Origin of the sequence: Clostridium sartagoforme, from assembly GCF_004794105.1 — a bacterium.
Taxonomy (GTDB): Bacteria; Bacillota; Clostridia; order Clostridiales; family Clostridiaceae; genus Clostridium; species Clostridium sartagoforme_B.
Map to the genome: position 1 here is coordinate 1 of NZ_SRYR01000010.1, position 57,671 is coordinate 57,671.

At 27.8% G+C, this 57,671-nt stretch carries 60 protein-coding genes and 1 tRNA gene (1 of these 61 running past the window's edge); 44 read left to right on the forward strand and 17 right to left on the reverse strand.

The features are described from left to right. From E5347_RS13700 to E5347_RS13715, 4 genes are all read left to right on the forward strand, one after another. Window positions 1-2,261: serine hydrolase (locus tag E5347_RS13700; protein WP_136007797.1), on the forward strand; the 2,261-nt coding region annotated here is incomplete at its 5' end. 107 nt (window positions 2,262-2,368) lie between these two features. Beyond that, entirely contained in the window at window positions 2,369-3,025 is a 657-nt protein-coding gene (locus E5347_RS13705) for an HAD family hydrolase (protein ID WP_136007798.1), read from the forward strand. Between the two features lie 257 nt (window positions 3,026-3,282). Beyond that, on the forward strand, window positions 3,283-4,320 hold the full coding sequence (locus tag E5347_RS13710) for a nucleoid-associated protein (protein WP_136007799.1): 1,038 nt from the start codon (window positions 3,283-3,285) through the stop codon (window positions 4,318-4,320). Between the two features lie 448 nt (window positions 4,321-4,768). Further along, entirely contained in the window at window positions 4,769-6,091 is a 1,323-nt protein-coding gene (locus tag E5347_RS13715) for an acetyl-CoA hydrolase/transferase family protein (RefSeq protein ID WP_136007800.1), read from the forward strand. A gap of 325 nt (window positions 6,092-6,416) precedes the next feature. Here the strand turns inward: E5347_RS13715 and E5347_RS13720 are convergent, their stop codons facing one another. The 5 genes from E5347_RS13720 to argJ form a co-directional block, all read right to left on the reverse strand. After that, a complete protein-coding gene (locus E5347_RS13720) occupies window positions 6,417-7,628 on the reverse strand; it encodes a 3D domain-containing protein (RefSeq protein WP_243109785.1) in 1,212 nt (403 codons plus the stop codon). Between the two features lie 611 nt (window positions 7,629-8,239). Beyond that, window positions 8,240-9,163, reverse strand: a complete 924-nt coding sequence (argF, locus tag E5347_RS13725) for an ornithine carbamoyltransferase (RefSeq protein WP_136007801.1) — start codon at window positions 9,161-9,163, stop codon at window positions 8,240-8,242. Between the two features lie 299 nt (window positions 9,164-9,462). Beyond that, the gene (locus E5347_RS13730; protein ID WP_136007802.1) at window positions 9,463-10,623 is read right to left on the reverse strand and encodes an aspartate aminotransferase family protein; all 1,161 of its coding nucleotides are present in this window, start codon (window positions 10,621-10,623) and stop codon (window positions 9,463-9,465) included. A 52-nt stretch (window positions 10,624-10,675) separates the two neighbouring features. Beyond that, entirely contained in the window at window positions 10,676-11,530 is an 855-nt protein-coding gene (gene argB / locus E5347_RS13735; RefSeq protein ID WP_136007803.1) for an acetylglutamate kinase, read from the reverse strand. 15 nt (window positions 11,531-11,545) lie between these two features. Next, window positions 11,546-12,766 (reverse strand): bifunctional glutamate N-acetyltransferase/amino-acid acetyltransferase ArgJ, encoded by a 1,221-nt coding sequence (gene argJ, locus E5347_RS13740; RefSeq protein ID WP_207670491.1) that lies wholly within the window; start codon window positions 12,764-12,766, stop codon window positions 11,546-11,548. A 149-nt stretch (window positions 12,767-12,915) separates the two neighbouring features. Between argJ and E5347_RS13745 the strand changes: the two genes are divergently transcribed. After that, window positions 12,916-13,263: a four helix bundle protein gene (locus E5347_RS13745; RefSeq protein ID WP_136007805.1), complete on the forward strand. Its 348-nt coding sequence runs from the start codon at window positions 12,916-12,918 to the stop codon at window positions 13,261-13,263. A gap of 130 nt (window positions 13,264-13,393) precedes the next feature. Here E5347_RS13745 and argC read toward each other — a convergent pair whose 3' ends face one another. The 3 genes from argC to E5347_RS13760 are packed head-to-tail and all read right to left on the reverse strand — an operon-like array spanning window position 13,394 to window position 17,045. Beyond that, window positions 13,394-14,431, reverse strand: a complete 1,038-nt coding sequence (gene argC / locus E5347_RS13750) for an N-acetyl-gamma-glutamyl-phosphate reductase (protein ID WP_136007806.1) — start codon at window positions 14,429-14,431, stop codon at window positions 13,394-13,396. After that, window positions 14,419-15,819, reverse strand: a complete 1,401-nt coding sequence (gene argH, locus E5347_RS13755) for an argininosuccinate lyase (RefSeq protein WP_136007807.1) — start codon at window positions 15,817-15,819, stop codon at window positions 14,419-14,421. Before argH ends, argC begins: the two co-directional genes overlap by 13 nt. Window positions 15,820-15,821: 2 nt before the next feature. Beyond that, window positions 15,822-17,045 (reverse strand): argininosuccinate synthase, encoded by a 1,224-nt coding sequence (locus E5347_RS13760; protein ID WP_136007808.1) that lies wholly within the window; start codon window positions 17,043-17,045, stop codon window positions 15,822-15,824. Window positions 17,046-17,706: 661 nt separating this feature from the next. Here E5347_RS13760 and E5347_RS13765 point away from each other — a divergent pair. Then, window positions 17,707-17,907 carry a hypothetical protein gene (locus E5347_RS13765; protein WP_136007809.1) on the forward strand — a complete coding sequence of 67 codons (201 nt, stop codon included), beginning with the start codon at window positions 17,707-17,709 and terminating at the stop codon, window positions 17,905-17,907. Window positions 17,908-18,205: 298 nt separating this feature from the next. Here E5347_RS13765 and E5347_RS13770 read toward each other — a convergent pair whose 3' ends face one another. Together E5347_RS13770 and E5347_RS13775 are read right to left on the reverse strand one after the other, a co-directional pair. Continuing rightward, window positions 18,206-18,586: a DUF4363 family protein gene (locus E5347_RS13770; RefSeq protein WP_136007810.1), complete on the reverse strand. Its 381-nt coding sequence runs from the start codon at window positions 18,584-18,586 to the stop codon at window positions 18,206-18,208. Continuing rightward, a complete protein-coding gene (locus tag E5347_RS13775) occupies window positions 18,583-19,302 on the reverse strand; it encodes a YetF domain-containing protein (RefSeq protein WP_136007811.1) in 720 nt (239 codons plus the stop codon). The genes E5347_RS13770 and E5347_RS13775 overlap by 4 nt, the downstream gene beginning before the upstream one ends. A 301-nt stretch (window positions 19,303-19,603) precedes the next feature. Between E5347_RS13775 and E5347_RS13780 the strand changes: the two genes are divergently transcribed. From E5347_RS13780 to E5347_RS13805, 6 genes are all read left to right on the forward strand, one after another. Next, window positions 19,604-21,256 carry a nucleoside kinase gene (locus E5347_RS13780; RefSeq protein ID WP_136007812.1) on the forward strand — a complete coding sequence of 551 codons (1,653 nt, stop codon included), beginning with the start codon at window positions 19,604-19,606 and terminating at the stop codon, window positions 21,254-21,256. Window positions 21,257-21,692: 436 nt separating this feature from the next. Next, a complete protein-coding gene (locus E5347_RS13785) occupies window positions 21,693-22,325 on the forward strand; it encodes a hypothetical protein (RefSeq protein ID WP_136007813.1) in 633 nt (210 codons plus the stop codon). Window positions 22,326-22,535: 210 nt separating this feature from the next. Continuing rightward, a complete protein-coding gene (gene sdaAB, locus E5347_RS13790; protein WP_136007814.1) occupies window positions 22,536-23,216 on the forward strand; it encodes an L-serine ammonia-lyase, iron-sulfur-dependent subunit beta in 681 nt (226 codons plus the stop codon). A 1-nt stretch (window position 23,217) separates the two neighbouring features. Then, entirely contained in the window at window positions 23,218-24,099 is an 882-nt protein-coding gene (gene sdaAA, locus E5347_RS13795) for an L-serine ammonia-lyase, iron-sulfur-dependent, subunit alpha (RefSeq protein ID WP_396335152.1), read from the forward strand. Between the two features lie 249 nt (window positions 24,100-24,348). Then, window positions 24,349-24,666: a PadR family transcriptional regulator gene (locus E5347_RS13800; RefSeq protein WP_136007816.1), complete on the forward strand. Its 318-nt coding sequence runs from the start codon at window positions 24,349-24,351 to the stop codon at window positions 24,664-24,666. Window positions 24,667-24,680: 14 nt separating this feature from the next. Beyond that, complete coding sequence (locus tag E5347_RS13805) at window positions 24,681-25,352, forward strand: VanZ family protein (RefSeq protein ID WP_136007817.1); 672 nt, start codon at window positions 24,681-24,683, stop codon at window positions 25,350-25,352. Between the two features lie 133 nt (window positions 25,353-25,485). Here E5347_RS13805 and E5347_RS13810 read toward each other — a convergent pair whose 3' ends face one another. Further along, the gene (locus tag E5347_RS13810; protein ID WP_136007818.1) at window positions 25,486-25,860 is read right to left on the reverse strand and encodes a winged helix-turn-helix transcriptional regulator; all 375 of its coding nucleotides are present in this window, start codon (window positions 25,858-25,860) and stop codon (window positions 25,486-25,488) included. 160 nt (window positions 25,861-26,020) lie between these two features. Here E5347_RS13810 and E5347_RS13815 point away from each other — a divergent pair, with 160 nt between their 5' ends. The 11 genes from E5347_RS13815 (at window position 26,021) to E5347_RS13865 (ending at window position 36,645) form a co-directional block, all read left to right on the forward strand. Further along, a complete protein-coding gene (locus tag E5347_RS13815) occupies window positions 26,021-26,626 on the forward strand; it encodes an FMN-dependent NADH-azoreductase (protein WP_136007819.1) in 606 nt (201 codons plus the stop codon). 588 nt (window positions 26,627-27,214) lie between these two features. Further along, window positions 27,215-27,373, forward strand: coding sequence for a DUF1540 domain-containing protein (locus E5347_RS13820; RefSeq protein WP_136007820.1), 159 nt, complete (start codon window positions 27,215-27,217; stop codon window positions 27,371-27,373). A 673-nt stretch (window positions 27,374-28,046) separates the two neighbouring features. Next, the gene (locus E5347_RS13825) at window positions 28,047-29,522 is read left to right on the forward strand and encodes an anthranilate synthase component I family protein (protein ID WP_136007821.1); all 1,476 of its coding nucleotides are present in this window, start codon (window positions 28,047-28,049) and stop codon (window positions 29,520-29,522) included. Next, window positions 29,519-30,100 carry an anthranilate synthase component II gene (locus E5347_RS13830; protein WP_136007822.1) on the forward strand — a complete coding sequence of 194 codons (582 nt, stop codon included), beginning with the start codon at window positions 29,519-29,521 and terminating at the stop codon, window positions 30,098-30,100. Before E5347_RS13825 ends, E5347_RS13830 begins: the two co-directional genes overlap by 4 nt. Beyond that, entirely contained in the window at window positions 30,093-31,103 is a 1,011-nt protein-coding gene (gene trpD / locus E5347_RS13835; protein ID WP_136007823.1) for an anthranilate phosphoribosyltransferase, read from the forward strand. Before E5347_RS13830 ends, trpD begins: the two co-directional genes overlap by 8 nt. 2 nt (window positions 31,104-31,105) lie before the next feature. Beyond that, window positions 31,106-31,909 (forward strand): indole-3-glycerol phosphate synthase TrpC, encoded by an 804-nt coding sequence (gene trpC, locus E5347_RS13840; RefSeq protein ID WP_243109786.1) that lies wholly within the window; start codon window positions 31,106-31,108, stop codon window positions 31,907-31,909. Between the two features lie 272 nt (window positions 31,910-32,181). Continuing rightward, window positions 32,182-32,820 carry a phosphoribosylanthranilate isomerase gene (locus tag E5347_RS13845; RefSeq protein WP_136007824.1) on the forward strand — a complete coding sequence of 213 codons (639 nt, stop codon included), beginning with the start codon at window positions 32,182-32,184 and terminating at the stop codon, window positions 32,818-32,820. After that, window positions 32,801-33,985: a tryptophan synthase subunit beta gene (gene trpB / locus E5347_RS13850; RefSeq protein WP_136007825.1), complete on the forward strand. Its 1,185-nt coding sequence runs from the start codon at window positions 32,801-32,803 to the stop codon at window positions 33,983-33,985. The genes E5347_RS13845 and trpB overlap by 20 nt, the downstream gene beginning before the upstream one ends. Next, window positions 33,978-34,754 carry a tryptophan synthase subunit alpha gene (trpA, locus tag E5347_RS13855; RefSeq protein WP_136007826.1) on the forward strand — a complete coding sequence of 259 codons (777 nt, stop codon included), beginning with the start codon at window positions 33,978-33,980 and terminating at the stop codon, window positions 34,752-34,754. The genes trpB and trpA overlap by 8 nt, the downstream gene beginning before the upstream one ends. A 149-nt stretch (window positions 34,755-34,903) precedes the next feature. Further along, window positions 34,904-36,052 (forward strand): mechanosensitive ion channel family protein, encoded by a 1,149-nt coding sequence (locus E5347_RS13860; RefSeq protein ID WP_136007827.1) that lies wholly within the window; start codon window positions 34,904-34,906, stop codon window positions 36,050-36,052. 107 nt (window positions 36,053-36,159) lie between these two features. Further along, complete coding sequence (locus E5347_RS13865) at window positions 36,160-36,645, forward strand: molybdopterin-binding protein (protein ID WP_136007828.1); 486 nt, start codon at window positions 36,160-36,162, stop codon at window positions 36,643-36,645. 361 nt (window positions 36,646-37,006) lie between these two features. On the opposite strand, the gene E5347_RS13870 is transcribed toward E5347_RS13865, so the two are convergent. After that, window positions 37,007-37,570: an NUDIX hydrolase gene (locus tag E5347_RS13870; RefSeq protein ID WP_136007829.1), complete on the reverse strand. Its 564-nt coding sequence runs from the start codon at window positions 37,568-37,570 to the stop codon at window positions 37,007-37,009. Between the two features lie 633 nt (window positions 37,571-38,203). On the opposite strand from E5347_RS13870, the gene E5347_RS13875 reads away from it, so the two are divergent. The 3 genes from E5347_RS13875 to E5347_RS13885 all read left to right on the forward strand — a co-directional run bounded on the left by E5347_RS13875 (window position 38,204) and on the right by E5347_RS13885 (window position 41,421). Next, on the forward strand, window positions 38,204-39,058 hold the full coding sequence (locus E5347_RS13875; RefSeq protein ID WP_136007830.1) for a hydroxyethylthiazole kinase: 855 nt from the start codon (window positions 38,204-38,206) through the stop codon (window positions 39,056-39,058). A gap of 171 nt (window positions 39,059-39,229) precedes the next feature. Next, window positions 39,230-39,595 (forward strand): DUF3221 domain-containing protein, encoded by a 366-nt coding sequence (locus E5347_RS13880; RefSeq protein ID WP_136007831.1) that lies wholly within the window; start codon window positions 39,230-39,232, stop codon window positions 39,593-39,595. A gap of 230 nt (window positions 39,596-39,825) precedes the next feature. Beyond that, window positions 39,826-41,421, forward strand: coding sequence for an ATP-binding cassette domain-containing protein (locus tag E5347_RS13885; protein ID WP_168354975.1), 1,596 nt, complete (start codon window positions 39,826-39,828; stop codon window positions 41,419-41,421). Window positions 41,422-41,634: 213 nt separating this feature from the next. On the opposite strand, the gene E5347_RS13890 is transcribed toward E5347_RS13885, so the two are convergent. The 4 genes from E5347_RS13890 to E5347_RS13905 form a co-directional block, all read right to left on the reverse strand. After that, complete coding sequence (locus E5347_RS13890; RefSeq protein ID WP_136007833.1) at window positions 41,635-42,114, reverse strand: flavodoxin domain-containing protein; 480 nt, start codon at window positions 42,112-42,114, stop codon at window positions 41,635-41,637. 15 nt (window positions 42,115-42,129) lie between these two features. Continuing rightward, window positions 42,130-42,516 (reverse strand): FMN-binding protein, encoded by a 387-nt coding sequence (locus tag E5347_RS13895; RefSeq protein WP_136007834.1) that lies wholly within the window; start codon window positions 42,514-42,516, stop codon window positions 42,130-42,132. Between the two features lie 11 nt (window positions 42,517-42,527). Continuing rightward, complete coding sequence (locus E5347_RS13900) at window positions 42,528-43,163, reverse strand: TetR/AcrR family transcriptional regulator (protein ID WP_136007835.1); 636 nt, start codon at window positions 43,161-43,163, stop codon at window positions 42,528-42,530. Window positions 43,164-43,348: 185 nt separating this feature from the next. After that, window positions 43,349-43,424: transfer RNA gene (locus E5347_RS13905), tRNA-Met, on the reverse strand. Window positions 43,425-43,585: 161 nt separating this feature from the next. Here E5347_RS13905 and E5347_RS13910 point away from each other — a divergent pair. From E5347_RS13910 to E5347_RS16940, 6 genes are all read left to right on the forward strand, one after another. Next, a complete protein-coding gene (locus E5347_RS13910; RefSeq protein ID WP_136007836.1) occupies window positions 43,586-44,008 on the forward strand; it encodes a hypothetical protein in 423 nt (140 codons plus the stop codon). A 250-nt stretch (window positions 44,009-44,258) separates the two neighbouring features. Beyond that, the gene (locus E5347_RS13915) at window positions 44,259-44,459 is read left to right on the forward strand and encodes a DUF6440 family protein (protein WP_136007837.1); all 201 of its coding nucleotides are present in this window, start codon (window positions 44,259-44,261) and stop codon (window positions 44,457-44,459) included. Between the two features lie 92 nt (window positions 44,460-44,551). After that, entirely contained in the window at window positions 44,552-46,315 is a 1,764-nt protein-coding gene (gene recQ, locus E5347_RS13920) for a DNA helicase RecQ (protein WP_136007897.1), read from the forward strand. A gap of 34 nt (window positions 46,316-46,349) precedes the next feature. Beyond that, window positions 46,350-46,697: a DUF6483 family protein gene (locus E5347_RS13925; RefSeq protein WP_136007838.1), complete on the forward strand. Its 348-nt coding sequence runs from the start codon at window positions 46,350-46,352 to the stop codon at window positions 46,695-46,697. A gap of 21 nt (window positions 46,698-46,718) precedes the next feature. Further along, window positions 46,719-47,711 carry a S66 family peptidase gene (locus tag E5347_RS13930; protein ID WP_136007839.1) on the forward strand — a complete coding sequence of 331 codons (993 nt, stop codon included), beginning with the start codon at window positions 46,719-46,721 and terminating at the stop codon, window positions 47,709-47,711. An 85-nt stretch (window positions 47,712-47,796) separates the two neighbouring features. After that, entirely contained in the window at window positions 47,797-47,961 is a 165-nt protein-coding gene (locus E5347_RS16940; protein WP_168354976.1) for a hypothetical protein, read from the forward strand. 288 nt (window positions 47,962-48,249) lie between these two features. Here the strand turns inward: E5347_RS16940 and E5347_RS16945 are convergent, their stop codons facing one another. Continuing rightward, window positions 48,250-48,420 carry a hypothetical protein gene (locus E5347_RS16945; RefSeq protein WP_168354974.1) on the reverse strand — a complete coding sequence of 57 codons (171 nt, stop codon included), beginning with the start codon at window positions 48,418-48,420 and terminating at the stop codon, window positions 48,250-48,252. Window positions 48,421-48,562: 142 nt separating this feature from the next. Here E5347_RS16945 and E5347_RS16950 point away from each other — a divergent pair, with 142 nt between their 5' ends. From E5347_RS16950 to E5347_RS13980, 12 genes are all read left to right on the forward strand, one after another. Further along, a complete protein-coding gene (locus E5347_RS16950) occupies window positions 48,563-48,736 on the forward strand; it encodes a hypothetical protein (RefSeq protein WP_168354977.1) in 174 nt (57 codons plus the stop codon). An 80-nt stretch (window positions 48,737-48,816) separates the two neighbouring features. Continuing rightward, window positions 48,817-48,969 (forward strand): hypothetical protein, encoded by a 153-nt coding sequence (locus tag E5347_RS16955; RefSeq protein WP_168354978.1) that lies wholly within the window; start codon window positions 48,817-48,819, stop codon window positions 48,967-48,969. Window positions 48,970-49,023: 54 nt separating this feature from the next. Continuing rightward, window positions 49,024-49,302 carry a GNAT family N-acetyltransferase gene (locus E5347_RS13935; RefSeq protein WP_136007840.1) on the forward strand — a complete coding sequence of 93 codons (279 nt, stop codon included), beginning with the start codon at window positions 49,024-49,026 and terminating at the stop codon, window positions 49,300-49,302. A gap of 210 nt (window positions 49,303-49,512) precedes the next feature. After that, a complete protein-coding gene (locus E5347_RS13940) occupies window positions 49,513-49,749 on the forward strand; it encodes a hypothetical protein (protein ID WP_136007841.1) in 237 nt (78 codons plus the stop codon). A 338-nt stretch (window positions 49,750-50,087) separates the two neighbouring features. After that, window positions 50,088-50,501 carry a DUF5412 family protein gene (locus tag E5347_RS13945; protein WP_136007842.1) on the forward strand — a complete coding sequence of 138 codons (414 nt, stop codon included), beginning with the start codon at window positions 50,088-50,090 and terminating at the stop codon, window positions 50,499-50,501. A gap of 264 nt (window positions 50,502-50,765) precedes the next feature. Next, the gene (locus tag E5347_RS13950; RefSeq protein ID WP_136007843.1) at window positions 50,766-51,290 is read left to right on the forward strand and encodes a YcxB family protein; all 525 of its coding nucleotides are present in this window, start codon (window positions 50,766-50,768) and stop codon (window positions 51,288-51,290) included. Window positions 51,291-51,611: 321 nt separating this feature from the next. Further along, on the forward strand, window positions 51,612-52,694 hold the full coding sequence (locus E5347_RS13955) for a hypothetical protein (protein ID WP_136007844.1): 1,083 nt from the start codon (window positions 51,612-51,614) through the stop codon (window positions 52,692-52,694). Window positions 52,695-53,118: 424 nt separating this feature from the next. Beyond that, window positions 53,119-54,114: an ABC transporter ATP-binding protein gene (locus E5347_RS13960; protein ID WP_136007845.1), complete on the forward strand. Its 996-nt coding sequence runs from the start codon at window positions 53,119-53,121 to the stop codon at window positions 54,112-54,114. Window positions 54,115-54,116: 2 nt separating this feature from the next. After that, on the forward strand, window positions 54,117-54,935 hold the full coding sequence (locus E5347_RS13965) for an ABC transporter permease (RefSeq protein WP_136007846.1): 819 nt from the start codon (window positions 54,117-54,119) through the stop codon (window positions 54,933-54,935). Window positions 54,936-54,940: 5 nt separating this feature from the next. Further along, window positions 54,941-55,732: an ABC transporter permease gene (locus E5347_RS13970; RefSeq protein ID WP_136007847.1), complete on the forward strand. Its 792-nt coding sequence runs from the start codon at window positions 54,941-54,943 to the stop codon at window positions 55,730-55,732. A gap of 365 nt (window positions 55,733-56,097) precedes the next feature. Beyond that, window positions 56,098-56,862, forward strand: coding sequence for a 2,3-diphosphoglycerate-dependent phosphoglycerate mutase (gene gpmA / locus E5347_RS13975; RefSeq protein ID WP_136007848.1), 765 nt, complete (start codon window positions 56,098-56,100; stop codon window positions 56,860-56,862). Between the two features lie 235 nt (window positions 56,863-57,097). Further along, a protein-coding gene (locus E5347_RS13980; protein WP_136007849.1) for a CPBP family intramembrane glutamic endopeptidase crosses the window boundary here: on the forward strand, window positions 57,098-57,671 show its 5' portion. The gene runs 272 nt beyond the window's last position; the window shows 574 of its 846 coding nt (coding positions 1-574); the start codon lies at window positions 57,098-57,100; its stop codon lies off the right edge, out of view.

Below are 57,671 nucleotides of genomic sequence, written 5' to 3' on the forward strand. Positions count from 1 at the left end.
AAAAGGTAACAGGAATGGCTTTAGATGAGTATGTAGAAAATACATTCTATAAACCATTAGGATTAAACAATATAGTTTATAATCCATTACAAAAAGGTTTTAGTAAAGATAATATTGCAGCAACTGAACTTAATGGAAATACAAGAGATGGAGCTATAAGCTTTGAAAATATCCGTGACTATACAATTCAAGGTGAAGTTCATGATGAAAAAGCATTCTATTCAATGGATGGAGTTTCAGGACATGCAGGATTATTTGCAAATGCATCTGACTTAGCTAAGTTAGCTCAAGTTATGCTTAATGATGGAGGATACGGAAATAATAAATTCTTTAACAAGAATACTATTGAAGAGTTTACTAAGAGAAAATCATCTAGCCCAACTTGGGGATTAGGCTGGTGGAGAGAAGGAGATAACGGTAGGTTATGGTACTTCGGTACACAATCTTCAAGTAATACAATTGGACACCAAGGATGGACTGGTACTTTAACAGTTATAGATCCTGAAAGCAATTTAGTAGTAGTTTTATTAACAAATAAAATCAACTCCCCTGTTGTCGATAATACTATAAATGCTAATACATTCTTCGGAAATAAATTTACTACTGCAACTCTTGGTACAATACCAACTCTTGTTTATGAATCTATAATTCATAATAATAATGATGCAGTTGATGCTAATGTTGCACAAATGGTTAGTGAAAATCTTAAGTTATATAATTCTAATAGTTATTTAGGAGAAGCAGTATTAAAATCTGTTTATTCTAAGGTAGATACAGTTATTACTAGAGCTGAAGAGAGAAAAACAGCTGAAAACTTATCTTATGCTGAAGAGGCTGTAGCAAGGTTAGATGTTGAAAAAGATCGTGAAGAGATAATTAAATTTAATGAAAGAATCAAAAACCTTGGAGGTAAGCCAGTTGAATTACCAAATTACAGTACTGAACTTGAAGAGTTAAAAGCAGTTATTAAAGAAGCGAGAGATACTATTGAAAAAGGACAAGACTTAGAAGAGCATGTTCATTATCAAACAACTAGTTGGAATAAACTTCTTAAGGCTTACGAAGATGCAGAGGCTGTGGTTGAAAAAGGTGATATAGCTAATAGTGAAGAAATAAAAACAGCAACTGAAGAATTAAAAGCTGCTAAGAAGGAATTAGTGAAGTTAGATAAAACTAATTTATATAAAGCTATTGAAGATGCTAATGCAAAAATTGAAGAAGGTGTCTTAGAAGGATTAGATGAGGAAGTTAAGGCTTCATTTATTAGCACTTTAGAAGCAGCAAGAACTGTTTATAACAACAAAGATGCAAGTATTCAAGATATAGCAAAGGCATATAATGATATTTTAGCTAAGTATAAAGAATTAGGTATTCCAGTAGGAGATAAGAACTATTTAGCTGACTTAGTAAATATCGCAGAAGCTATTAACTTAGATAGATATATGAATAAAGGTCAAGAAGATTTTAAGAATGCATTAAAAGCTGCAAAAGAAATTTTAAAGGTTGAAAATGCATCAGAAATAGATATATATAAGGTTTATGAAGCATTATATAACTCTATGATGAAATTAGAATTAAAAGCAGATAAGGCTGAATTATCTAAGGCTATTGCTGAAGCTGAAAAAATTAACCTAAGTGGATATACTGAAAATAGTAAAGCAGAACTATTATCAGCAATTGAAGCTGCTAAGTTAATAAAAGAAAATACTGAAGCTACTCAAGGAGAAGTAGATAAGGCCGTAGAAAATATAAATAAAGCTATTACTGCTTTAGTAAAAGCAGCTGATAAGAGTGATCTTGAAGGATTAGTAAGGAAAGCAGATGCTATTGATACAAATAAGTATAAAGCAGAAGGTGTTGAAGTATTTAATAAAGCACTAAATGAAGCTAAAAATATTATATCAGATAAGAATCTTACAGCTGATGAACAAGATATAGTAAATAATGCTTATAAAAACTTAAGTGATGCTATTGAAGGCCTTGAATTAAAAGGCTCATCAAATGGAGATGCTGGTAATGGTTCTGGTACTGAGGATGATGATAAAAAGGATCCAGAAGACTCAAATACAAATAACAATAATAACAGTAATAACAACGGCAATAATAGCTCCAATAATGGCTCTACAACTGGTAAGGGAGATTCTAATTTACCAAGTACAGGAGGAACTTCTCCAGTATTATATGTAGCTCTTGGTATTATGATTATAGCTATGGGTATAATTATTTTCAAAAAAAGAAATACAGCAGAGCAAAATAAATAGTAAGAAATGATTATTAATAGGATTTACATCTAAAAAATAGGTGTAAGTCCTATTTTTTAATTAATATAGTATAATATATATTATACGAAAGAATGGAGGGATAACTTATGAAAAACTTACAATTGGTTATTTTTGATATGGATGGATTAATATTTGATACAGAAAGATTATCTTATGCTTCATGGAAGGAAGCAGCTGAAAAATTCAATATTAATTTTGAATTAAGCTTACTTTATAAATTGCTTGGAACAAATCATGAAAATGTGCGTAATGCATTATTTAGAGAATTTGGTGACAAGATAAATGTTGACGATTATATGGCAGAAAAAAGAAGAATTTTCTTTAAGAAGATAGAAAATGGTGAAGTAGTAAAGAAACCAGGATTAGATGAGCTTTTAGAATATTTACAAGATAAAAATATTAAAAAAGCAGTTGCTACATCATCAAATAGGGAAGTTGCATATAATTTATTAAAAGATGCCAATATTTTTCATTATTTTGATTACATATTATGTGGTGATGAAGTTAAAAAATCAAAACCTGATCCAGAGGTGTTTTTAACAGTTGCTAAAAAGTTAGATGTAAAGCCTAGTGAATGTATTGTTTTAGAAGACTCTGAAGCTGGAACTATAGCAGCAAGCAGAGGTAGGATGATGCCTATAGTAATTCCAGATTTAAAAGAACCAGATAAGGAAATAGAAGAATTAGCATATAAAAAGCTAAATAACTTAAAAGAAGTAATAGACGTAATTGAAAATCTATAGTAGATTATAAAATGCTAAGCATTTTATTAATGAAAGAATTAAAAAATTAAAGAATGAAAAAATGTTGAATAAAAATCTTTATAGATTTTTTTATAATACTATCTTTATAATCTTAGTAGGTTTTGCATAGCAAGACTTCCTAAATTCATTCATTTTTTTCATTCCTTCATTCTTTCATTTTTTATCTTTGCAATATTTATATGAAGTTATAAGAATGGTGGTGAGTTTAGTGAAGGGGAGCCCCTTTGCTATGAATTATGGAGTACATAAGTGAGATTGATATACAAGAGGCAATTATTCATATACTAGATTCTAATGGAGAGGAACCTGTTTTAAATGAATATAGCCTTGAGTTAAATGAGGATATATATAAGTTTGTACATAGACATATTGAAAAATGCTTTAAAGATGAGGAGCTTAAATATGCTGTATTTAATGAAGAAAGAAATATAGTTAAGGAAGTTGTTCAAGATTATTTAAATGGTATAGATAATAATTTAATTGAATTATCTCAAGAGCTTGCAAGACAACTATTTATAATAATGAAGGGAAATATTAATATTCCATCTTGTGATTTACTTATAGTTTCAATAATAACGGACCAAGGTCCAATGATAGGAATATTAAAAATGGATTATGTAAGAAACTTTACTCATCAAGTAGATTTTATAGATAATAAAATTGGAATAGGTATTGTACCGCAATCAGCAGGGCTTCCAGCTAGTAGTCAAAGAATTCAAAAGGCGGCATTTATAAAGCCTATAAGAGAAGAGGAAAAATACAATCTTATGGTAATTGACAAGCAAAAGAAGAGTAAGGAAGAAGATGAGTATGGTGCAAATTACTTTATAAACAACTTCCTTGGCTGTAGTATTATAAATAATGAAAGAGATATGACGAAGACTTTCCTTAAGGCTGCAGAAAATTGGACTAGAAATAATATTACAGAAGATGCTGATAAGGCTGAAAGAATAAGAACAGCAGTAAAGGCTAAATTAAAGGAAGAGGAAGTAATAAATATAGATAGCTTATCTACTGAGTTATTTAAAGAAGAGCCTCAAGTTCAAAATGACTTTTCGAACTTCGTTAAAGGCCATGGACTAGATGAAGTAGCTATAGATAAACAATGGGTAGAAAAGAAGCTTAAAAGAGTACGATTAAAAATAGATAAAGAGATAGATTTATATATTGATGAAGAAGCTTACCATGATAATAGTAAGTTTGAAATACAACGAAACGGTGATGGAAGCATTAATATGGTAATAAAGCATGTTATAAACTATATAGAAAAATAAAATTCAAGATATAGATAGAATTAGGTGTTATTTTTAGAATCTATAAAAGATAATCTTTTATAGATTTTTTATTTAAAAGCAAAAGAGATAATAAAGCTAAAGCAGTTTTATTATCTCTTTTATAATTTTAGCTTTATTATCACATTTTATTATCACGTTTTATTATCTATTTTACAATTATTAGAATAAAAATTATATAATTTCATAAATTATATAATTTAATGAAATTATATAACTACTTTAATAATCAATATTAATTATTACTTAAAAATTAACAAAAGTTAATAATGAGTATTGACAATGCGAATGTTAAGTTTTACTATTTAACTATATAATACATGTAAATTCTTGAAGGATTAATAAGACTTTAAAAAAATGGTAAATTATGCATTGGAGGCGGGAGTTTACAAATATAAAGTAGATTTAAAAAGGTTAAGGGAGAATTAATATGAGAGAAAATAATATATCTAAGGGAAAATACATTACAATAGATGAAGCTTTAAGTTTAATTAAAAGTGGTGATGTAATAGTTACAGGTTTAGGAGCTGCTGAAGCAAGAGATATTTTAAGTAATTTACATAGAATAGCTTATAGAGTTAAGGATGTTACGGTTACTACTTGTTTACCTCAAGTACCTGCTGAGTATTTTATGAATCCCAAATATAAGGATTCATTCAGAATGGATGGATGGTTTTATACTGGACCTATGAGAAAAGCACAAAAAAATGGAAATGTATCACTTATACCGAACCATCTTCATTTAACAGCCTTTAAAAGGCAATTTCATAAAAAGACTAATATATATATGGGAACAGCTACACCTCCAGATAAGCATGGATATTTATCTTTATCATTAAGTAATATTTATGAAAAAAGAATACTAAAAGAAGCGGATTTAGTAATATTAGAAATAAATAAAAATTATCCAAGAACATTAGGTGATGTAGAAATTCATATAAGTGATGTAGATTATTTAGTTGAAACTGATTATCCAGTTCCAGTGCTTCCAGATTCTGAACCTAATGAAAAAGATTTATTGATAGGTAAATTTATAGCCGATAGAATTAATGATGGGGATTGTATACAACTTGGGATAGGAGGTATTCCAAATGCTGTTGCAGCTTCATTAATGGGTAAAAAAGACTTGGGACTTCATACAGAGATGTTTACTACTGGAATAATGAATTTAATAAAGGCTGGGGTTATAACTGGTAAGAAAAAGAATTTCAATTATGGGAAACATGTTGCAGGTTTTGCTCTTGGCACAAGAGAACTTTATGATTTCTTAGATGATAATCCATCAATTATGATGATGGATGGATATTGGACAAACGATCCATATGTAATTGCACAGAACGATAATCAAGTTTCAATTAATACTTCTTTAGAAGTAGATTTAACTGGTCAATGTGCATCAGAATCAATAGGTCCAATGCAATTTAGTGCAACTGGTGGACAAGCTGATACTGCTGTTGGATCTCAAATGTCTAAAAATGGACGTTCATTTATAGCTCTATACTCAACTGCTATGGTTGAAAATAAAGAAACAGGAGAGAGAGAGGAGATATCAAAGATAGTTCCATTTTTAAAACAAGGGGCAGCTGTAAGCTTATCAAGAAATGATGTTGATATGGTTGTTACAGAATATGGAGTTGCAGAACTTAGGGGTACAACTATTGCAGAGAGAGTTGAAAGATTAATAAGTATAGCACATCCAAAGTTTAGAGAAGAATTATTAAAACAAGCTAAAGAATTTGGAATAATTTATTAAAGTTTACCTCTTTCTTAAATATAAAAATAAATAAAGTTAAATAAATTCTAAATGCTTATATAAAAGGATGTAGTTTATATAGATTTTATTAATTCTGAATGAAATAATAAAACTTAGACTACATCCTTATTATTATTATTATTATTATTATTATTATTATTATTATTATTATTATTATTATTTTTAAAGTACTTTTTATAATTAAAGTTTTGAACAGTTATTTTATCTATAAAAAATAAAGTTTACAAATGTTATGTGAAAGTTGAATTGGAACTTGCCAAAGGTCAACTAAGCATAACATAGACATTTTATTTTTATACTAAACTTAGTTAGATATTACATGAACTGTAACAGTTCTTCTACCGAAGGAATAACATTCTTCAAGAGTATTAAAGTAAAGGTCAATTTTATTTCCTTTAATAGCTCCGCCTGTATCTGAAGCTATAGCATATCCATAACCTTCTACATAGACCTTTGAACCAAGTGGTATTACATTTTTATCTACAGCAACTGTGCTTAACCCATTTGGATCTCTTACAGGTTTCAGGCCTAGAGCTGTAAGACCATGCCCAGTATAAGCTGTTGCAGACATTGAATGTGTAGCTAAATAATCAGAGTTTGTACCGTTATTACCACTAGAACTTGTACCACCATTACTTTCACCAGAGTTATTGTTCTCTTGAGAAAGTGAATTTTCCTCTATTTCTAAAGTAGAAATTTTATATTCTGCATTTGAAATAGCGTCTTCAACTAAGCTAATGGCATAACTACTATTAAGTTGAGGTAATAGGCCTCTTAAAGTGCTTAAGGCATCTTTAAGTTTAGAAATAGAATCACTGCTATCAACTATATCAATAGTATTAGAAACTAAATTTACTTCATTAGCTTCTATAATTGACATTAACGAATCTTTTTCTTCATTTAATTTAGCTAAAAGAGATTCTTGTTCCTCTTTTTTCTTATTAACTTCAGCTAAATCATTTTCTATAGAAGCGGATAGTTTTTTTAGATCTTCTTGTCTTTCTTCTATTTTCTTACTATCATTTACTAAGTCTTCTTTCTTTTTATTAATTTCTGAAATCATATCTTTATCTACTGAAATTATCTTATTAATAGAATCTATTCTTGAAAATAAATCAAAAATACTTTCAGAAGTTAGAATATAATATATCATATCTGTTGCCATGTTGCTTTTATACATGGAACGAATACGATTGCTCATTAAGTCTTCTCTTTCTTTAATTTCAACTTGTGAATCTTCAATTTTTTTATTTATATTTTCTATCTCTGCTTCAGCATTTGTAATTTCAGTATTGTTCTTTTTAAGTTTATTATTTATTTCTTCAATTTCATTATTTAGTTTTCCAACTTCAGCATCTAGCTCTAAAGCTTTTCCATCTAGTTCTTTATATTTTGTCATGTTTTCATCAATAGCACCATTGCTAGAAGAGTTAGGCTCCGCAAATGCAATGTTATATGTATTATTTAAGCATAAAAATAATACTAGTACTAAAGAGAAAACTTTTTTCTTACTCAATAAAAAGCACCTCCTGAGTTTGATTTTAGATCACATTATAATTTTAGAATCCTATGAAAGGATATATAATCTATACTTTCAATTTTATCTATACTTAAATAAATATATTTATTTTCTAAGGTTATAGAACTATAATAATGTAAATTCTTAATTGAAAGATATGTATAATATAAATAATAAATGTGACTAAATTTTAAATAATATATAAAGAAAGTATAAAATTAAGCCATTATTAAATTTATTAAAAGGGACTTAATAATATTTATGATACTATAAGCTTTAGTTAAATAGCAAGTTTTCAACAATTTAGTATCCTAATAGATTAATTAATAAAGAGATGTTTTAGGAATTTAAAATTAGTTTAGTATCTTAGAATTTTCATATATAAATTAGGTGAGTATCTTAGAAGTCTTATATATAAGTTAAATATATAAATGAATGGTAATAAAAAAACTCCCTACATTTATGCAGAGAGTTTAAATAAATATTTTATCTTTAATTTATAGGTGATTTGGACCAATTTACATCCACCATTCCTTCATTTTCTAATCTTAATTGTTAGTTATATAATTAAATAAATTGCCTAACAGAATTAAATAATTTCTTTTAGCTTAATTGTTTATAAGCTTAACTAAAATTGCTTTTTGAACATGAAGTCTATTTTCAGCTTCTTCAAAAATAGTATCTGCATGCTTTTCTAATATTTCTGCAGTTATTTCTTCTTCTCTATGAGCAGGTAGACAATGTAATACTATTGCATCTTCTTTAGCTAAAGTCATAAGTTCAGCATTTACTTGATAGCCATTAAATGCCTTTATTCTTTCCTTAGCTTCATCTTCCTTACCCATGCTTGCCCAAACATCAGTTATTACAACATCAGCATATATAACTGCTTTTTTAGGATCATCAACTATTTCGAATTTTAAATTATTAGCTTTAGAAATTTCATTTCCTTTATTAATATAATCTTCTTTAATCATGTAATTATTAGGAATTGCTAAAGAAATATTCATTCCTACTTGTAGACATCCTACTAGAAGGGATTGAGCCATATTATTTCCATCACCAATATAAGCTACTTTAAGACCATCTAATATATTTTTATTTTCTCTAATAGTCATTAAATCAGCTAGAACTTGGCAAGGATGCTCATCATCAGTAAGTCCATTAATAATTGGAATGCTTGAACATTTAGCAAGAGCTTCAACTTCTCCTTGCTCAAAAGTTCTTATCATAATTCCATTAATATATCTAGAAAGAACTCTAGCAGTATCTTCAATAGGTTCTCCACGACCAATTTGCAAATCATTAGAACTTAAGAATAGGGGATAGCCCCCAAGTTGGTACATGCCAGCCTCAAAAGAAACCCTAGTCCTTGTAGAAGCTTTTTCAAATATCATACCAAGAGTTTTACCATCTAAGAGATTATGCTTAATATTATGCTTAAGTTCATACTTTAATTGATCAGCTAAATTAAGTATATCTAAAATTTCATCCTTAGATAAATCTTCCATTTTCAATAAATCTTTTTTCATAAATACCCCCAAAGTTTCAGTTAACAATTAACAAGTAACAATTAACAGTTATTGTTGAAATTAAACAGAGCTTAATTTCATAATTTTAAATAATAGTGCAATGAGGAATGAAAGAATGAAAAGTTAATAAAAACATTAGTTTTTATTAACATGAAAAAATGAAGCTTGAAATTAAGCTTAGCTTAATTTCTTATAAAGAATTAGAGTTAGAAATTCAGCTCAAGCTGAATCTGTTTCTATCTTTTCATTATTTCATTGTTTAATTTTTTCATTCTTAATTCTTCATTTTCAATTATGCATTATTCATTAATTATGCATTCTATAATCCTCGCTCCTGCTTCAATTTCTTCTTTTGAAATTACAAGTGGAGGAAGTAGTCTAACTACATTTTTTCCAGCAGTTAGTACTAACAAGCCTTTTTCTAGAGCCTTCTTTTGAATTTCAGAAGATGGAACAGTTACTTCTATTCCTATCATTAATCCATTTCCTCTTACATCTTTTATAATAGGGGAGGGAATGTTTTTTAATAGAGACTTTAAGTATTGTCCTTTTTCTTCAATTTCTTTTAATGCTTGTTCTGTGCAAAGTTTTTCTAATACTACTAAAGCTCCAGAACATACAACAGGGTTTCCTCCAAAAGTAGTTCCATGATCGCCAGGATTAAAGGTTTGTGATAATTTTTCATTACATAAGAAACCACCAATAGGAAGTCCAGCGCCTAATCCCTTTGCAACTGTGACTATATCAGGCTTTACATCGTAGTATTCATAGCCAAATACTTTTCCAGTTCTTCCAATTCCACATTGTACTTCATCAAAGATTAAGAGAATGTCTTTTTCCTTACAAATTTCATAAACTTCATGTACAAAATCAGAGTTTAATGGATGAACTCCACCTTCGCCTTGAATAGCTTCCATAATGATAGCGCAAACTTCATTATTTGCTTTATTTTTAAAGTCTTGTATATTATTAGCTTCCACATAATCAAATCCACCTGGGAAAGGGAAGAAGTAGTTGTGGAATTTATCTTGACCAGTTGCTGTTAATGTAGCTAAAGTTCTTCCATGGAAAGATTGTTTTAAAGTTAATACTTTGTGTCTATTTAATCCATATTTATCAAAGCTATATTTTCTAGCAAGCTTAATAGCACCCTCGTTAGCTTCTGCTCCAGAATTACAAAGAAAAACCTTATTCATTTTTGTAATTTCTACTAACTTTTCAGAAAGAGCTAAGGTTTTTTCATTTAAGAAAATATTTGATGTATGTTGTAGTGTAGAAACAGTGTCAGTAACAGCTTGAATCCAGTCCTTGTCCCCATATCCAAGACTATTAACACCAATTCCACTAGTAAAATCTATATATTTATTTCCTTTATCATCAAAAAGATAAGAACCTTCTCCCTTAACTAAATTAACAGGAAGGTAAGAGTAGGTTGACATTAAAGGTAAATTATTTGACATATTTTAAAACCCCCTTTTTACAATTAGCAGTTAACTGATAATTGTTAATTATCTAGTAGATCATTGTTCCAATTCCTTCATTTGATAGTAGTTCAAGTAGTATTGAATGATGCAAAGTTCCATCTACTATATGAGCTGTTTTAACACCCATCCTTACTGCTTCAACGCAGCATTCTATTTTTGGAATCATTCCACCATGTATTATTTTATCTGCATATAATTTTTTAACTTCATGTAATCTTAATGTTGATATTAATGAAGCTGGATCTTTTGGATCTACCATTAGCCCTGGTACATTAGTTAAAAGTATAAGTTTTTCTGCTTTAATAGCAGCTGATAATTTAGAAGCGCATGTATCAGCATTTATATTGTAGGACTCAGTAGAGTTTTCTCCTATTGCAACTGAACCTATTACTGGGATATATCCAGCTGAAAGGGCCATGTCAATTATATTAGTATCTATAGATGTGATTTCACCAACAAACCCTAGGTCTACTGGACCTTCTAGCTTCTTTGCTTTTATAAAGGAGCCATCTAAGCCAGTTAGTCCAATAGCTTTACCACCAGCACTTTCTATTAATGAAACTATATCCTTATTAACTTTACCACCTAAGACCATTTTAACTATTTCCATAGTCTTTTCATCAGTGTATCTAAGGCCATCTATAAATTTGCTTTCTTGACCTATTTTAGTTAAAAACTCTGAAATATCTGGGCCGCCACCATGGACAATAACAGGTTTTAAACCAACACATTGCATTAAAACTATATCAGTTGCTACACTTTTCCTAAGTTCTTCACTAGTCATAGCATTTCCACCATACTTTATAACTACAATCTTTCCAGCTAAGGATTGAATGTAGGGAAGTGCTTGAGTTAGTACTTTTGCATATTCTATATAATTCACTTTCTAGCGCCTCCTTTAGCTTCTATAATCTCCATTAATTTTTACATAATCATAGCTTAAGTCGCATCCCCAAGCCTTTGAAGAATATTTTCCTGAATTCATACTTATTAAAATTTGAATCTCATCTTTTAATAATATTTCTTTTGCCTTAACTTCATCAAAAGGTAGAGGCATTCCATCTTTGCAAACTTCAACTTCTCCAACAGAGCTCTTAAATGAAAGATTAACTTTATCAGGATTAATATTTACTCCAGAATAACCAAGGGCACATAATACCCTTCCCCAATTAGCATCACTACCGAAGATTGCAGTTTTTACAAGAGGTGAGTTAATAACGCTTTTAGAAAGTATTTCTGCATCTTTTTCTGACTTGCAATTACTTACTATACATTCAATAAGCTTAGTAGCCCCTTCACCATCTTTAGCAATCATTTTAGCAAGAGTGATGTTTAAAGTGTTTAAGACATCAATAAAAGTGTAGTAATCATCATTCTTTTCAACTATTTCTTTATTGGAAGCTAAACCATTAGCTAGTACAAGAACCATATCATTAGTACTAGTATCTCCATCAACACTTACTCTGTTATAACTTATTTTAGTGCTTTCCTTTAATGCCTCAGATAACATTTCACCAGAAATATTTAAATCTGTTGTAATAAAAGAAAGCATAGTTCCCATATTTGGCTCAATCATTCCTGATCCCTTAGCCATTGCCCCAATTGTAACTACCTTATCCTTTATTTTAAATTCAAAGGCAAGTTGTTTTTTATAAGTATCTGTAGTCATTATTGCTGTAGCAGCATCTTCATAGCCTTCCTTTGAAAGTCTTTCAGTTAACATTGGAATTCCATCTTTAATAGCATCAATATTAAGAGGAACTCCAATAACCCCAGTAGAAGCAACTAATATATCACTAGTTTTTAATCTAAGAGCCTTCCCCTGAAGCTCAGCCATTCTTTTAGCCTTAACTAATCCATCACTTCCGTTGCATGTATTAGCATTTCCACTATTAACTATAATAGCTTGAGCTTTTTTATTAGATAAATGCTCCTTAGTTATATAAATAGGAGCTCCCTTAACTTTATTTTTAGTATAAACACCAGCAGCATTAGCTTGTACTTCTGAATAAATAAGAGCTAAGTCCAATTTTAAATTATTTTTCTTAAGACCACAGTGAATTCCAGATGCAAGGAATCCTTTAGGTGCTGTAACACCTTGATTAGATAGTAGTTTCAAAATAAAAACCCCCTTTTTAGTAATTGGAAAAATGAAAAAATGAAAAAATTAAAGGTATTGTATAACTATATTTAAGTAAATAAATTTATAAAAATTTGAATTAAATCAATACTATGAAGTTAATAATCTAACTAGAGGTGATTAAGTTTATGAAAAATGCCATATTGGAAAAAAGTTTTAACTTCAGTTTAGATATAGTAAAACTATATCTAAAATTAAAAAATGAAAAGGAGTATATTTTATCAAAACAGTTAGTTAGATCAGCAATATCAATTGGAGCTAATGTAACAGAGGCTCAATATGCCCAAAGTAAAAAAGATTTTATCAGTAAAATGAGTATTGCATTAAAGGAAGCAAATGAGTCTGAATACTGGATAAATTTATTATCAAAAGCAGAAATAATAAATGAAGATGAATACAAAAAATATATAAAAGATTGCATAGAGGTAAAGATTTTATTAATTAACATAGTTAGAAAAAGCAAAGAGATTTCATAATTTATTAATTAATGCAATTTCTTATAACTCTCTAACTCCCCAATTCCTTAATTCTTTAATTTTTTCATTACTTCATTTCTTAATTCTTTCATTCCTTAATTTATTTCATTATTTCATTCTTTCATTAAAATTAATTTCCGAAGGAAATTAATTTTAACCCTTCGGTTTCTTCGAATCCAAAGACTATATTCATGTTTTGAATAGCTTGTCCGGCAGCGCCTTTTATCATATTGTCAATAGCACTTACTATTATTATTCCATCTTTTCTGTGATTTAGATGTAATGAAATATTGCAGAAATTAGTGTGTTTAACTTCTTTTATTGAAGCTGTTTCCCCAAGTGGAAGCACATTTATAAATGCTTCATTTTTGTAAAATTCTGAATATAATTTATGAAGTTTTTCTAAGTTTACATTCTTAGATTTAGGACTACAATAAATTGTTGAAACTATTCCTCTGTTTATTGGTAGTAGGTGAGGAGTGAAGGTTACTTGTACTTTTTCATCCGCTATTTTAGATAAACATTCCTCTATTTCAGGAGTATGTCTATGTGAGCCTATACCATAAGGAGAAAAGTTTTCATTTAGCTCAGGATAGTGAGATTTTAAAGTAAGACCTCTTCCTGCACCAGTAGCTCCAGATTTTGAATCACAAATTATATTATCAGTTTTTATAAGAGAATTTTTTAATAAAGGCATAAGTCCAAGTTCTATTGATGTTGGATAACAGCCAGGATTAGCTATTATTTTAGAATCCTTTATCTTATCTCTATTAAATTCAGGTAAAGCATAGATACTTTCTTTATGAAGATCTTTAAATTTATAGTCTTTACCATACCAAGTTTTATAGTCTTCTTCATTTTCAAGTCTAAAATCTGCCCCAAGATCTATTAAGACTTTATTTCCCTTAAATACTAATTCTGCAATTTCTTCACTTAATCCATGAGGAAGTGCAGCATATATTACATCACATTTTTTTATTACTTCATATTGATTTTCACATATTAAATTAGTTACTCCATAAAAGTTCTTGTATATAGATGATATTTCTTCGCCTTCATAGGATACAGAGCTTATGGCTTCAACCTTAACCTTTGGATGGTTTAATAAAAGTCTAAGTAGCTCTGCACCAACATAGCCTGTAGCTCCAATAATTCCTACTTTAAGCATGCGATAGCCTCCTTAGTATTTTTGATTGATTCTTTTAGTAAGTCTAATTGTATTCTTACTGAAGAGGAGCTTGGTCCTCCAAATACTTTTCTTTCTTCAACACATGTAACTAAATCTATTGCTGCATAGATATCTTCTTCAAATATTTTAGAGAAGTTCTTGAATTCTTCCATTGACAAGTCATCAATTGCTAAGTTCTTCTTTATACAGTAAAGAACTATTTCACCAACTATTTCATGAGCTACTCTAAAGGCAACACCTTTTTTAACTAAGTAATCTGCTACATCAGTGGCATTTGTAAATCCTAAGGCAGCTCCTTTTTTCATATTATTTTTATTGACTTTTAATGTGTCTAACATTCCAATGAAGGTTTTAATAGAAAGATTAGCTGTATCTAATGCATCAAATAAAGCTTCCTTATCTTCTTGCATATCTTTGTTATAGGCTAGTGGTAACCCCTTCATAACTGTTAATAAAGTCATTAAGTCACCATAAACTCTTCCAGTTTTTCCTCTTACAAGTTCAGCAACATCAGGATTTTTCTTTTGAGGCATTATACTGCTACCAGTACTATATTCATCAGATAATTCTATAAAGCTAAATTCATTAGTTGCCCAAAGAATAATTTCTTCTGAGAATCTTGATAAATGCATCATTATTATTGACAAAACTGATAATGCTTCAATTGCATAATCTCTATCTGAAACTGAGTCTAAACTATTATTAGTAATAGATGAGAAGCCAAGTTCTTTAGCTACCATATTTCTATCTATGTTGTAAGTGGAAGTTGCAAGGGCACCACTACCTAGTGGCATTTCATCTAATCTCTTATAGCAATCTAAGATTCTGCTTAAATCTCTCTTAAACATTTCAGCATAAGCTAGCAGATGATGCGCGAAAGTTATAGGCTGTGCCTTTTGCATATGAGTATATCCAGGCATTATTGTAGTTACATTTTCTTCAGCCTTTTTATAAATGACTTCTTGAAGATTAATAACATCCTTTGATAATTCTATTAAAGCTCCCTTTAAATATAACTTTGTGTCTAAAGTAACTTGATCATTTCTACTTCTGCCAGTATGAAGCTTCTTCCCTTCATCACCTATATAGTAAGTTAAAGTTCCTTCAACAAAGCTATGGATATCCTCAGATGACTCATCTATTTTAATTACTCCGTTTTCTATTCTTTCTAAAATTGATTTTAATCCTGCTATTATTTTTAAACTATCTTCTTCTGGAATTATATCTTGCTTACCTAACATATTTGCGTGAGCTAAACTACCTAAGATATCTTCTTTATACATCCTTGAATCTACTCTTATTGAGGAGTTAAAGTCATTTACTAATGAATTAACTCCTTTTTCAAAACGTCCACCCCAAAGTTTCATAATTATTTACCAGCCTTTTTTAGGGATTCCTTCATTTTTGAATTTACAGTGATAGGTAGTCCAAATAGATTAATAAATCCTGCTGAATCCTTTTGGTCATATACAGCATCTTCTCCAAAAGTAGCATATTCTTCACTATATAAAGAGTATGGAGATTTCATTCCAGCATTAACTAAATTTCCTTTATATAATTTAAGTTTAACTTCACCAGTAACATTTTCTTGAGTTTTATCTATAAAAGCAGTTATAGCTTCTCTAAGTGGTGTGTACCATTGTCCATTGTAAACAAGCTCTGCAAATTTCAATGCTATAACTTCTTTATAATGAGCAGTTTCTTTATCTAAGCAAAGTTCTTCTAAATCCTTATGAGCTTTATAAAGAATAGTTCCACCTGGAGTTTCATAAACTCCTCTAGACTTCATTCCAACTAGTCTGTTTTCAACCATATCTATAATTCCAATGGCATTTTCGCCACCAATTTCATTTAATTTCTCTATTAAAGTAACGCCATCTAATTCTTCACCATTTAAAGCAACGGGAATTCCTTTTTCAAATTTTAAGGTAATATAAGTTGCCTTATCTGGAGCCTTTTCTAAGGTATTAGATAATTCTAAGATTTTATCGTATTTAGGTTCATTACTTGGATCTTCTAAATCTAAGCCTTCATGACTTAAGTGCCAAAGGTTTTTATCTTTACTATAATTAGTTTCATAGCTTATAGAAATAGGAATCTTTCTCTCTAAAGCATATTCTATTTCTTCTTCCCTTGATTTAATATCCCAAATTCTCCAAGGAGCTATAATATCCATGTCAGGTGCAAAAGCCTTAACAGCAAGTTCAAATCTAACTTGATCATTTCCTTTACCAGTACAACCATGACATATAGCATCTGCTCCTTCTAAAAGTGCAATTTCAACTAATCTTTTTCCTATAATAGGTCTCGCAAAAGAAGTTCCTAAAAGATATTTTCCTTCATATATCGCATTAGCTTGAATAGTAGGGAAGATATAGTCATTAACAAATTCCTTAGTTAAATCTTCTATATAACACTTTGATGCCCCAGTTTTAAGTGCCTTTTCTTCTAATCCTTCAAGCTCGTCCTTTTGTCCAACATTACCAACTACAGCAATTACTTCGCAGCCATAATTTTCTTTAAGCCAAGAAATGATTATTGAAGTATCAAGCCCTCCTGAGTATGCTAGTACAACCTTATTATATTTTTTCATATTAAAAGCCCCCTTTTTTTCAATTAACAATTAAAAATTAACAATGAATAATTAAGGATGTAATTTGTTCCAAATTACTAAAATAAGATTTTATGATAAGTCCTTATTATTCATTTCTGAATTTTTACTATATTTTGAATATGTTTATAATTATACCTATTCAAGTATAATTATGCAATAGAAATATTAATATTTATACAATATATCTGCATAAAAATTAAAAATGTGTAATAAAAACAATGGATTATGCATAAAACTTATGAGTTGTATGAATGTTTATATATTGATTGACAAGTAAGAAAATGAAAAAAAGTTGATTTTAGGTTATATGACAAATGAATTTCAAGATGAAATGAAAGAAAATAGATTATACACATTAAACATAATAGTAGATTAAAACAGTTTATGATTGGGTTTCATGGCGATGCAACCCAATATCATGCAAACTATGTATTGGTTTAAATGGATAGAATTGTTTAAAATACAAAAGATTATTTGTGCAATCTCACACCTTTTATGTAACTACTCAAATGAAAGATTTAAAAAGAGAAAATTTACATATAATGATTAAATTATTTAATTTTTTACAGTATTTGTGTATAATTAAATAAGAAATTAATTTGTAATCGTATTAAATTGTTCACATAAAGGAGTTATTAAAATGAAGTATATACTTTTTATATTTATAGGTTTTATAACATATTTATTAGTTGAATTTCTATCTATAAATGTGGGATATGCTATAGGGGCAGGTCCAGGTGCGATAGGACTTGTTGTTACAGCAATATCTATACTATGTGGGGTAATAGTAATATGCACCTGCATTATAGTAGATAGCATAAGAAATATAAAAGCAAAATAATTATAGATAAATATTAAAGTTAATTTATTTAATAGTTTAATGGAAAAGATGCACCACTTGTAATAACAGGACTAGCCATTATATCAACTATAATTTACTGTACATACTGTACATATAGAATAATTGATAAAATAAAGGAATACTGTAAGAAATAATAAGTAACGAATAACATTAATAAATAACGAACTAAAAGGACCAATGATTCATCGGTCCTTTTAAATATTTTATTTTCAACACTATTCTTAAACATAGCGTTATTTTTATAAAAGTATAAAGTCTTTATAATTTAAAGAATTCTTTATAATAAATTTTTAAGGTTAGGACTTTGTAACTCTTTTAAATGCTGAGCTGTTGAACGTAATGCATGAAGAGTAGCTAAAGATTCTGCTCTGTCATCTCCTCTAATATATAAGGAAAGTTTTAAAGATTCATTTTTTAATAAGTCATAGTCTACATGATTTAAATAAATAGCAGGTATATCAGCCTTATCAGTTATTAATTCAAGAAGCGTTACTGCTTTTTCATAAGCACTTTCTTCATCATAATCATTTAATGAAACTTCAATATCATCACAATTAAGAACTATCTCATCGCATAAGTCAATGAACTTATAGTTTAAAAAAAATAATGCTACTGTTAATACTGCAAATAGTACAATTGATATGTAGGTATTTTTCATATTCTAGCCTCACCATCCTTATGCAATTGATATATAAATTTACCATTAGTATCTGTCATTGCTATTACAACATCTTCAATTGAGCTTACATGATGTTTTTTTAATTCTTTCATTATCCAATCATTATCTTGTTTTGATTTAGTCAATGTATTATTATTAATTTTTCCATCAAGGACATAAATTACTGGCAATTGAGGTCTTTTTCTCCCTTGTGAGTTATTGCTACTTTGGCTTTCACTACCATTTTGACTACCACTACTTGAACTACTAGAATTATTTGAAGTTAAAAATGACATTTGTCCGTTGTTTTCTAATATTCCAAATTCAATTTCACTTAAATCAAAATATCCAGCAAGTCTTATTTCTTCCATAAGCTCATCTAAATTAATTTGTTGTTTCTTTAGGGCATCAAAACAGATCTTTCCTCTAGAAATTAAGATGCAAGGTTCACCTTCAAGTACTTGCCTAGCTTTTTGACTTTTTAATTGAATTAAAGAAAGTATAGTTTTGATAAAAAGTAAAGTTATTATTGGAATTATACCTAAAATTAATGGAAGCCTAGTGTCTTGCATAGGAAGAGCAGCTAAGTCAGAAATCATAATTGTAATTACAAATTCATAAGGTTGTAATTCTCCAACTTGTCTTTTACCCATAAGTCTTATGACTAATATAACTAAGGCATATAAAAATATAGTACGTATTAAGACAATAAACATAAAACTAACCACCTCTAAATTATTATTCCATTTAAGTATGGATTTATACTGATGAAATGGTAGTTATAAAATTAAGAAATGAAAGAATAAAAAAATGAAGGAAGAGGTTTTGCAATGCAAAATCTCTTTTGTTTTACAGATTTTCTTAAAAAATCTGTAAGGATTTTTTTAGACATTCTTTCATTTTTTAATTCTTTCATTAATAAAATGCTTCGCATTTTAGTACAGAAGTACTTTTCAGTATATAATATAAAGTATAGAGACATTAATAAGTAGTAATTAGTTATATGGAGGAAAGTGTATGATTTATAAGATTAAATATAATAATAAGGAATATATTGCAGAAAGGGATACTACATATAAGGAATTTATTGATAGTAAATTAGGAATTAATTCTTATGATGTAGCATTATGCAAGTTAAATAATAAATATTTTGAATTATATAAGACTATAGAAAAAGATGGAGATTTAGAACTAATTGAATTTAATAGTACTATTGGATATAAGATTTATACAAGAACGTTGCAATTTATTTTTATAAAGGCAGCTTTAGATTTATTTAAAGAGTCAACTATAACTATTGAGCATACTTTAAGTGATGGTGTATTTGGAGAACTTCATAAGGAAGAAGCATTAAATGAAGAAGATATATATGTTATTAAGGCAAAAATGAAGGAGATTATTGATAAAGATCTTCCGATTAATAAAATAAAAGTTAAAAGAGAAGAGGCAATTGAGATTTTCAGAGGCTATGGTATGGAGGATAAAATATCCCTTCTTAAACATGTGGATTTTGAAACTGTAAACTTATATGAATTAGATGGGAGATATGATTATTTTTATGGACAAATGGCTTATTCAACTGGAGTTATAAAGGCCTTTGACTTAATTTATTATAATCCAGGTTTTGTTATAAGATTTCCACTAAAGAATGATTTAGAAAGCTTAGGGGTATTTAAAGAAAATAGAAAACTATCTAATATATTCTTAGAGACAGAAAGATGGCTTGATATTATTGGAGTAGGTGAAGTTGGTTCATTAAATGATAAGGTGGAAAAGCATGAACTTAGAGATTTAATTATGGTATCTGAAGCGCTGCATGAAAAGAAAATTGCTCAAATTGCAGATATGATTAATGAAAGAAAGGAAACAAAGGTAGTACTTATTGCAGGTCCAAGTTCTTCAGGAAAGACCACTTTTGCCAATAGACTATCAGTTCAGTTAAGGGTAAACGGTTATGTGCCTGTACCTATTTCTTTAGATGATTATTTTGTAGATAGAGAGCATACTCCAAAAGATGAAAATGGAGAATTTGATTTTGAAAGTATATATTCTATAGATATTGAACTTTTCAATAAGCATTTGGCTAGTCTCCTTAAGGGGGAGGAAGTAGAAATTCCTAGCTTTAATTTTAAAAAGGGAGAAAGAGAATGGGTTAATAATATTATTAAACTACCTAATAATGGAGTGATATTAATAGAAGGAATTCATGGGTTAAATCCAATGCTTACTTCTTTAATTTCAGATAAGCAAAAGTTTAAGATATATATTTCAGCATTAACTCAATTAAATTTAGATAATCATAATAGAATTGCAACTACAGATATTAGAAGAGTTAGAAGGATAGTAAGAGACTTTTTATCTAGAGGGTATGGAGCAGAAGATACATTAAAAATGTGGCCTTCAATAAGAAGAGGAGAGGAAAAAAACATTTTTGTATTCCAAGAAGAAGCAGATGTTATGTTTAACTCAACTTTAGTATATGAATTATGTGTTTTAAAGAAATATGCCTTAGAAGAATTAGATAAAATAAAGGAAGATAGTCCAGTTTATATACTAGCAAGTAGACTTAAATCCTTCCTTGGATTCTTTAAGGAAATAGATAAGGAATATGTTCCAACTAATAGTATCCTTAGAGAATTTATTGGAGGAAGCGATTTCTACAAGTATTAGATATTATATCGCACAATGAAAAATTAATAATTAAGAATGAATAATTAAGGAAAAAACTCATAAGGGAGTTTTGAATTTTAGCTATTTTAAACTAAGAGCATGGTATACGAGAATAATATATAAATAACGAATATAGTATTTATGTAAAATTAATTTAACAGACGGACTATGTATAGGAAATATTTTAGAAGAAAAATTGATGGATTAAATACTATTAATCCATGTGTGGAGAAAGTTGTAGGGAAAAGGTTACTGGAAAGGCAAGAAGTAGATAGAGTTTTATATGACTTATATTATGATAATAGTTTTATTGATAATATTTTCTAATATAGGAAACATAAGAGAAGAAGAGGAGTAGTAGATAGAGTTTTTTAAGGCTAAGTCTATCTACTATCTCTAAGTTGAAAAATATATAAGTTATTTATGAGGAGAATTTATGATTTTAAATGATAATTACGAGAGGATTTTAATAATTTTAGATGAAGAAAATTTAATTTACAAAGGAACTTTTAGAAAAACAACTATAAAAAGAGAAGAAATAAGAAGTGCTTTTTATGATGAGGAACTATTAGGGGTTTTAACTTATAGTGGAAAAATTTATTCTTTGAAAATTGATAAGTTATCAGTTAGTGATAAGGAAAAATTAGAACAATTAAGGTTAGTGCTTAATAAAGAAAATATATTATTTGATTATACTAATCGTATGATTGCTATAGTCAGTTTACCTTTATTTGTATTTTTTATGCCAATTTCAATTAGCTTTATAATTAGTAGTAGAATAATAGTGGCGGTATTACTGATTTCTATTTTTATTTTTTATATAAATGTATTAAAAAAGGTAATGCCTAATAATGTCTATAATATTAATAGCGATGAAGTGGAAATTTTAAGAGGAAAGCATACCTTTAAGTATAAAAAGCAAGAAATAGATAAAATTAAACTTATAAGAGGTCATAATTTAAATACTATTGAATTTAAGAAAAATGGTAATAAATATGTAATGTACTTTAAAGAAAGTAAGTATTTGACGAAAATATATAGTTTAAGCTTAGGAGAACTTTTTACTTAATATAGGAAATTGATATGGAATAATGAGAAAGTAATAATGAAGAAACTTCAGTAGAGTTTCTAAATTGAAACTTTTTGCTAAATATTCATTGTGAAATCACTATTATGACTCTATAATTAAATAGAATTTTTAATAAATACTAGGTATTAATTTTTTATAATAAAACTATTCTTATGATGGAAAAATAATTTATACAAAAGGAGACAGAACATGAGTGGAATGGGTGTTTTTGATATACTAGGACCAATAATGATAGGTCCATCTTCTTCTCATACAGCAGGAGCAGCAAGACTTGGAAAGGTTGCTAGAACTATTGCTGGTGATGATGTAATTGAAGTAACATTTTTACTTCATGGTTCCTTTGGGAAAACTTATAAGGGACATGGTACTGATAGAGCTTTAGTTGCTGGAATAATGGGAATGGATCCCTCAGATGAAAGACTAAGAGATTCATTAGAAATTGCTAAAGAAAAGGGAATAAAAATCACTTTTAAAGATGTGGATTTAGGAGACTACCATCCTAATACAGTTAAATTTTTAATGAAGCTTAAGAATGGTAATGAATGTGAAATTACAGGTTCCTCAATAGGCGGAGGGAATATTGAAATAGTTAATATTAACGGTAATGAAGTTAAGTTTACTGGAGCATATTCAACAATTATAACCTCTCATAGAGATATACCAGGGACTGTAGCAAAGGTTACTAATATTTTATATGATAGTGAAGTTAACATAGCTTTCTTAACACTTGGAAGAAGTCAAAAGGGGAAAAATGCTACTATGACTTTTGAGTTAGATGGAAAGGTTTCAGATGATTTAATTGAAGAAATTAAAAAGGTTGAAGGTATAGAAAAAGTAATATTAATTAACAAGATAGAGGATGGTGAGTAGTTTGGACATAGCAAGATCAGGAGAAGAGTTAATTAAGATATGCGAAGAAAACTCTATTTCTTTAAGTGAATATGCAATTAGAAGAGAAATGGAAGATAGAGAAGTTTCAAGAGAAGATTTATTTTTAAAGATGAAGAAAACTCTTGATGTAATGAGGCATGGGGCAACAGAAGCAAGAGAAAAAGAAGTATATTCAGTAAGTGGACTTATTGGTGGAGATGGTTATAAGCTTCAAGAATATCTAAAGAGTGGTAAGTCTTTAACAGGAGATACTATGATTTTAGCTATGGCAATGGCTTTATCATCTTCAGAAGTAAATGCATCAATGGGAAGAATAGTGGCTTGTCCAACAGCGGGATCTTGTGGAATAATTCCAGCAGTAATTTTAACTGCAGGAGAAAGGCTTGGAAAATCTGATGAAGATTTAATAAAGGCTTTATTTGCATCTTCGGCAATTGGAATGATAATTGGAAGAAATGCTACTTTTGCAGGAGCAGAAGGTGGTTGTCAAGCTGAGTGTGGTTCAGCAGCAGCTATGGCAGCAGGTGCTGTAGTAGAAATGATGGGTGGAACGCCAAAGATGTCATTAGATGCAGGGGCAATAGTATTTAAAAATGTAATGGGACTTGTATGTGATCCAGTTGCAGGTTTAGTTGAAGTTCCTTGTGCTAAAAGAAATTCTTCAGGGGCAATAAGTGCCTTATGCACAGCTGATTTAGTTATGGCTGGAGTAGAATCAAAAATTCCTTTTGATGATGCACTATCAGCAATGTATAAGGTAGGTAGAAGCTTACCAGCGGCTCTAAGAGAAACAGCCCTTGGTGGAGTGGCAGTTACGAAAGCTGGGCTAGAATTAAGGAAAAAGGTTTTTGGGGACGAATAAATAATAATGAAAAATGCATAATGCATAATGGAGAACTAAGGATAAAGCTCTTGAGAGAGTTTTTAAAATTAAATTCTATTTGAATATAAATATTAAAGGAAAGTAGCTGTTTATAAAACTTTAAAATATGTTTTATAAACAGCTACTTTTATTTTTATTAGATTGCGTTTTAATTTATAATAACATTTATAAATATACCTTGCATTACTAGGTGTTTTAGTTTTATAATATTAGTAAAGGTGGGATATTGTGGATAAAGAATTATTAAAAGGATTTATAGACATATTAATATTGGCGTTATTAACAAAAGAAGATATGTACACTTATGAAATATCAAAAGTTATTATGGAGAATTCTAATGGTGAAATTACCTTAGGGGAAGGAACTTTATATCCTGCATTAAAAAGATTTTATAGTAATGGTTATGTAGAATATTATTGGGTGGAAAAAGATAATAACCTTGTGAAAAGAAAATATTATAAAATTACAGATCAGGGAAGAGAATACCTTAATTCAAAAGTTAATGATTTTAAGAGGTTAACATTATTAGTAAATAAATTTTTATAAAAGGAGGAGAATTTATGAAGGAGATTAATAAGTTTGCAAAGAAATCAGTTAGTAAATTAGATTTGTCTGTTAAGGAAAGAAAGGAACTAGAAGTAGAATATATAGATCATATTACAGCAATATATAAAGAACATCTAGATGATGGATTTTCTGAAAAGGAATCTTTAGATTATGCCATTAGCATTTTTAAAAGTGATAATTGGTTAGGTGATAGTATTATAAACCAAAAGAAAAATTATATACAGTTTGGATTGCTTTCGATATTTTTTATTTACTTAATAGTATTAATACCTATTTATTTTTATATTTCTAGGATGGAAGTATTTAAATCAGGAATTAGTATTAATTCTTTTATTCCTTTTAGAACTATATACGCAATCATTACAAGTAGCATGGATGGAGATTTTGGAAACATAATGAGATTACAACGTCGAATAGTTTTATTTTTATCATTAATACCTATGGGAATTTTTATTCCAATAATAACTTCAAAGTATAAGTCATTCTTATCAAATTTAAAAATCTATTTATTTATAGCATTATTTTTAGAATTATGTAAGATACTATTTCCTTGGTGGATAAGTATTGATTATATTTTATTAAACTTAATAAGTTGTATAATAGGATATGGATTATTTACTATCATAAGAAAATATGTAGTTCAGAAAAGAGCTATAAATATATGAAGAGCAAGGCTGTTATAATGACAGCCTAGTTAGAATTAGATGTAATTAAATACTTAAGTATTTGATTTAAATTGCAAAAAATGATTTTATTTTCAAAACTCCTAAGGGAGTTTTTTCATTAATTTTTAATTCTTCAATTTTCATTATTCATTTCTAAAATGTATTCTTCTCCATAATTATGCATAGCTTTTAAGACGGGAATAATTTTCATCCCAACTTCAGTTAAACCATATTCAACCTTTGGTGGAACAACTGGATAGACTTTTCTATAAATTAAGTTGTCTTCTTCTAAGCTTCTTAATTGATTTGTTAACATTTTTTGTGTAACATTTGGCAAACTTTTCTTTATATCTGTAAATCTAAGAGGTCCATCACATAAGTACCATAGTATTAGTATTTTCCATTTACCAGATATAAGTTTATGCACTAAAATCATAGGGCAAACCTCGTGGTTATCAGTATTTTCATTATAAAAACAATCTTTGTGTTCAATTGTAAATTTCTCCATTAGATATCTCCTTAAACGTTAATAAATGAGAACTAGTATCATTTTTGATACTAGGTATAAAAAAAGTGTCTACTTGAAAGTTGATAAATTTTAAACTATCATTTATATTATAACAAATAAAAGATATATTTCCAAAGAGGATTTATAGTGGAGGATAACGATGAAAAAAGTATTATATATAAAGGCAAATATTAAACCAGAAGGACAATCAAGAACATTTAAGGTATCAGATAGTTTTATTGAAGAATATAGAACTTTAAATCCTGAGGATGAAATAATAACATTAGATTTATATAATGAAGGAATAGATTTCTTAAAAGCTGAAGATTTAGCAGCAGTTTTTGGGGAAAAGACAAAGGCAAGCAGAAATCATCCAATATTAAAGTATGCTTACCAAATAGCAGAAGTAGATAAGATTGTTATTGCAGCACCAATGTGGAATCTAGGAACACCAGCTATAGTTAAAGCTTATTTTGACTATACAAGTGTTACAGGAATAACATTCAAATACACAGCTAATGGTCCAGTTGGAATTTGTAAGGCTAATAAGGCTTTAATAGTTTCAGGTAGAGGTGGAGATTACTCTAGTGAAATAGGTTCACAATTTGAAATGGGTGAAAGATACTTAAGAACTATACTTGCATTCTTTGGAGTTAAAGATGTTAAGAGTATAGCTGTTGAAAACCTAGATGTAATGGGTATGGATATAGATAAGATAGTTTCTGATTCAGTAGAAGAAGCTAAAGAAATTGCTAAAAATTTCTAATAATATAAAATTGTAATTAATAAGCTATATCAATTTTTTAGAGATTGATATAGCTTTTTTTCGTAAGTTTTAAAATGCAAATATAACTGCAAAGATAAATGGACGGCTCATAAGACAAATGGCTGCAAAAAGAAGTTCTAGGCTCGTAAAAACTACTAGACCAAGAGTTTTGGTAAAACTCGCATGCGCTCAGACAAACCAACAACTCTAAGGTCTAGCAGCTTTTACTTCACCAAGAACTTCTAATTTTTCGCCATATGCTTACTTCACCGTCCATTTATCTTTGCTAGTGATTCAGCATTCAAAATATTTTAGGCGATTACACTAATTTTTATTGAAATTCAGCTCGTCTGAATTTCTTCCTTTAGTTGGCCTGCATTTACAAATTTAAATTATTCAAGGAGTTTTTAACATATTGTGCGTAAGACGACTTGGAGCTGGCGACGGAGTCCGAGCATAATATGTTAAAAACTCCTGCACAATTTAAAACATAACCTACTTATTCTAGATTTTACATTATTAAATTATATGTTTTAGGAATAGTATAAATTTTAACGTAAATACTAATAGGGTAAGGTGGTGATTTTAATGGATAAGAATCCGAATATAAAGTGTACAGTTGAACAATGCAAGTATAATAATACTGCTGAAAAATATTGTACATTATCTGTAATTCAAGTTGGAACTCATGAACAGAATCCAACTCAAGTACAATGTACAGATTGTAATTCTTTTGAATTAAGATAGTAAAACCTTATAAAAGAGCTGCCATAGGCAGCTCTTTTTAATTAACAATAATAGATTAATAACAAAAATTTAGGTAGTGATTTATTTTAAATTGTTAATATTAAAAGATTTCAAAAAACTATTGCTTTTTTGTCTTATATTCCATATAATAACATTAAAAATTAAAGCCTGTGATAAGAAGTAGTATGTAATAGAATTTAGATCCAGCGAATTTGGGGAGGTGGGAGCCAAGTACTGTAGCTATTATTGAATGGATCTTTGAGGTGGCATCTTGAAATTATAGTATGGGTGTACGGGAGTTAGCCGTTAAAATAACAGGGTATCGAGTTTTCTGTACCTGGAAGAGAAATGCATAGGTGGCATTAGTGAAGTATTTTATATTTCATCCTATTTAAGGATGGAATTTTTTTATTTTATAAGAGGTTATTTAAATTGGGTAGTACAAGCTTAAAACTATTAATGATATAAATAAGAGAGGTTGTATAAACATATTTAATAATATAAATTATAAAATACTTTAGAATTAATGCTTATTTATGTATAAATAAAAATGGGTGGCACAAGTCACTTTGTCCCATTAGGGATGAAGTGGCTTTTTTTATTACCTAAAATTATGTATTTCTTTCCTTAAGTCTGTAATAAAAGAAAATTAATTTTATAAGGGGGGCTATGTATGAAGAGAGTAGTTAATATTTCAAAAGATGAATTTTTAAAGAATAAAAGTGGGAATATAGGGTTTTCAGTAATTAGTGAGTATAGAGGTGATGAAATTACACCTATTAAGATTTTTAATTCTTTAAAGGGAAGTAATAAATTTATCTTTGAAAGTGGGGAAAAAAGAAATCTGGAGGGAAGGTATTCTTTTATTTCTGAAAATTCATATTTAGAAATTCAAGGTAATGATAGTACAACTATAGATAAGATTAATAATGAATTAAATAAAGGATTTAATATAGAAAGTAATCCATTGCCTTTTAAGGGTGGTTGCATTGGATATATAGGTTACAATGCAGTTGCTTTTTATGAAAAAGCAATAAAGATTGATAATGAAGATAAGCTAAATTTGCCAGTAGTTAAGTTTAATTTTTATAAGAGATATGTGGCTTATGATCATTTTACTAGCAAGTTATATATAGTGAATAATATTTTTCAGGAAGATGATGAGTCTTATGAAGGAGTTTTAGATTCTCAAAATAAATATTACAAGGAGTTTATTACTTCAGAAGTAGTTATAGTTGAGGATATCAATAATTGCAATAAAGATAATTGTAAACATGATAATTACAAAGACAAATATGAAGATATTATTAGCCAAGATAAAGAGGAGAAAAATATATTTAGCTACAGTGATAGTGATGAAAATTTCTTTAGTATAGTGGAAAAAGCTAAGGAGCATATAAGAGAAGGAGATATTTTTCAAGTAGTTTTATCTAGAAGAGGAACTGTTAAAACTGATAAATCAGCCTTAGAAATCTATAGATCTTTAAGGGAGGAAAACCCTTCACCATATATGTTTTTATTAGACTATAAAGATTATCAAGTAATTGGAGCTTCTCCTGAAATACTAGTTTCTATAAGGAATGGAATAATAACAACAAATCCTATAGCTGGTACTAGAAAAAGAGGAATAAATATTGAAGAGGATTTAAGGCTTGAAGAAGAATTGAAAAATGATTCTAAGGAACTTGCAGAGCATGTTATGCTAGTTGATTTAGCTAGAAATGATGTAGGAAGAGTAAGTGAAGTTGGGACAGTGGAAGTTACAAGTTTTATGAAGATAGCGAAGTTTTCTCATGTTATGCATATTGCAAGCACTGTTCAAGGGAGACTTAAAGATAAAGATGATATCCTTAAAGCACTATTTTCTTGCTTTCCAGCAGGTACAGTTTCAGGTGCTCCTAAAATAAGAGCAATGCAAATTATAAATAACTTAGAAGAATTAGATAGAGGAATTTATTCAGGGGCGATAGGGTATGCGTCTTATGGTGGAAACTTAGAAATGTGTATAGCAATAAGAACTATAGTTTTAAAAGATAAGATTGCTAATATTCAAGCAGGAGCAGGAATTGTCTATGATTCAATAGCAGAAAAGGAATGTGAAGAAGTAGATAATAAGCTAAAGATTTTAAGGGAGGTAGTACTAAGATGATAGCACTTATAGATAATTATGATTCCTTTACTTTTAATTTATATCAGTATTTATCAGAGTTTTCAAAGGTTAAAGTATTTAGAAATGATGAAATAACAGTTGAAGAATTAATAAGCTTAAAGCCAGAAGGAATAGTTATATCTCCTGGGACTGGAAGACCTAGAGATGCGGGGATTTCAGTAGACTTAATTAAAGGCTTAGAAGGTGAAATTCCTATACTAGGAATATGTCTTGGACATCAAGCAATAGCTGAAGCTTATGGTGGAAAAATAATAAGAGCAAAGAATATACTTCATGGTAAAAAATCTAATATTAGAGTGAAAAAGGACTGCATATTTGATGGTGTAAGTAGAAGATTAGCTGTAATGAGATATCATTCTTTAATAGTAGATAAAGAAACTTTACCAGAAGAGTTTGAAATAATAGGAAAGAGTTTAGATGATGATGAAATAATGGCAATAAAGCATAAGGATTATAAGATTTATGGACTTCAATTTCATCCAGAATCAATATATACAGATCAAGGTAAACGAATAATAAGAAATTTTATAGTGGAGGTGTGCGATATTTATGATTAATGAAGCAATAAGAAAATTATCACTAAAGAAAGACTTAACAGAGGATGAAGCAAGAATGGTAATAAATCAAATAATGAATAGGGAGGCAACATCCTCGCAAATAGGAGCTTTTTTATTAGGTCTTAAGATTAAAGGTGAAACTACAGATGAAATATTAGGGACTATAAGAGCTTTAAGAGAGAATATGATAAAGATAGATGTAGATAGAAATAATTTAATAGATACTTGTGGAACTGGTGGAGATGGTGGAAAAACCTTTAATATTTCAACTGCTTCAGCAATAATTGCAGCTAGTGGTGGTGTAAAAGTAGCCAAGCATGGAAATAGAGCAATATCAAGTAAAAGTGGAAGTGCAGATGTATTAAAAGAACTTGGAATAGATATTAATATGAAAAAAGAAGATAGTGAAAGAGATATTTTAAATAAGGGAATGAGCTTCTTATTTGCTCCTAATTATCATAATGCCATGAGAAATGTTGCAAATGAAAGGGCAGAACTTAAGATAAGAACTATATTTAATTTAGTTGGCCCCCTTTCAAATCCAGCTCCATTAACTGGACAATTACTTGGAGTATATGATGATAAAGTTATGAAAACTATAGCAGAAGTTTTAGCAAAGCTTGGATTAAATAGAGCATTAATAGTTCATGGAGATGATGGTTTAGATGAAATAACTACAACCACCACAACTTCTATTTATGAAGTTACTTTAGGTGAGATAAAAAATTATAAATTAAATCCAGAAAATCTTGGTATTAAAAAGGCTTCTTTAAAGGATATAAGTGGTGGAAATCCTAAAGAAAACTCCAAGATAATATTAGATATATTAAAAGGAAATAAGGGCCCAAAAAGAGATATAGTTGTATTAAATTCAGCTGCAGCTTTATATGTAGGAGAAATTGTAGATTCTATAGAAGAAGGAATAATAAAAGCAAAGTTTTTAATAGATTCAGGCCTTGCATATAAGAAATATATTCAGCTATCTAATAAGGAGGTATCTTAGAAGTGAAGGATATACTTGAAGAAATAGTAAAAAGAAAGAAGAAAACTATAGAAGAGAGAAAAAACTTAATTAGTAAAGAAGAGATTTATAACAAGGCAGTTGAAAAGGCAAAAAATAAAAAGGACAACTTATTTAAAAAAGAACTTTTATCAAATAACTTAACAGTAATTGGTGAGTTTAAAAAAGCTTCTCCATCTAAAGGAATAATAGTAGAGGACTTTAATCTAGGAAAAATATTAAGTTATTACAATGAACTATGTATAGATTCCTTTTCTATATTAACAGAGGAAAATTTCTTCTTAGGTAGTGATGAAAATCTAAAATTTATACGGAAAAAATCTGATAAGCCAATATTAAGAAAAGATTTTATAGTAGATTTTTATCAAATTTATGAAGCTGTGCTTTTAGGAGCAGATTCAATTTTGTTAATTGCTTCAGTATTAAAAGAGAATTTATCTAAGTTTTATAAAGAAGCTAAAAAATTTAAATTAGAACCCTTAGTAGAAGTTCATAATAAGGAAGAAGTTAAAATAGCACTAGAAGCTAACTGCGAAATTATAGGGATAAATAATAGAAATCTTAAAAACTTCAATACATCAATAGAGGTTACAAAAAATTTAATAAACAATATTCCTAAAGACAAGTTAATAGTAGCTGAAAGTGGACTACTAAAAATAGAAGATATTGAGTATATGAAAAGTCTTGGAGTTAATGGAGTTCTAATTGGGGAGATGTTTATGAAAAATATAGAAAATACAGAGTTTATTAAAGATTTTAAAGAGTTTAGGGGAAAAGGTAAGAGGTAAGAGGTAAGCGATAAGAGATGTAAGGAGTGAGGAATTAAGGAACTAAGGAATGAAAGGGTAAAAGAGAAAAGAGTTAAAAATGAAGGAATGAAAGAATGAAAAAATCATAGAGTGAAGAGTTAAGAAGTAAGAAGTGAAGAGTTAATAGTGAAGGAAGAATAAATAATGAAATGATGAAGAGGGAAAGAGTTTATTTTAGTAATTCTGAAGGAATTACATCATAAACTTTTAACTCTTAACTTTTATCTTTTCACTAAAAATAGGGGTTGAGTATGGAAATAAAGATATGTGGTATTACAAAACTTCAAGAAATTAAATATAGCAATAAGCTAAGGCCTGATTATATTGGGTTTGTGTTTTCTGAAAGTAAGAGGAAGATTTCTAAAGAAGAGGCGAGAGAGTTATTAGCTAACCTTAATAATGAAATAAATTCAGTTGGAGTTTTTAGAAATGAAAAAGTGGATTTTATTTCTGAAGTTCTAAATTATACAAATATAAAAATAGTGCAGCTTCATGGAAGTGAAGACAATGAATATATAGAAGCTTTGAAAAATAAAGTAAGGAATAAAATTGAAGTATGGAAGGCTATATCTATAATAGATGAAAAAAGTATAAAAGAAATAAATAGTTTTAAAGCTGAAAATATATTACTAGATTCAGGTACTCCTGGGGAAGGAAAAAGATTTAAGCTAAAAGTTTTAGGTAATTTTAAAGAATTTAATAGAGTCTTTATGGCAGGTGGAATAAATGAGGATAATATACAGGAGGTAATAGAAACCCTGAATCCAAAGGGGATAGATGTATCTAGTGGGGCTGAAATAATAAATGAAAATGGAGTAAGAATTAAATCTTATGAAAAAATGAAAAAGATAATTGGGGAGGTAAGAAAAAATGACAAAAGGAAGATTTAATAATTTTGGGGGCCAATATGTACCTGAAACTTTAATGAATGCATTAAAGGAGTTAGAAGGGGAATATGAATTAGCGATAGAGGATGAAGACTTTATTAGAGAGTATAACTATTATTTAAAAGAATATGTAGGTAGAGAAACACCTTTATATTATGCTGAAAATATGTCTTTAGATTTAAATGGGCCTAAGATTTATTTAAAAAGAGAAGATTTAAATCATACAGGTGCTCATAAAATTAATAATGCTATTGGACAAATATTACTTGCTAAAAGAATGGGTAAGAAAAAGATAATTGCAGAAACAGGTGCTGGACAACATGGAGTTGCAACAGCAACAGTTGCAGCTAAATTTAATATGGAATGTAAAATCTTTATGGGAGAAGAAGATATTAAGAGACAAGCTCTAAATGTGAGGAAAATAGAGCTCCTTGGAGCAGAAGTAGTTCCAGTTAAAAGTGGAACAGCTACATTAAAAGATGCTGTTAACGAAGCCATAAGATATTGGGTTTCAAATGTAGAAGATACTTTTTATATTATTGGATCAGTAGTTGGACCTCATCCTTATCCTATGATGGTTAGAGATTTTCAAATGGTAATTGGAGATGAAACTAAGAAGCAAATACTAGCAAAGGAAGGAAGACTTCCAGATTATATAATTGCAGCTGTAGGTGGAGGAAGTAATTCTATGGGGATATTTTATCCATTTCTTAAGGATAAGGAAGTTAATCTTATAGGAGTTGAGGGAGCGGGATTTGGATTAGATACAGATATGCATTCAGCTACTATGAAAGATATGAAAAAAGGTGTTATGCATGGAATGATGACTTATGTATTAAGAGATGATGAAGGAAATATAAAGGAAGCATATTCTATATCAGCAGGCCTTGATTATCCAGCAGTAGGACCTGAACATGCATATTTAGCAGAAACAAAAAGGGCAGAATATGAAGCTGTAACAGATAAGGAAGCTTTAGATGCTTTATTATATTTAACTAAAATAGAAGGAATTGTACCAGCTTTAGAGTCTTCCCATGCAGTTGCTTATGCTATGAAGTTAGTTAAGAAAGTGGACAAGGATAAAATAATAGTAATTAATTTATCTGGAAGAGGAGATAAGGATATGGAAACTATACTTGCCTATATAGGAGGTAAAGCAAATGAATAGAATATCTTTAGAATTAGAAAAACTTAAAAATCAGGGTAAAAAAGCACTAGTTCCTTTTCTAACCTTTGATAATTTAAGTAAGGAAGAGTTAGCAGATTTAATAGTTAATATAAGAAAGGAGGGAGGGAATATTGTTGAAATAGGAGTGCCTTTTACAGAGCCTTTAGCAGATGGAGAAGTAATACAAGATGCCTATGCTGAAGCAATTAAAAATGGAATTAAGCTTCAAGATGTTTTTGATACAGTAAAATTTGTAAGAAGAAAAAGTGATATTCCTATAATAATTATGGCTTACTACAATATTATTTATTGCTATGGAATAGAAGAGCTTTTAAATTTATCAAGGGAGATAGGAGTAGATGGGTTAATAATTCCTGATTTGCCTTTAGAAGAAAGAGTAGAAACATTAAATCTGTGTAACAAAAACAATATTTCTTTAATTCCTTTAGTTGCCCCTACTTCAAGAGAAAGAATTAAAGGAATTGCTAAAACTGCTGATGGATTTGTTTACTGCATTTCATCTAAGGGAGTAACGGGTGAAAGAAGTAAAATAATAAATGAAGAAACTATAGAGTATTTAAAAGAGGTAAGAGCATATACTAATCTTCCTTTATTAGTTGGTTTTGGAATTTCAAATGTAGAAACAGTTAAAAATATTAAGGCTCATTCTGATGGAATAATAGTCGGAAGTGCTTTAGTTAAGAGATTAAGAAATAAAGCGGATTTATTGGAATTTATAAAGGTCTTAAGAAATGCATTAGATAGTTAAAGAATAAAAGAAAAAAGATAGAGTAAAATAATAGTTATAAGAAAGGAAAGAACTAATCAAGGCGCATAGCAGTGCTTAGCTCCCACTTTGAGAATAGGGGGTATTAATAGCAATGGTGGCGATAGGATAAATGCAGTTAAGGAGACGCTATGGATATACTAGAGGAGGTTATAAAGACATTAATTAAAATAAGTGTAAGCAAATATATAGCAGCATTTATGATAATACTAATAGCTCTTATATTTAATAGATATGTAATAACTAGAATATTTGATTACATTATTAGATTAGCTAAAAAAACTAAAAATCTGGCAGATGATAGCTTAGCTTGGTCTTTAGAAAAACCTATTAAGTTATATATAGCCTTATATGCAGTTTATGCTTCTTTAATAATTATTGATTTTGATGGATTAAACTTTAATTCACTTACAAGTGATAGAATTAAGAGGCTTTTTATTGTAATAGTTATTTGCTATTTTTTTTATAATTTAACTTTAGAAAATTCTTTTTTATATAGTAAGCTAAAAAAGAATGATATTGTATTTCCCTTTGTTTCAATAGTAATAAGGCTTTTAATTGTGATAATTGGAGTAAGCTGTATTGCAAGGGAATTTGGATTTACGGGGTTTATTGCAGGCCTTGGTATTAGTGGTGTAGCCTTTGCTCTTATGGCTCAAGACGCATTTTCTAATCTTTTTGGTGGAATGATTATAGTATTAGATAGGCCTTTTGCTAAAGGAGATTGGATACAAACTCCTCAAGTTGAAGGAATAGTTGAAGATATAACTTTTAGAAGTACAAAGGTTAGAACTTTTACTATGTCAGTTGCAACTATTCCAAATTCGAAGCTTGCAAATGAGGAAATAATAAATTGGAGTGAAAGAAGCCTTAGAAGGATTCACTTTAAATTTACTATTAAATCTAATACACCTATTAAGAAAGTTAGGAGTCTTTTAGATAAGATAAAAGAATATTTAAATAATCATGAAAAGATAGATAAGGATTTAATAATAGTAAGCTTTAATGATTTATCAAATATGGGATATGGAGTATTTATGTATTTTTATACAAATGAAATGAATTTTATAAAGTATGAAGAGTTAAGAGAAGAAATAAATATAAGAATATTAGAAATGGTTGAAGAGGAAGAAGTAGAATTAATGTTTATGTTTAACTTTGCAGCTATGAATAATAACAACAACAGCAATAATAACAATACAGTAAGCAATTTGCGAGAAAAATGTCAAGAAATTGAGTCAACGAAGAAAATAAATGAAGAACTTGGTAGAAATAGATAGAATCCTAATATTCTGTCTATTTTTTTCTGTATAAATAATGGTATAATTTATATATTGAGTAATTTATATGAAAAGTTCAACTAATTAGTTTATAATGAGGTGGGTTTATGGTGAGGGTTGGAATACTAGTTATGGCTAGGAATAAAGAAGAATTTATGTTAAAAAATGAAGTTCATAGGCTTAAGATAGTTAAACGGTATCTAGAAAATGAAGGGCATGAGATAGTAACAAGTAAAATGATGAAAAGTAATCAAGAAGACTTAGAAAAAGAAATGAAGGAAATGGCTGATATTCATAAGCTTGATCTTATATTAACAATTGGAGGAATAGGATTTAGAGAAAGTGATATTGTTCCTGAAGCTACAAAAAACATAATTCATAGAGAAGCAAATTCTTTAATGCAAGGGATATCATGCTTTTGTCTACAAATATCTAGAAAATCTTTATTAAATAGAGGCGTAGCAGGAATAAGAAATAAAACCTTAATAGTGAACTTTCCAGAAGATAATAAGCTTTTAATATTCATTTTAGACTTTGCGTTAGAAACTATACTTCGAGGAATTAAAATGATAAAGTCAGATAAAAGCTTTTAGAAGCTAAAGATAGATAATAATATATTGAAGTTAAACATAGTAAAAAAGGGTTGCCCTACAATAAGAAATAAAGATTATGTAATAAAAAAGTTCTATATTTGAGACAACCCTATTGAATTTTATATAATTCTAATTAGTAAATTTAATATTATCTTATACAACATTTCAATTATCTATGTTTCAATAAATAAAATACATCTTTAAGTCTTATGAAATATTAAATAAAAAGATATTTTGAAGTAAACTACATCAATTGAAAGCATCGAGTTTTTAATTTTTATAAAAGTCGTTTACGTAATTACCTAACTGAAATATTTAAAAATGAAACTAACTTAATAAAATGCAGAAAATTCATTACAACTTATAAATAATATTTCTTTATTCTATCATTAAACTTTTCATAAAGTTTAACCATATCAGCCTCAGTAGAATACTTTGACACTTCATCAATTGGAATCCATTTTACTCCGCTATTTTCATCTTCTTTTATTATAAGCTCATCATTTTCATCTGCTTCTAATAGATAAGCAACTGATAAATGAAGATGGGAAGCTATATTTTTTCCTCTCTTAATATGTGCAGGTACTGGAAGTACATCTAAAGAAAAAATCTTATTATCAAGAGCTTTTATATTTTTAACTCCTGTTTCTTCTTTAGCTTCTTTAATAGCTACATATAATAAATCATCATCTCCATCAGCATGTCCACCAGTCCAAGACCAAGATTTATAAATATTATGATAAATCATAAGAACTTTAGTTTTATCTTTATTCACTATGTATCCTGAGCTAGTTATATGGGCTAAAGGGTTCTCCCTAGTTAATAAGTTATTAAAGTTATCCATGGAATATAAAATAGCTTCTTTATCTGAAGCTTCTTGATCATTAAATGGTTTATAGTTTTTTATATCTTCAATCCAACTCATTTTAATTCTCCTATCGTATTTAATTTGATGTCATATAAAGTAATAGCATAAGTCTATATAGACTATGTTGTTAATCTATGTATCTCATCATTTGTTTCATCCTTTAAAATGTTATATATCTGGAATATTAAATTAAGAAGATTTAATAAAATGATTCTATGAAAGAGGTAGAAATGGAAATTTCTTAATTTCTCGTAATATTAATTAGATAAGGTTTCTCTTTCATTTATTATACCAACTTTCAAATCTAATTTATGTGCTAATAGGCAGATATAATATTTATATATGTAATTATAAAGAAAATAATTTATTAAAGCAATTAAGCCTCAAGATACATATATATGTTTCAATAAGTAATTTTAATTTTAAAGTCTTATGATATTTTAGAAGAAAAATAATTTCAAAGGAAACTTATATATAGATTATTGTATTATTAATAGAATTAGAAGGGGAGTAATTGTCTCAAATATAGATAAATAGCCCAAAGATAATTAATATTATTTAAAATTTAATGATGTAACATATGCAAATAAAGTCGAATAATATGTACAAAGGCTGTTGCGGGATATAGAATAATGGCCTTTGCGACAGCTTTATACTATTATTAGTTTAAGATGTAAGAGAGGATACAGAATGCAAATTGGTGTAAGAGCCTTAGACGAGTGCTTAAGCTTGCAGAAGAAAAGTAAACCTCTTATATACTGTATTTCAAATTCATTATTATTAAAGGATTTAGCTGAATGTATCATGGCATATAATGGAATACCTGTATTTTTTTCTTCATTAATTAGTGATAATGCAAACAATAAGGATATAGCATCTTTATTAGTAAGCTTAGAAGATTTAAGTGAGGAAAAGATACAAGATATTGAGAAATCAATAAGAATTGCAAGAAGAAGAAAAATGCCAATAATCTTAGATTTAATAGGGGAGGAGAATTCTTTTATAAAGAAGGAAACTGCTTTAAGCATTATTAATAGATATAATATAAACGTTGTAATTGGAAGTATAAATGAATTTAAAGCAATTATTAATAATGTGATAGAAAAGAAAGAAGATAACTCTCGTATTGATAGATTTAGAGATAATATAGAAGTTAGAGTGGGCTTTAGGAATTTTTCAAAAGCAAACAATATCATAGTAGTAGTAAAGAGTGAGGAATACTATTTAACAGATGGATACAGCGAATTTTTTGTAGATAGAGAAATAAATAGAGAAAGTTTTAATTTATTTGAAGCTATTAAATTAGAATATATGTTAGCTGCTTTGATATCTGTTGGGGTTGCTTCTGCTGGGACTAGTGAAGAAAAGTTTATTAGCGTCTTAGTTGCTATTATGACTATGGCAGTAAGTGAAAAAATAGTTGTACAAAAGAATTTAAAAAAAGACAGTATTTTAAATAAAGAATACTTAATAGATGAAATTAAAGATGTAAATTCAGATAAATTAAATAAATTATCAAAAATTGATTATTTATTTGTGAGGTAGGTATAACTGAAGTAAAAAGGCACTTAGGTGCCTTTTGGATTTATATACTGCTTTTTATTTACTTTTTCATATTTAATTTAAGTATAACGTACTATATAGTATAACTATATTATCATTAAAGATTTTGAGGAAAGACAGCAGATAATAAGTATATATAAGGTGGTATAAGAGATGAAAAAACTATTAGTATATTTTTCACTTTTTACTTTCAGTATGATTTTATTTGTAGGATGTTCTGAAAATAATAAAACATCTATGACTGGTATATATTTAAGATCAACTAATGGAAGTAATATTATTATTGAGAATAATGGACCAATTGTTATGGCAAATGAAACAGGCAGAGAAAATATTTTTGATGATTTAGAAAATGGAAATAAAATAGAAGTTACTTACGATGCAATTATGGAAACCTACCCTGGAAGGACTACAATATATAGTTGTAAGCTTATAGAAAAAGGAAGTGCAAAGGATATACCTAAAGATATATTGGATAAATTAGAAGAAATGGGATGGACATTTGATTTATCAGAATAAAAACATATAAACTATTAAATATTAAATATTAATAGTATTTAAATTGCATAGCAAAGTGGATAGGGGATACCTATCCACTTTTAATATATAAATAATTAATAGTGGTTTAAAACATAGACGAAAATTAAAAATATAATTTTCCATAAAATGGACAAGGATTAACTGTTTTGATAAAATACATATTATAACATAAAAGTTATAATATATAAAATTAAAAAGGGGGCATGGGGATGTTTAAGTTTATAGCAACGTATTTAAAAAAATTTAAGTATAAAATATTAGTATATTTGCTAATGGCTATTTTTCAATGGGGGAGCTTACTTTTAATACCTGTTATTATTTCAAAATATATTGATAAAGTGTTTTATGATAAGATTAGTGATGCTAGACTAATAGTTGTATTTATAGCAATAATATTGGTCTGGGGAATATCCAGCTATTTAGTTACATTTTTATTGAACTTGATATGTAATTATTTAGCTCATGATATGCAAATTGATGCCTTTAAACATATAAGGAAATCAAAATTAAAAGAAATAAATGTAGATAATCCAACTGTTATGACTTCTAAAATTAATAATGGAGCTTTTTTAATACCTGCATTTTTTCTGAATACAGGAGTGCAGGCGTTACTAAGTATTATTGGGTTAGTTATTATATTATTTGTCATGGCATATATAAACAAGCTAGTTTTATTAGCAACATTAATTATCTTAGGGCTAAATTTAATTGTCGTAAAGCTATTTAAGAATATACTTAATAAAATAAATTATAAGTTACAAGAAACTCAAAGTGTTTTCTTTGCAGCATTAAATAATCAGATTACTAATATAAAACTTGTAAAGACGAATGTATGGTTTAATGAAGTTGAGGAAGAAATTGAGAATTCTTTTGATGATGTAAAAGATGCTTTTATGAAAAAAACTAAAGTTGATAATACATATAAAGTATTGATAGAGTCATTTAAATATATCTCTACTTTAGTTTTATTATTAATAGTTGCAGATGGAATGCTAAAAGGTAATACTAGCGTAGGAGATTTTCAATTAATATACTCTTATTCAAGTATTGCATTAGGATATTTAACAACAGCAATAGGAATTATACCAAGCTATCATGAGGTAAAAACATATTATTCTAGATTTAAAGAAGTTTTAGATATTCCTAGGGAGCATAATGGAAATATGATTATGAATGAAATTAATAATATATCGGTAAATAATTTAACATTTGGATACGACAATAAGAACGATATATTAAAAAATATAACAACTAATTTTGAAAAAGGTAAGCTATATATTTTAAAAGGACATAATGGTAGAGGAAAAAGTACTTTTTTAAATGTTGTGTTAGGTTTATATGAAGATTATCATGGAGAAATATTATTTAATAATGAATCAATAAGAGATATTGATTTATATGATACTAGAAAAAGATTAATTTGTAAGGTTGAGCAGGAACCGAAATTGATAAATGCATCTGTTTTAGAAAATCTTATTTATGGTAATGAAAATTATGATTCTGAGTATTTAAGTTATTTAATAAATAAATTTAATATCCCAGCCCTGGATACTATAATTGATAGTAAGTCAGATAATATTTCTGGTGGTCAGAAGCAAAAAATATCAATAATTAGATCATTACTAAAGCTTCATAATACCAATAATAGTCTTTTGATATTAGATGAACCATCTTCTGCTTTAGATAAAAAAGGAGGAGAATTATTGGTAGAGGAGATATCTAACATTAAAGAAGATAATATTATAATTGTTATTTCTCATGATGAATTGTTTGAAGAGGTCTGTGATGAGGTAGTATCATTATAGATTAAAATTAATGATAATAAATAAGAAAATAATAAATTATAATTGAATATTACTGGAATCAAGCAAATAAAAACTTATTTGATACTATATAAATATTTCAATAAGAATAATTATGAAAATATAATAAGGGGTTAATATCTTAATAAATAAAGCAGTATAGATATTTTATTTCAAAAATATCTATACTGCTTTATTTGTTGGAGAGAAGATATATTAAATTGAATTCATTTTTAGAGCAAAGTTATTTATATTATCTTTTAATATATTGGACTTATCAGATGAAGTTTTAGAAATCATCTTAACTATCATTTTCTCAAAGAATTTCATTTTAGAAAATGTAAATTCTCCTCCGAAATGTTCTTTTATAAGTGAAGTTTCAAGCAATTCTTTAGGGAAATTTTCATTTATCTCTGTAGTTATGGATTCACCTTCTTGCATTCCGCAGATAAAAAGACCAGTTTGTTTTCCTTTTAAGATTTCTAAATTATTATTGCAGAATTCTTTCACTTCTTTTTGAATCATTCCCATATAAATAGATCCACCAATAATTATTTTGTCATACTTTGAAAGGTCAATATTTTTTGAAGTTTGTAAATTAATTATTTCTACATTGCCATTAAGTTCTTTGTGTAGTAAATCTACACATTTTTTTGTACATCCGTATTTACTGGAATAAGCAATTAAAGCATTCATATAAATTCCTCCATTTTAATTATTTAGAGCATTTTCTATTGATTTTAAATATGCTTTAGAAGTAACAGTTGCCCCTGAAATAGTATCAACTGTTGTATTTTGAGATTTAATCACATTACTAAATAATTCATCACTTAGATTAGGCATAGGAAATTTTACATCATCTTTTAGAATAATTTCTGTGATTTTATAGTCTTTTACTATAACATTAAGAGTATTAGACCATCTTCCTTCCTTAAATTCTCCTAAGTAAACTCCATCACTTAGATTAGATAAGTTTATACTGTTAATAGTAATATGTTCACCTTCTTTAAGACCTCTAGTTAAATAAAATATTCCACTAACAAAAATAAGCACTAAGATAAGAAGCAATGAAATTAGTACTTTAAATATCTTTTTCAAATTATCATCCCCTAATTTTTAATTTGAATTGTACTAGCTATCTTTAATACGATTTCTTTTGAGTAGAAATCAATTAATATCTCCTTTTGTTCTTCAGAGATTACTTCTTTTTCAACAATTAACTTTATAATAAGTCCAAGAGTAGAAACTGCTATAATTTGAGCAGTTAATTCAATTTTATCTTCACTTATTAAATTATCAGTCTGCATATCTGTAAGGCATTTATATAATGCAAATAGTGCAGGTTTATCTTTTGAAGCTCCTTTAAATAAATAAGATGTATGATTTAAAGCTTCTTTAGAGGTATTTAACTGAGCTGCTAGAAATTCATCTGGCATTTTTAGGGCTGTATAGATGTAATTTTTAGTCATTTCAGTTAATCTTTCTTCAATAGAAAGATTTTCAGTATTTACAGAAGATACTGCAGATATAATTTTTTTATATCCTCTTTGCATTAAAATATTAATAATTTCTTCTTTATCTTTAAAGTAGTGATAAATAATAGCAGGAGAGTATTCAATACTTTTTGCTATTTTTCTAATAGATAATTTTTCAAATCCTTCAGATGCAACAATAGCGCTTGCTGATGAAAGAATTAGCTCTTTCATTTCTTCAATTTCACGTTCTCTTCTATTTTCTTTTACCATTGTATATCTCCTAATATAATATTCAGCACAATTAAACAATGTTTATTTATTGAACAGTGTTTAATAAGATGATAGCAATGTAGGAATAAAATGTCAATACATTAATATAAGCGATTATTAGCAGAGAAAAATATAAAAGAATAAAAAAACAGTGTAGAACTAATTTAGTTTTACACTGTTTTTATTGGTTGCGGGGGCAGGACTTGAACCTACGACCTTCGGGTTATGAGCCCGACGAGCTGCCAACTGCTCCACCCCGCGATATTAATTTTTGCTACAAATAATATTATACAACTACTATATACAAAAGTAAAGGGGAAAATTATATTTATTTAAATTAAAAAAATAATGGCAAATACAATTTGAAAATTTAAAATATTGTGATAAATTATATGTATAGGATTAATTTAGGGGGAAGATAAATGGATTTCATAATTTACGGACTAGTTGTTGATTACTTAAATGGGAAAGTAACGAGTGACATTAAAGATGAATTTATAAATGCCTCTGTACATTTTAATGTTAATAATGATATTTACAATAAGTATTCATCTGTAGAAATTGAATATATGCTAAGCAAAATTGAAGATGAAAATATAATAGATTATGTTGAGCTATGTTCTGTGTATGGATATATATTATATAGAACCATTGAAAACGGTAACTTAAAAGATGATGATAGAATAGAAGCTTTGCAAATTGTACTTGAAATAAGCAATTCAATAAGTGGATTTTTAAGAGCCTCTTTAAATGAAAAAGAGTTATATGAAAAGTTAATAAAAGTAACTAAGAAATTAAAATTAACAGAAAAACAAAATAAAGAGATTTTGGATTTATTGAACTAGTAAAAGGTAATAATCGTCATAACTGTGTCCTCCGTCGCAAGCTCCAAGTCGGTACAGCTATGACGATTATTACGATTAAAAAGTTATAGATAAATCTGTATTATACGTGGCAACTAAAGGATGAAATTCAGCGAGCTGAATTTCTAATTTTTTCATGAAGTATTAAAGAGAATAATGAAGCTGAAATGCTATTATCTATGTATATTTAAATCATGATTATAGTATTTGAAAGATTAAAGAGGAGATATTTATGTTTAAAAAACAGGAAAAAAGATTTGTTGAAAAATATACACAAAACTTAGGACTTTCAGGATTACAAATCGTTGTCGATACTGCAACAGGTGTTAATTACTTATGCACTATTGGAACCGGGGCTTATGGAATAACTCCTTTGCTTGATAGAAATGGAAATGTTGTAGTGGATGAAATAGAATTGTATAAAGAAAAATAAGATGAGAAATATCACATTAGTATTATTAAATAATGTGATATTTTTTGTTTAGTATATAAAAAATATGGTAAACTCTTAATAGGAAAGAGGTGATTGCCATTTTTAGTAATGCTTTAGAGATATTAAATAAATATTATGGATATTCTTATTTTAAAGAAGGCCAAGATAAAATTATTTCTAATATTTTAAGGGGAAGGGATACCTTGTCTATAATGCCTACAGGAGCTGGAAAGTCTGTTTGTTATCAGATTCCTGCTTTGATTTTTAATGGCATAACCTTAGTAGTATCTCCGCTTATATCTTTAATGAAGGATCAAGTAGATTCTATTAATGATATTGGGATAAGTGCAGCATATATAAATAGCACTCAAAGTTTAGATGAGATTAAAGAAATATTAAATCTTTGTTATGAAGGGAAAATTAAACTTTTATATATAGCACCTGAAAGATTAGAAAGTGAATACTTTAATAAAATGCTTAGAAAACTTTTTATAAGTCAAGTTGCAGTTGATGAAGCGCATTGTGTTTCTATGTGGGGACATGACTTTAGAAAAAGTTATAGATATATATTACCTTTTGTAAATAGTTTAAGGATTAGGCCTGTAGTAACAGCTTTTACAGCAACAGCAACTAAAGAGGTAAGAAAAGATATTTTGAATCTGCTAGGATTAATTGAACCATATACATATATAGGTAGCTTTGATAGAGAAAACTTAAACATATCTGTTCATAAAGAAGAAGATAAGGCTGAATTTGTTAAGGATTATATAAGGGAGCATGAAGAAGAAAGTGGAATAGTTTATTGCTCTACAAGAAAAGAAGTAGATGCTTTATATAATTATTTAAAGGAAAGAGGATTAGCAGTAGCCAAGTATCATGGTGGTCTTAAGGATGAAGAAAAAAGCTATTATCAAGATGAATTCTTAAAGGATAATTATAATGTAATGATTGCAACTAATGCTTTTGGAATGGGTATAGATAAGTCTAATGTTAGATATATACTTCACTTTACTATTTGCAAGAATATTGAAAGTTACTATCAAGAGATTGGTAGAGGTGGTAGAGATGGAGAAAAAACTGAATGTCATCTTCTATTTAATAGGGATGATATAAGGACTTTAGAATATCTAATATATACAACTGCAGGAAATAATAGAAAAGAAATTGAAATTAAAAAACTTCAAAGTATGATTGATTTTTGTGAATCTGATAAATGCTATAGGAGTTTTATATTAGATTATTTCGGAGATGAAAATGTAAAGCCATATTGTAATAATTGTAGTAACTGCTTAAATAATGAAGAACTTAGGGACTTTACTACAGAAGCTCAAATGATATTATCTTGTGTCTATAGAAGTAGGGAAATGTATGGAATATCAGTACTTGTAGATGTTTTAAGAGGATTTACTGGACCTAAAATACTCCAAAATAGATTAAATGAATTAACTACCTTTGGGATAATGAAGGATTACAGCAGTAAGTTTATAAGAGACTTAATTAAAACCTTAATTGATTTAGGTTATGTTAATTTAAAAGAAGGAACATACTCAATGCTAAAGTTAAATCCTAGATCCTTAAGAGTATTAAAATCTCAAGAAAAAGTTATCTGTAAGTTAAGTGAAGATACAGAAGAAAAGATAATTAATAAGGACTTATTTAATAAGCTTAGAATTTGGAGAAAGAATAAGGCTAATTCACAAGGAATAAAGCCATATATTATATTTTCGGATACTACACTTATGGAACTTGCAAATAAAAATCCTAAGACGAAGGATGAACTTATGAGCATAAGAGGAATGGGTGAAAAGAAGTACGAAAGATATGGAGAAGATATACTTAAGATAATGAATAATTAAGTGAAATTTAAGTTTAGGGTATTGGAGAAATTTAATGGATATAGAAAGATTAATTAATGAACTTTCAAGAAATATTGGCAAGGCTTTAGTTAATAAAAAGGAGGATAATATGTTATTAGTGAATTTAGAAAATGATGGGTCATCTGAACTTCTTCGTATAATTTTAAAAAGTTTAATATCTAAGAAGGAATATAGTAAAGCAGAAGATCTTTTATTTGACGAAATTGAAAAGAGTAAAACAGAAGCTATATATAAAATTGCAGTTGATTTTTATGAAGAGTTATCAGAGAAAAGTGACGAGGAATTAAGAGAAAATAACTTTTCTAAAGAAGAGGTTTTACAAGGGTTAAGGGATATAGAAGCATTATTTAATACAAAATAATTTGCTAAGGGGGTATTTAAAATGGGGACTAGATTTACCTTAAAGAAAGGTGATAGCATAGGTGTTTTTTCACCATCTTCAGCAATAACGAAAACATCTCCTAATAGAACAAAAAGAGCTATTGAATATTTAGAAGATAAAGGATTCAAAGTGGTTAAAGGCTCTTTAACAGGGAAAAGTGATTACTATAGATCAGGAAGCATAAAGGAGAGAATAGAAGAGTTAAATAGTCTTATAAGGAATCCTAATGTTAGATGTATTATGTCAACTATAGGAGGAATGAATTCTAATTCACTACTTCCATATATAGATTATGAAGCCTTTAAAAAAGATCCTAAAATAATAATTGGATACTCAGATGTTACAGCTATACTTTTGGGGATTTATGCAAAAACAGGGATTTCTACTTATTATGGACCAGCTTTAGTAGCTTCTTTTGGAGAGCTTGAGCCTTATGTTAGCGAAACTTATAAGTATTTTAAAAATATACTTATGGATGAAATACAATATCCTTATGAAGTTAAAATGCCTAAGCTTTGGACAGATGAATATATTAATTGGGAAACTCAAGATAGGTCTAAGGCTCCAGTAGAGAATAGTTTGATTACAGTTAATGATGGAGTATGTGAAGGAAGATTAATTGGTGGTAATTTAAATACTATGATGGGAATTTGGGGAACTGAATATATGCCTGAAATTAAAAAAGGAGACATACTCTTTATAGAAGACTCATTAAAGGATTGTGCAACTATAGAAAGAAGTTTTTCATTATTAAAATTAAGTGGAGTTTTTGATAAGATATCAGGAATAATTTTAGGTAAACATGAGTTGTTTAATGATAATAAAACTGGAAGAAAACCTTATGAGATATTATTAGAGGTTATGGGAGATGTTAAGATCCCATTTTTAGCTGACTTTGATTGCTGCCATACTCATCCTATGATAACTTTACCTATTGGATGTGAGGTTAGACTTGATGCAACTAACAAAAGGATTCTTATATTAGAAGAGTAAGTTAAAAGTATAAAAAAATCCTTAGAGATGAAATTTAGTGGATTAAGAAGAGTTAATTTAATTGGATATATAGATAATTACTTTTGTGATATTTTTTTCATGTTACTTAGCTTTACATAAGGAATATATAGTTTGTGCAGGTAATGATTGTTTTGATCCTGATAATCCATGTGGAAATAAACTTTTAGATGATGGTATGATTTCGTTTATTGTGGCAGATAACCTTAGATGGAGTTTTATAGAGTCTTAGAAATAAAGATTTATTTTATAATATTTATGGGTTATGAAAATAGAGTATAACAATTGCATTCAAGATATAAATTTTTAAATAATTTATTGGGAAAAATTATTTATGTTTATTTTTTATTAAAAATTGATATAATATAAGTGAGATTCTAAATCTCTGATTTAGTTAATCAAACTTATGATAGCTAAATAAGAAAAGCTTAGTGCTGAGAACACTAAGCAATCCTTAGAACGTTTTTAGTTTTAGGGCTATTGGATTTAATTAAATTATTTTAATTGAGAAAAAGCACAACTATTCTTGGTCGGATGGAGTGCTTTTTTCATTTGTTTTAAAACTTAATTTAAAACATTTAATACCTATATTAAATTCAAATTCTAAAAGTTTAGTTTCTGAACTTAAAGCTTTTATTATAATTATTAATAAAAATATTAATACAATTATTAAAGCAATTATCATATCCAATACCACCCCCTTAAGTTATGATGAATATCACCAATAACCCAAGGTGGGAATACGTACAACCACCGTAGCCATCCTCTACGGATTTCAAAATATCACTTTAGAATTATACCATATTTAGGTATAATATATACATAGGGAATAAATGGATCATGATGTGAAATCAATTAATTTAACTTGTAACGAATCTAATGTAGCTTCAAGAAAAATAATTGAACGATTGGGTTCTAAATTAATAGAAATTATTGATGCACCAAAAGATTATTTTGGATGGTATAAAGGAATGGAGAAACAATGCATATATGAATTAATAGTATAATAATATTTATTGAATATGTAGACTACGAAAAATAAAAGGATAGATACTTTTATAAATTCCAAATTGTAAGGGGAATTATTATGTATGAATTTAAAGGGATAAACCAAGATAATTTTAGATTATTTCATTATTTTATGAATGAATATTATAGAGATGGTGAATATACAGATACTCAACAAGAGAAAATTGATGAATTTATAAAAAAATTATTTAATTTAATTCAAGAAAAGTAACTATTTGGTGCTTTATCATATTTTGATAATATTTTTATTGGTATAGTAATTTGGATGAAAGATATTGAAGGTCATAATTTTAGTAAAATACCTGGACATGGAACAATTGTAGAAATTGGAGTAATACATTCTATGAGGAAAAGGGGATTAGGATGTGTTTTAGCTGATTATGCTGAACAAGAGCTTCTTAAATTAAATATAAATGGAATTTACGTTATTGCTTATGGACCAGCTTTAAACTTCTGGAGAAAACGAGGATATATAGAAAGTGGGCAAGTGTTATCAAATGGGTTTCCGATACTTGTTAAGGCTATAGAAAAATATGAATTTTAATACATATAATATTTAAAACTATAGGATATTTAGAATATTGATGGTAAATGGAAAAGTAAAGATGGATAAAAATTAGTATGAATAATCCTTTTAATAGAAAAAAAGCACTATTATTCTTGGTTGGATGGAGTGATTTTTTTTAGTGGATTTAAAAGATAGAAAAACACGTAATACAATAAATGTTAATTAATATATATAGGGGGAAATAAAGTGAAAAAAATATGGGGAGTTATAACATATATTTTATTGATTTCAGTAATTATAGGAACAATTAAAGCAATATTTGTCGGAGACATAAGACTTATAGGCAAAGGTTTAGTGTACATTCCATTTGCTACTTCATTGGTTTTAATGAATAGATCGACAAATAAAAATAAAGCAGTAGAAATAATCTTTTGGATATCTATCGGAATAATTATTTTTCTTAATTATTTTTTAGGAATTTAATTTTTATAAGTAACAATCTTAATATATTATGAAGACAAAATTAAATATTAAATTATGAAAATATTGTATTATTAAAAAGAATATGTGGTATTTTTTTTGTTCGTAATTCAAGTATAAGACTTTGAATATATTGCGAACTAACTAAGATAATTTTATCTTTTAAAATTGAATAGCGGGATATTCACCAAAATATGTTACGATTAATTCATAGTAGTATATAAGGTGAGCTACTTTATTAACAAACAACTTTATTAATAGGAAATTGACACTTAGTCTTTAGATTTTTTGAGTAAGGTAGTAATTTATGATTAGGATTAATGAATAATGGGGTGATATAGTTGAAAAGAAAAATATTTTTATCACTATTTTTAATATTAATAATTATTTCAGGGATAATAGTAATTTATAATAAATTTTATAAAATAGATTTATCTCCGTACAATTATACTTTTCATGGGGAAATGGTTGATTCTCCTAATAATAAATATGAGATTAGGATAGAAATACTAAAATTAGATGAAGATAGTGATGAAGCATATATTATGGGGCTCTTAGTTGAGAAAATTTACATTGAACCCAATAAGACTTTAATTTCAAATAAAAATACAAAGATTATTTATTGGGACAAAGTTAATGCTAGCGATATTAATGATAATTTAGTTGGAGTTATATGGTTAGATGACACTACTATTAAAATATCCGATAAAGTTTTAAATATAAATAGTGATATGTATGATTATAGAAGAATATGAAGATAGTAGTTTCTATGAATTATTTTAATATATTACTAATATAAAATTAAAGATTAAATTGTGAAAATACCGTATTATTCAAAAGAATATGCGGTGTTTTTTTGTTCGAAATTCAATTATAAGACTTTGAATATATTGCGAATTAGATAATGAAATTTGTTATTTGAAAATTGAATAATACGGTATTTACCAAAATATGCTATAATAAATTCGGAATAGTATTAAATTATACTTAGATTTGAGTTGGTATAGGGAGGGATTAATATGTTTAAAACTAACACAATATTAAATGAAGAGACCATAAAAGAGTTAAAGGTACTTGCTGTAAGTCCTAAAAAGAAGAAGTTTGCTATAATATTATATGTTGTATGTAGCTTAATAGGATTATCGTCCATTGTTTTAGGACTGATATTGTCTAATACATCCATTATAATAGACGGAGTCACTACAGCACTTACAGCTACTATAGTAATTTGGGCTATTTTTTATGTTCGAAGAATATTTCAAAAAACTAATATAAAGATGATTGAAGAAATTTCTAAAACAAATAGTATTGAAATTGAGACTATTTTTAATGAAGATAATGTAATTATAAATAATTTAACTACATCAGCAAAAATTGAGTTAGAATATGATTCTTTTATAAGACTTGGAGAAACTTCTAATATGTATGTTTTGTTTACAGGATCTAGTCAACAAGTTTATGTTTCAAAAAATTGCTTAAATAAAAAAGAGATAAATTCTTTTAAAGATTTTATTAAAGAAAAGTGCAAGAATATAAAGTGGTAATTTAACTGATAGCTATTGTTTTTTATGAAGTTAAATTAGTGAATAAATGAATAATTTTAATATATTATGAAAATACCGTATTATTAAAAAGAATATACGGTACTTTTTAGTGCGCAATTCAAATATATTGCGTAATAGAAAATGTTTAGAAGCGATTAATAAAATTGTTCTTTTAAAATGGAATAACAAAGCATTGGAAAAATATGTTATGATTAATTCGTGATAGTATTATTATGCGAGTTAGTGGTTTATTAAACTAAATAGAATTGAGATATATCTATCATAAGTAGATTATTAGTCATGATTAAGGGAGGTAATATTATGAAAGAAAAAGTGATCCAATTTTTTGTCACTATAAGTTTATATATAATTATTTCTATTTTAGGTATCATAGGTATTTTAATTATGTTTTTTATGAATTACTATGAATGGATGGGAGTTGTGTTATTCCTAATATGCCTTACAATAGCTTCTTTGGGAATTTATCAACTTATCAGTAAAAGAATTAATTTTAAATATTTTGGTGGAAGATCAGCAGGTGCTATTATTCTTTCAAGTTTAATGTTTATCTTACCACTTTTTAATGTTAATAACTTCAACAAAACACTTTTTAATAGTCTTAAGGATGGCGAAGATTTATTAGATAAAAAACTAGCATTAATTCAATCTGAGAGCAATGAGGAAAAAGAAGAAATTGTTAGAGATACCTTTATTCAAAATAGTAATAATATTACAGAGGGTTATAATGTTATTACTGAAGATAACTTAAATATTTATTATGGAGTAGGAGATTATTCAGAAAGCATAGAAATTGTCAAAGAGGTAATATCTTCTGCAAATAATAATAAATTAGAAAAATATTTTAGTAAATTCAAAAATGAGGAAGTAAATATTGTTATTGTAAATGATATCAATAAAATAAATAGCTATATTGGTAATGATACAGTTGCTTATTTCGACCAACTTACAGGGAACATAGTTCTTCAGTCATTATCAAAATCCAATTCACTTAATGAATATAAAGGTGTAATTTTTCATGAGTATGTACACTATGCTTTGGAACTAGAGTTAAAAGATGAATCACGAAGTATAACTGAATTTCCTAAATGGTTTATAGAAGGCTTATCTACGTACCTAGAGGTATTATATTATGGACCTGAAGTAAATGAATTTAATATAGTTCCTTCTGTTGGTGATGTTAAAGATGACTCTAATTTTAACAAGGGTAATGCTGGAAACTACTATCTATATTCTAAATATCTACTGAAATACATGTTTGAACAAGGTGGGGATAATTTTATAATTAATTTATTAGAGGATATGAGAAATACTGATGATATATATAAATCAATAGAAAATGTTCTAGGAGAAAGTTTTGAAGAAATAAAAATTAATATGCTTTAAAATTCCTTGAAGCAGGCATTATATTGATGTGACTTATGGAAAAGTAGTAATTTAAAAAGTTCCTACAAATATTGAGGAATAGAAAAATCAATTATGAGAAATAAGGATAACAGTTGATTATGAGATATCATTAGATGATTATAGATAAATATAAAAATCTAATAATATAAAGAATGCTTGCAATTAGTATTATATTTTGAGAGATAAAAAAATAATTTTAATCAGTAAATTTAGTATGAAAGTGTGAAATAATATAGAAAAAAATGATTTAAAACATATAGATTTCCATTATATTTCTCAAGTTTAATATTGTGTAGTTTTATTGAAAGATTAAATTGAATACTATAGAGTTATTATAGAAGAGGATGCATCCATCGTAAAATAGAGCACTTCTAATAAATAATAGATGGAAGGAACTACAAATATGATAAGGGTAGAGAATTTAAGTAAGGAATTTAAGATGAGCAAGAAGTATCCAGGGTTTAAAGGTGCAATTAAGTCATTTTTTTCAACGCAATACACTATAAAAAAAGCGGTGGACTCTATTGATTTTGAAATTAATGATGGGGAGATAGTTGGATACATAGGTGCAAATGGTGCGGGAAAATCAACAACTATAAAGATGATGACGGGGATTTTAACCCCAAGTAGCGGAACAGTAACGGTTAATGGATTAATACCCTATGAAAATAGAGAAGAGAATGCGAAAAATATAGGGGTTGTCTTTGGACAAAAGACTCAGCTATGGTGGGATCTTCCTATATCAGAAACCTTCACTTTATTAAAGGATATTTATGAAGTTAGTGAGGAAGATTTTGAAGAGAGAATGGAATTTTTAAAAGAAGTATTAGGTTTAGAAGAGTTCTTTTTAAGTCCAGTTAGAACCCTATCTTTAGGTCAGAGGATGAGGGCAGATTTAGCTGCAGCACTTATTCATAATCCAAAGGTTATATACTTAGACGAGCCAACAATAGGTTTAGATGTTGTTGTAAAGGAGAAGGTTCGTAAAGCTATAAAAGAGATTAATGAAAAATATGGGACAACTATTATATTAACTACTCATGATTTAAATGATATTGAGGAGCTTTGTAGTAGGATAATCATAATTGATAAGGGTAGAAAAATATATGATGGTGATCTTCAAGTATTTAAAGAAAAATATTGTTATTTAACCATAGCTGAAATTCTAGTAAAAGAAGAGGTGGATTTAGAAAACTTCAATATATTTAAGGATATAAAAGATGATGATTCTAATATTGAGTTTAAAGATGAGAAATTATATATTACCTTTAATAAGAATAAATTATCTTCAGCAGATGTTATAGGAAGGGTTATGAAGGAATTCAGTGTTATTGATTTTGTAGTTAAGGAAACTGGAATTGAGGATATTATTAAGAAGATGTATAGGAATGAGGTTTAATTATGAGAGAAATTAAGGGGATAAGGCCTTACCTTCCTTTCACAAGAAATGTATTTCAAAGACTGATTTCCTATAAGGCTAATGTAATTATATTTATGATTGGTGATTTTTTTATGTTAGCCGTAACTTATTATTTATGGAAAGCCATATATGGAAGTGCTGATGGAGATATTTTAAATGGATTTGGTTTTAATGAAATGATAATTTACATTTTTATATCATTTATAACTTCAATAATGATAAGTGTAGATATAAGTTATGATATTTCAAGAGAAGTAAAGGATGGCTCTATAGCAATAAATTTAGTAAGGCCATTAAATTATGAAAGAAGAATGTTTTTTCAAGGTTTAGGGAATGTTTTTTATAATTTCATAGTCATATTTATAGGAGGATTTTCTATAACTACCTTCCTATTTTATAAGTTTTTTGGATATGTAAGCCTTGGGGGAATATTAATATATCTTCTTAGTGTTATAATGGGGATTTTTATAAACTTCTATTACAGTTATATATTTGGATTGATATCCTTTAAGATAACGAATATGTGGGGATTATCACAAATAATGCAATCAGTAGTGAATTTACTATCAGGAATGTTAATTCCAATAGCATTTTTTCCAGGATGGGCGCAGGCAATAACAAAGCTTTTACCTTTTAGTTCTTCAATATATACACCTACCATGATTTATTTAGGTAAGATTAATGGAAGTGAAATTTTGTGGGCTTTAGGATTACAATTATTTTGGATAGTAATACTTATGGTAGTAAGTAAGTTTATGTGGAAATCTCTAATTAAGAACTTAACTATTTTAGGAGGTTAGGATATATGAAGAGGTATTTTAAGTTATATTTAAAGTTTTTACAGCAGTATATCAAAACCTTAATAGAGTATAGAGCAGATTTTATTTTAGGACTTATAGGATTTTTCTTTGTACAAAGTGTAGGGGTTATTTTTATTGGATTAATATTTAATACTATACCAAGTCTTCAGGGGTGGAGTTTTTATGAAATACTATTTATATATGGATTTGCACAAATACCAAGGGGGATAGACCACGTATTTACAGATCAGCTTTGGATATTTAGTTGGCAGACTATTGTAGAAGGTAAATTTGATAAATATTTAGTAAGGCCATTAAATCCATTATTTCAAGTTATAGTAGAAAAGTTTCAGCCAGATGGATTTGGGGAAATAATTATTGGAACTATTATTTTAATAATTTCATGGACAAAACTTGGTATTGAAGTTACTGCCTTAAAGGTGATTTTATTAATAGTAGTTATTATTTTTGCAAGTTTTATTTATACAGCCATAAAGCTAGCAGTTACCTCATTAGCATTTTGGGTTAAGTTTGCTCAAAGCTATCTTTTTATGGTATATCAGCTAAGTACTTTTGTTAAGTATCCAACTACTATTTATCCAGGCTGGATTAAGGGGATATTAACTTTTATAATACCTTTTGCTTTTACAGGATATTTCCCAAGTGCTTACTTTTTAGGTAAGGGAAGTTTTGTTAGTGGAGTTTTATTAACTATTGTTGTAGCTATTGGGTCTATCTTTGTTGCTTATAGAATTTGGCTTATAGGAATGAGGAGATATGAGAGTACGGGAAGCTAGGAAGATAAGAAGGTAGAAGGTAAAAAGGGAAGAGTATTAACATTTAGGATATTAAAAGTCAGTTTATAAATTTAAAACTTTATTTTAAATATAATTTAAAAAGGTAAATTCTGTTTATAAATAAAAATGGAATTTACCTTTTTTAATTTACGCAATGTTCAATAGTATAGCTAATAAATGGGAGTTTTATATAGAATTAGAAAAAGTTTACTGGTTTATTAAAATTATTAAGACTATAATTAAAGTTAAAGAGCAGGGGGTATAGGATGTTCATCTTAGAAGATGTATTATGAGCATTCAACATAGATACTCATATTAGTTTCAATACAATCCTGACTATTTATAAAAGGGAAGGAATGAGGCTTATGAAGTTAGTTATTATAAGACATGGAGAAAGTGAATGGAATAAATTGAATTTATTTACTGGTTGGAGTGATGTAGATTTATCAGTAAAGGGAATAGAAGAAGCAAAATCAGCAGGAAAGTTTTTAGAGAAAAATGGATTAGATTTTGATATTTGCTATACTTCTTATTTAAAGAGAGCTATTCATACTTTAAATCTTGTGCTAGAAGGAATGGATAGGGAATGGCTTCCTGTTATAAAATCATATAAATTAAATGAGAGACATTATGGAGCGTTACAGGGATTGAATAAGGCTGAAACATCAGAAAAATATGGAGAAGATCAAGTTAAAATATGGAGAAGATCTTTTTCTGTAAAACCTCCTATTTTAGATGAAACAAGTAGTCAAAATCCTAAGATTCAAGAGCAATATAGAGGAATTGATAAAAATGAGCTCCCACTTTGTGAGAGCTTAGAGGATACAATAAAGAGAGTTGTACCTTATTTTAATGATGTTATTAAAAAGGACATGCTATCAGGTAGAAGAGTATTAATTGTAGCACATGGAAATTCAATAAGATCACTAGTAAAATACTTTGAGAATCTTTCAGAAGATGAGATCTTAGAAGTAAATATACCAACAGGAATTCCATTAGTATATGAATTTGATGATAACTTTAATATTTTAGACAAGCACTATTTAGGTGATGAAGAAGAAATAACAAAGAAGATTATGAGTGTAGTAAACCAAGGTAGTATTGAGAGTAAAGAAATAGAAAAGGTATAGAAATTTATTAATAAGATAAGAGCTGATTAATTCAGCTCTTATTTTATAGTAAAAGTAAGAAGAGTGTAATATTTATAATAAATAATTTAACATTAGGCTGTATTAATAATGATTTTTATCATATTATACAGTCTTTTTTATGTATTTAAAATTATTATGTTATTATATGGTTATTTAGTATATAATTGTATTGATATTGTTGTAAATGAATAATCTTAAGGAGTAATACATAATTATGAAGGAAATTAAAATTTGGAAAGTTCTATTAGTATGGTTTTTTATGCCTATTGTAGTAGCTATAATTATGGAAATGTTAAATATATCCACAAACAAAACCTCTGAGTACAGTGATGTAACATTTGGTTTTTTAATGTTCTTAGGCATTTTACTTGTATTTATAAAAATAGGTAAGGTAAATATTAATCTTGTAAAAGAAAGATACAATGATTTTGAAGGTAAGTTTAACGGAAGAGAAATGATAGAAGTAGTAATAACTCAAATTTTATTATCAATGGGTCTTTCTTATTTAAGTACAGGATTTACAGCTATTTTTAATGTAAATAAAGCACTAGCAATTGTCAATGATACTAGTGGAAATCCATCTACTTTAATTCAATTAATTTTATATATAATTTTAATAGTGGTACTAGCGCCGGTTTTAGAAGAAATAGTATTTAGAAGAATATTATTTAATAGAATGTCAAAGCGATTAAGTTTTTTTATGGCTGCAATTGTATCATCTATAATATTTGCAATTGGTCATGATATTTTTGGAATAGCTGGAGCTGCCGCCTTTGGTATTGCTTGTT

Excerpts from the sequence above, each read along its gene's own strand:
- E5347_RS13705 (WP_136007798.1), top strand. The coding sequence starts at position 2,369 with ATGAAAAACTTACAATTGGTTATTTTTGATATGGATGGATTAATATTT.
- E5347_RS13710 (WP_136007799.1), top strand. The coding sequence starts at position 3,283 with ATGGAGTACATAAGTGAGATTGATATACAAGAGGCAATTATTCATATA.
- E5347_RS13715 (WP_136007800.1), top strand. The coding sequence starts at position 4,769 with ATGAGAGAAAATAATATATCTAAGGGAAAATACATTACAATAGATGAA.
- argF (WP_136007801.1), bottom strand. The coding sequence starts at position 9,163 with ATGAAAAAAGATTTATTGAAAATGGAAGATTTATCTAAGGATGAAATT.
- E5347_RS13730 (WP_136007802.1), bottom strand. The coding sequence starts at position 10,623 with ATGTCAAATAATTTACCTTTAATGTCAACCTACTCTTACCTTCCTGTT.
- E5347_RS13745 (WP_136007805.1), top strand. The coding sequence starts at position 12,916 with ATGAAAAATGCCATATTGGAAAAAAGTTTTAACTTCAGTTTAGATATA.
- argC (WP_136007806.1), bottom strand. The coding sequence starts at position 14,431 with ATGCTTAAAGTAGGAATTATTGGAGCTACAGGCTATGTTGGTGCAGAG.
- argH (WP_136007807.1), bottom strand. The coding sequence starts at position 15,819 with ATGAAACTTTGGGGTGGACGTTTTGAAAAAGGAGTTAATTCATTAGTA.
- E5347_RS13760 (WP_136007808.1), bottom strand. The coding sequence starts at position 17,045 with ATGAAAAAATATAATAAGGTTGTACTAGCATACTCAGGAGGGCTTGAT.
- E5347_RS13765 (WP_136007809.1), top strand. The coding sequence starts at position 17,707 with ATGAAGTATATACTTTTTATATTTATAGGTTTTATAACATATTTATTA.
- E5347_RS13770 (WP_136007810.1), bottom strand. The coding sequence starts at position 18,586 with ATGAAAAATACCTACATATCAATTGTACTATTTGCAGTATTAACAGTA.
- E5347_RS13775 (WP_136007811.1), bottom strand. The coding sequence starts at position 19,302 with ATGTTTATTGTCTTAATACGTACTATATTTTTATATGCCTTAGTTATA.
- E5347_RS13780 (WP_136007812.1), top strand. The coding sequence starts at position 19,604 with ATGATTTATAAGATTAAATATAATAATAAGGAATATATTGCAGAAAGG.
- E5347_RS13785 (WP_136007813.1), top strand. The coding sequence starts at position 21,693 with ATGATTTTAAATGATAATTACGAGAGGATTTTAATAATTTTAGATGAA.
- sdaAB (WP_136007814.1), top strand. The coding sequence starts at position 22,536 with ATGAGTGGAATGGGTGTTTTTGATATACTAGGACCAATAATGATAGGT.
- E5347_RS13805 (WP_136007817.1), top strand. The coding sequence starts at position 24,681 with ATGAAGGAGATTAATAAGTTTGCAAAGAAATCAGTTAGTAAATTAGAT.
- E5347_RS13810 (WP_136007818.1), bottom strand. The coding sequence starts at position 25,860 with ATGGAGAAATTTACAATTGAACACAAAGATTGTTTTTATAATGAAAAT.
- E5347_RS13815 (WP_136007819.1), top strand. The coding sequence starts at position 26,021 with ATGAAAAAAGTATTATATATAAAGGCAAATATTAAACCAGAAGGACAA.
- E5347_RS13820 (WP_136007820.1), top strand. The coding sequence starts at position 27,215 with ATGGATAAGAATCCGAATATAAAGTGTACAGTTGAACAATGCAAGTAT.
- E5347_RS13825 (WP_136007821.1), top strand. The coding sequence starts at position 28,047 with ATGAAGAGAGTAGTTAATATTTCAAAAGATGAATTTTTAAAGAATAAA.
- E5347_RS13830 (WP_136007822.1), top strand. The coding sequence starts at position 29,519 with ATGATAGCACTTATAGATAATTATGATTCCTTTACTTTTAATTTATAT.
- trpD (WP_136007823.1), top strand. The coding sequence starts at position 30,093 with ATGATTAATGAAGCAATAAGAAAATTATCACTAAAGAAAGACTTAACA.
- E5347_RS13845 (WP_136007824.1), top strand. The coding sequence starts at position 32,182 with ATGGAAATAAAGATATGTGGTATTACAAAACTTCAAGAAATTAAATAT.
- trpB (WP_136007825.1), top strand. The coding sequence starts at position 32,801 with ATGACAAAAGGAAGATTTAATAATTTTGGGGGCCAATATGTACCTGAA.
- trpA (WP_136007826.1), top strand. The coding sequence starts at position 33,978 with ATGAATAGAATATCTTTAGAATTAGAAAAACTTAAAAATCAGGGTAAA.
- E5347_RS13860 (WP_136007827.1), top strand. The coding sequence starts at position 34,904 with ATGGATATACTAGAGGAGGTTATAAAGACATTAATTAAAATAAGTGTA.
- E5347_RS13865 (WP_136007828.1), top strand. The coding sequence starts at position 36,160 with ATGGTGAGGGTTGGAATACTAGTTATGGCTAGGAATAAAGAAGAATTT.
- E5347_RS13870 (WP_136007829.1), bottom strand. The coding sequence starts at position 37,570 with ATGAGTTGGATTGAAGATATAAAAAACTATAAACCATTTAATGATCAA.
- E5347_RS13875 (WP_136007830.1), top strand. The coding sequence starts at position 38,204 with ATGCAAATTGGTGTAAGAGCCTTAGACGAGTGCTTAAGCTTGCAGAAG.
- E5347_RS13880 (WP_136007831.1), top strand. The coding sequence starts at position 39,230 with ATGAAAAAACTATTAGTATATTTTTCACTTTTTACTTTCAGTATGATT.
- E5347_RS13885 (WP_168354975.1), top strand. The coding sequence starts at position 39,826 with ATGTTTAAGTTTATAGCAACGTATTTAAAAAAATTTAAGTATAAAATA.
- E5347_RS13890 (WP_136007833.1), bottom strand. The coding sequence starts at position 42,114 with ATGAATGCTTTAATTGCTTATTCCAGTAAATACGGATGTACAAAAAAA.
- E5347_RS13900 (WP_136007835.1), bottom strand. The coding sequence starts at position 43,163 with ATGGTAAAAGAAAATAGAAGAGAACGTGAAATTGAAGAAATGAAAGAG.
- E5347_RS13910 (WP_136007836.1), top strand. The coding sequence starts at position 43,586 with ATGGATTTCATAATTTACGGACTAGTTGTTGATTACTTAAATGGGAAA.
- E5347_RS13915 (WP_136007837.1), top strand. The coding sequence starts at position 44,259 with ATGTTTAAAAAACAGGAAAAAAGATTTGTTGAAAAATATACACAAAAC.
- E5347_RS13925 (WP_136007838.1), top strand. The coding sequence starts at position 46,350 with ATGGATATAGAAAGATTAATTAATGAACTTTCAAGAAATATTGGCAAG.
- E5347_RS13930 (WP_136007839.1), top strand. The coding sequence starts at position 46,719 with ATGGGGACTAGATTTACCTTAAAGAAAGGTGATAGCATAGGTGTTTTT.
- E5347_RS16950 (WP_168354977.1), top strand. The coding sequence starts at position 48,563 with ATGGATCATGATGTGAAATCAATTAATTTAACTTGTAACGAATCTAAT.
- E5347_RS16955 (WP_168354978.1), top strand. The coding sequence starts at position 48,817 with ATGTATGAATTTAAAGGGATAAACCAAGATAATTTTAGATTATTTCAT.
- E5347_RS13935 (WP_136007840.1), top strand. The coding sequence starts at position 49,024 with ATGAAAGATATTGAAGGTCATAATTTTAGTAAAATACCTGGACATGGA.
- E5347_RS13950 (WP_136007843.1), top strand. The coding sequence starts at position 50,766 with ATGTTTAAAACTAACACAATATTAAATGAAGAGACCATAAAAGAGTTA.
- E5347_RS13955 (WP_136007844.1), top strand. The coding sequence starts at position 51,612 with ATGAAAGAAAAAGTGATCCAATTTTTTGTCACTATAAGTTTATATATA.
- E5347_RS13960 (WP_136007845.1), top strand. The coding sequence starts at position 53,119 with ATGATAAGGGTAGAGAATTTAAGTAAGGAATTTAAGATGAGCAAGAAG.
- E5347_RS13965 (WP_136007846.1), top strand. The coding sequence starts at position 54,117 with ATGAGAGAAATTAAGGGGATAAGGCCTTACCTTCCTTTCACAAGAAAT.
- E5347_RS13970 (WP_136007847.1), top strand. The coding sequence starts at position 54,941 with ATGAAGAGGTATTTTAAGTTATATTTAAAGTTTTTACAGCAGTATATC.
- gpmA (WP_136007848.1), top strand. The coding sequence starts at position 56,098 with ATGAAGTTAGTTATTATAAGACATGGAGAAAGTGAATGGAATAAATTG.